Origin of the sequence: Alteromonas gracilis (assembly GCF_002993325.1) — a bacterium.
GTDB classification, from domain to species: domain Bacteria; phylum Pseudomonadota; class Gammaproteobacteria; order Enterobacterales; family Alteromonadaceae; genus Alteromonas; species Alteromonas gracilis.
In genome coordinates this window covers 173015-230685 of record NZ_PVNO01000024.1, presented here as the reverse complement: position 1 = coordinate 230685, position 57671 = coordinate 173015, and the positions used below count along the sequence as shown (strand labels likewise).

At 44.7% G+C, this 57671-nt stretch carries 46 protein-coding genes (2 of these 46 running past the window's edge); 28 read left to right on the top strand and 18 right to left on the bottom strand.

Going from position 1 to position 57671, the window contains the following annotated elements; all coding sequences use genetic code 11:
* Nucleotides 1–214 carry the 5' end (the start) of a cytochrome c oxidase accessory protein CcoG gene (ccoG, locus tag C6Y39_RS08070; RefSeq protein ID WP_105930757.1) on the bottom strand. Its footprint begins 1217 nt before the window's first position, so only the first 214 of its 1431 coding nucleotides appear in the window; the start codon lies at nucleotides 212–214; its stop codon lies off the left edge, out of view.
* 431 nt (nucleotides 215–645) lie between these two features.
* Between ccoG and C6Y39_RS08065 the strand changes: the two genes are divergently transcribed.
* Together C6Y39_RS08065 and C6Y39_RS08060 are read left to right on the top strand one after the other, a co-directional pair.
* The gene (locus C6Y39_RS08065) at nucleotides 646–1017 is read left to right on the top strand and encodes a hypothetical protein (protein WP_105930756.1); all 372 of its coding nucleotides are present in this window, start codon (nucleotides 646–648) and stop codon (nucleotides 1015–1017) included.
* 110 nt (nucleotides 1018–1127) lie between these two features.
* Nucleotides 1128–1673: a DUF3016 domain-containing protein gene (locus tag C6Y39_RS08060; RefSeq protein ID WP_105930755.1), complete on the top strand. Its 546-nt coding sequence runs from the start codon at nucleotides 1128–1130 to the stop codon at nucleotides 1671–1673.
* 239 nt (nucleotides 1674–1912) lie between these two features.
* Here C6Y39_RS08060 and C6Y39_RS08055 read toward each other — a convergent pair whose 3' ends face one another.
* Nucleotides 1913–3673, bottom strand: coding sequence for an acyl-CoA dehydrogenase family protein (locus tag C6Y39_RS08055; protein ID WP_105930754.1), 1761 nt, complete (start codon nucleotides 3671–3673; stop codon nucleotides 1913–1915).
* 170 nt (nucleotides 3674–3843) lie between these two features.
* Between C6Y39_RS08055 and C6Y39_RS08050 the strand changes: the two genes are divergently transcribed.
* Together C6Y39_RS08050 and C6Y39_RS08045 are read left to right on the top strand one after the other, a co-directional pair.
* Nucleotides 3844–4740, top strand: a complete 897-nt coding sequence (locus C6Y39_RS08050; protein WP_420808456.1) for an SDR family NAD(P)-dependent oxidoreductase — start codon at nucleotides 3844–3846, stop codon at nucleotides 4738–4740.
* 127 nt (nucleotides 4741–4867) lie between these two features.
* Nucleotides 4868–5743, top strand: coding sequence for an amidohydrolase family protein (locus C6Y39_RS08045; protein ID WP_105930753.1), 876 nt, complete (start codon nucleotides 4868–4870; stop codon nucleotides 5741–5743).
* A 113-nt stretch (nucleotides 5744–5856) separates the two neighbouring features.
* On the opposite strand, the gene C6Y39_RS08040 is transcribed toward C6Y39_RS08045, so the two are convergent.
* From C6Y39_RS08040 to C6Y39_RS08030, 3 genes are all read right to left on the bottom strand, one after another.
* A complete protein-coding gene (locus tag C6Y39_RS08040; RefSeq protein WP_105930752.1) occupies nucleotides 5857–7041 on the bottom strand; it encodes a mandelate racemase/muconate lactonizing enzyme family protein in 1185 nt (394 codons plus the stop codon).
* A gap of 118 nt (nucleotides 7042–7159) precedes the next feature.
* Nucleotides 7160–7927 carry a class II aldolase/adducin family protein gene (locus C6Y39_RS08035; RefSeq protein ID WP_105930751.1) on the bottom strand — a complete coding sequence of 256 codons (768 nt, stop codon included), beginning with the start codon at nucleotides 7925–7927 and terminating at the stop codon, nucleotides 7160–7162.
* 65 nt (nucleotides 7928–7992) lie between these two features.
* Nucleotides 7993–8424: an NUDIX hydrolase gene (locus C6Y39_RS08030; protein ID WP_240618838.1), complete on the bottom strand. Its 432-nt coding sequence runs from the start codon at nucleotides 8422–8424 to the stop codon at nucleotides 7993–7995.
* A 349-nt stretch (nucleotides 8425–8773) separates the two neighbouring features.
* Here C6Y39_RS08030 and C6Y39_RS08025 point away from each other — a divergent pair, with 349 nt between their 5' ends.
* From C6Y39_RS08025 to C6Y39_RS08005, 5 genes are all read left to right on the top strand, one after another.
* On the top strand, nucleotides 8774–9823 hold the full coding sequence (locus C6Y39_RS08025) for an efflux RND transporter periplasmic adaptor subunit (RefSeq protein ID WP_105930857.1): 1050 nt from the start codon (nucleotides 8774–8776) through the stop codon (nucleotides 9821–9823).
* 14 nt (nucleotides 9824–9837) lie between these two features.
* Nucleotides 9838–12945: an efflux RND transporter permease subunit gene (locus tag C6Y39_RS08020; RefSeq protein ID WP_105930749.1), complete on the top strand. Its 3108-nt coding sequence runs from the start codon at nucleotides 9838–9840 to the stop codon at nucleotides 12943–12945.
* Between the two features lie 489 nt (nucleotides 12946–13434).
* Entirely contained in the window at nucleotides 13435–13839 is a 405-nt protein-coding gene (locus tag C6Y39_RS08015; RefSeq protein WP_105930748.1) for a substrate-binding domain-containing protein, read from the top strand.
* Nucleotides 13840–13878: 39 nt separating this feature from the next.
* Nucleotides 13879–15078: a topoisomerase IV gene (locus C6Y39_RS08010; protein ID WP_105930747.1), complete on the top strand. Its 1200-nt coding sequence runs from the start codon at nucleotides 13879–13881 to the stop codon at nucleotides 15076–15078.
* Between the two features lie 142 nt (nucleotides 15079–15220).
* On the top strand, nucleotides 15221–16840 hold the full coding sequence (locus C6Y39_RS08005) for a methyl-accepting chemotaxis protein (protein ID WP_105930746.1): 1620 nt from the start codon (nucleotides 15221–15223) through the stop codon (nucleotides 16838–16840).
* Between the two features lie 175 nt (nucleotides 16841–17015).
* Here C6Y39_RS08005 and rpoD read toward each other — a convergent pair whose 3' ends face one another.
* From rpoD to rpsU, 4 genes are all read right to left on the bottom strand, one after another.
* On the bottom strand, nucleotides 17016–18851 hold the full coding sequence (gene rpoD, locus C6Y39_RS08000; RefSeq protein WP_105930745.1) for an RNA polymerase sigma factor RpoD: 1836 nt from the start codon (nucleotides 18849–18851) through the stop codon (nucleotides 17016–17018).
* 430 nt (nucleotides 18852–19281) lie between these two features.
* Nucleotides 19282–21060 (bottom strand): DNA primase, encoded by a 1779-nt coding sequence (dnaG, locus tag C6Y39_RS07995; protein ID WP_105930744.1) that lies wholly within the window; start codon nucleotides 21058–21060, stop codon nucleotides 19282–19284.
* A gap of 174 nt (nucleotides 21061–21234) precedes the next feature.
* Entirely contained in the window at nucleotides 21235–21681 is a 447-nt protein-coding gene (locus C6Y39_RS07990; RefSeq protein ID WP_105930743.1) for a GatB/YqeY domain-containing protein, read from the bottom strand.
* A gap of 200 nt (nucleotides 21682–21881) precedes the next feature.
* The gene (gene rpsU, locus C6Y39_RS07985; RefSeq protein ID WP_012517258.1) at nucleotides 21882–22097 is read right to left on the bottom strand and encodes a 30S ribosomal protein S21; all 216 of its coding nucleotides are present in this window, start codon (nucleotides 22095–22097) and stop codon (nucleotides 21882–21884) included.
* A 504-nt stretch (nucleotides 22098–22601) separates the two neighbouring features.
* On the opposite strand from rpsU, the gene tsaD reads away from it, so the two are divergent.
* Nucleotides 22602–23645 carry a tRNA (adenosine(37)-N6)-threonylcarbamoyltransferase complex transferase subunit TsaD gene (tsaD, locus tag C6Y39_RS07980; protein WP_105930742.1) on the top strand — a complete coding sequence of 348 codons (1044 nt, stop codon included), beginning with the start codon at nucleotides 22602–22604 and terminating at the stop codon, nucleotides 23643–23645.
* A 177-nt stretch (nucleotides 23646–23822) separates the two neighbouring features.
* A complete protein-coding gene (locus tag C6Y39_RS07975; protein WP_105930741.1) occupies nucleotides 23823–25151 on the top strand; it encodes an alkaline phosphatase family protein in 1329 nt (442 codons plus the stop codon).
* On the opposite strand, the gene plsY is transcribed toward C6Y39_RS07975, so the two are convergent.
* Nucleotides 25141–25743, bottom strand: coding sequence for a glycerol-3-phosphate 1-O-acyltransferase PlsY (gene plsY, locus C6Y39_RS07970; protein WP_105930740.1), 603 nt, complete (start codon nucleotides 25741–25743; stop codon nucleotides 25141–25143). The two genes, C6Y39_RS07975 and plsY, sit on opposite strands and share 11 nt — an antisense overlap.
* A gap of 328 nt (nucleotides 25744–26071) precedes the next feature.
* On the opposite strand from plsY, the gene folB reads away from it, so the two are divergent.
* The 4 genes from folB (at nucleotide 26072) to C6Y39_RS07950 (ending at nucleotide 28243) form a co-directional block, all read left to right on the top strand.
* On the top strand, nucleotides 26072–26425 hold the full coding sequence (folB, locus tag C6Y39_RS07965) for a dihydroneopterin aldolase (protein WP_105930739.1): 354 nt from the start codon (nucleotides 26072–26074) through the stop codon (nucleotides 26423–26425).
* Entirely contained in the window at nucleotides 26425–26919 is a 495-nt protein-coding gene (gene folK / locus C6Y39_RS07960) for a 2-amino-4-hydroxy-6-hydroxymethyldihydropteridine diphosphokinase (protein WP_105930738.1), read from the top strand. Before folB ends, folK begins: the two co-directional genes overlap by 1 nt.
* A gap of 8 nt (nucleotides 26920–26927) precedes the next feature.
* Nucleotides 26928–27728, top strand: coding sequence for an undecaprenyl-diphosphate phosphatase (locus C6Y39_RS07955; protein ID WP_105930737.1), 801 nt, complete (start codon nucleotides 26928–26930; stop codon nucleotides 27726–27728).
* 143 nt (nucleotides 27729–27871) lie between these two features.
* On the top strand, nucleotides 27872–28243 hold the full coding sequence (locus C6Y39_RS07950; protein ID WP_105930736.1) for a histidine triad nucleotide-binding protein: 372 nt from the start codon (nucleotides 27872–27874) through the stop codon (nucleotides 28241–28243).
* A gap of 98 nt (nucleotides 28244–28341) precedes the next feature.
* Here C6Y39_RS07950 and C6Y39_RS07945 read toward each other — a convergent pair whose 3' ends face one another.
* On the bottom strand, nucleotides 28342–30030 hold the full coding sequence (locus C6Y39_RS07945; protein WP_105930735.1) for a dipeptidyl-peptidase 3 family protein: 1689 nt from the start codon (nucleotides 30028–30030) through the stop codon (nucleotides 28342–28344).
* 408 nt (nucleotides 30031–30438) lie between these two features.
* Between C6Y39_RS07945 and C6Y39_RS07940 the strand changes: the two genes are divergently transcribed.
* Entirely contained in the window at nucleotides 30439–31275 is an 837-nt protein-coding gene (locus C6Y39_RS07940; RefSeq protein WP_105930734.1) for an HDOD domain-containing protein, read from the top strand.
* Nucleotides 31276–31387: 112 nt separating this feature from the next.
* Here the strand turns inward: C6Y39_RS07940 and C6Y39_RS07935 are convergent, their stop codons facing one another.
* Nucleotides 31388–32593 carry a benzoate/H(+) symporter BenE family transporter gene (locus C6Y39_RS07935; RefSeq protein ID WP_105930733.1) on the bottom strand — a complete coding sequence of 402 codons (1206 nt, stop codon included), beginning with the start codon at nucleotides 32591–32593 and terminating at the stop codon, nucleotides 31388–31390.
* 202 nt (nucleotides 32594–32795) lie between these two features.
* On the opposite strand from C6Y39_RS07935, the gene C6Y39_RS07930 reads away from it, so the two are divergent.
* Nucleotides 32796–33359, top strand: coding sequence for a helix-turn-helix domain-containing protein (locus C6Y39_RS07930; RefSeq protein WP_105930732.1), 564 nt, complete (start codon nucleotides 32796–32798; stop codon nucleotides 33357–33359).
* Between the two features lie 154 nt (nucleotides 33360–33513).
* Here C6Y39_RS07930 and rdgC read toward each other — a convergent pair whose 3' ends face one another.
* Nucleotides 33514–34425, bottom strand: coding sequence for a recombination-associated protein RdgC (gene rdgC, locus C6Y39_RS07925; protein WP_105930856.1), 912 nt, complete (start codon nucleotides 34423–34425; stop codon nucleotides 33514–33516).
* Between the two features lie 142 nt (nucleotides 34426–34567).
* Nucleotides 34568–36292, bottom strand: a complete 1725-nt coding sequence (locus C6Y39_RS07920; protein ID WP_105930731.1) for a sensor histidine kinase — start codon at nucleotides 36290–36292, stop codon at nucleotides 34568–34570.
* Nucleotides 36293–36555: 263 nt separating this feature from the next.
* Here C6Y39_RS07920 and phoB point away from each other — a divergent pair, with 263 nt between their 5' ends.
* The 11 genes from phoB (at nucleotide 36556) to C6Y39_RS07865 (ending at nucleotide 50789) form a co-directional block, all read left to right on the top strand.
* Nucleotides 36556–37245 (top strand): phosphate regulon transcriptional regulator PhoB, encoded by a 690-nt coding sequence (gene phoB, locus C6Y39_RS07915; RefSeq protein ID WP_105930730.1) that lies wholly within the window; start codon nucleotides 36556–36558, stop codon nucleotides 37243–37245.
* 101 nt (nucleotides 37246–37346) lie between these two features.
* Nucleotides 37347–38648 (top strand): phosphate regulon sensor histidine kinase PhoR, encoded by a 1302-nt coding sequence (gene phoR / locus C6Y39_RS07910; protein ID WP_105930729.1) that lies wholly within the window; start codon nucleotides 37347–37349, stop codon nucleotides 38646–38648.
* A 35-nt stretch (nucleotides 38649–38683) separates the two neighbouring features.
* On the top strand, nucleotides 38684–39688 hold the full coding sequence (locus tag C6Y39_RS07905; protein ID WP_105930728.1) for a PstS family phosphate ABC transporter substrate-binding protein: 1005 nt from the start codon (nucleotides 38684–38686) through the stop codon (nucleotides 39686–39688).
* A 324-nt stretch (nucleotides 39689–40012) separates the two neighbouring features.
* Nucleotides 40013–42805, top strand: coding sequence for a hypothetical protein (locus C6Y39_RS07900; protein ID WP_105930855.1), 2793 nt, complete (start codon nucleotides 40013–40015; stop codon nucleotides 42803–42805).
* Nucleotides 42806–42922: 117 nt separating this feature from the next.
* Complete coding sequence (locus tag C6Y39_RS07895; protein WP_039219809.1) at nucleotides 42923–45571, top strand: TonB-dependent receptor domain-containing protein; 2649 nt, start codon at nucleotides 42923–42925, stop codon at nucleotides 45569–45571.
* 176 nt (nucleotides 45572–45747) lie between these two features.
* Nucleotides 45748–46506, top strand: coding sequence for a DUF3450 domain-containing protein (locus C6Y39_RS07890; protein WP_014997333.1), 759 nt, complete (start codon nucleotides 45748–45750; stop codon nucleotides 46504–46506).
* Between the two features lie 13 nt (nucleotides 46507–46519).
* Complete coding sequence (locus tag C6Y39_RS07885) at nucleotides 46520–47884, top strand: MotA/TolQ/ExbB proton channel family protein (RefSeq protein WP_105930727.1); 1365 nt, start codon at nucleotides 46520–46522, stop codon at nucleotides 47882–47884.
* Nucleotides 47885–47886: 2 nt separating this feature from the next.
* The gene (locus C6Y39_RS07880) at nucleotides 47887–48405 is read left to right on the top strand and encodes a MotA/TolQ/ExbB proton channel family protein (RefSeq protein WP_012517279.1); all 519 of its coding nucleotides are present in this window, start codon (nucleotides 47887–47889) and stop codon (nucleotides 48403–48405) included.
* 32 nt (nucleotides 48406–48437) lie between these two features.
* Nucleotides 48438–48845, top strand: coding sequence for an ExbD/TolR family protein (locus tag C6Y39_RS07875; protein WP_071817097.1), 408 nt, complete (start codon nucleotides 48438–48440; stop codon nucleotides 48843–48845).
* Between the two features lie 3 nt (nucleotides 48846–48848).
* Nucleotides 48849–49457, top strand: coding sequence for an energy transducer TonB (locus C6Y39_RS07870; RefSeq protein WP_012517281.1), 609 nt, complete (start codon nucleotides 48849–48851; stop codon nucleotides 49455–49457).
* 6 nt (nucleotides 49458–49463) lie between these two features.
* Complete coding sequence (locus C6Y39_RS07865) at nucleotides 49464–50789, top strand: tetratricopeptide repeat protein (protein WP_105930726.1); 1326 nt, start codon at nucleotides 49464–49466, stop codon at nucleotides 50787–50789.
* Nucleotides 50790–50971: 182 nt separating this feature from the next.
* Here the strand turns inward: C6Y39_RS07865 and C6Y39_RS07860 are convergent, their stop codons facing one another.
* The 4 genes from C6Y39_RS07860 to C6Y39_RS07845 form a co-directional block, all read right to left on the bottom strand.
* Nucleotides 50972–52060 carry a response regulator gene (locus C6Y39_RS07860; protein ID WP_105930725.1) on the bottom strand — a complete coding sequence of 363 codons (1089 nt, stop codon included), beginning with the start codon at nucleotides 52058–52060 and terminating at the stop codon, nucleotides 50972–50974.
* Nucleotides 52047–55352 carry a PAS domain-containing hybrid sensor histidine kinase/response regulator gene (locus C6Y39_RS07855; protein ID WP_105930724.1) on the bottom strand — a complete coding sequence of 1102 codons (3306 nt, stop codon included), beginning with the start codon at nucleotides 55350–55352 and terminating at the stop codon, nucleotides 52047–52049. The genes C6Y39_RS07860 and C6Y39_RS07855 overlap by 14 nt, the downstream gene beginning before the upstream one ends.
* A complete protein-coding gene (locus tag C6Y39_RS07850; RefSeq protein WP_105930723.1) occupies nucleotides 55349–56494 on the bottom strand; it encodes an FIST signal transduction protein in 1146 nt (381 codons plus the stop codon). Before C6Y39_RS07850 ends, C6Y39_RS07855 begins: the two co-directional genes overlap by 4 nt.
* Nucleotides 56495–56641: 147 nt before the next feature.
* A protein-coding gene (locus C6Y39_RS07845; protein WP_105930722.1) for an AMP-binding protein crosses the window boundary here: on the bottom strand, nucleotides 56642–57671 show its 3' portion. Its footprint extends 539 nt past the window's final position; only the last 1030 of its 1569 coding nucleotides appear in the window; its start codon lies beyond the right edge, outside the window; it ends in the stop codon at nucleotides 56642–56644.

Below are 57671 nucleotides of genomic sequence, written 5' to 3'. Positions count from 1 at the left end.
GCACCGCCTGATGACCGTTGTACTGAATCCACGGAATTACGGCGAAAAGGGCCAGAAAAAAGAGCCCAAAGAATCGTCTGAACGTTTCAAGTGGGCCTTGAACTGCACGGACATAGATACGGCTACGAGAGTCGTGGCGTTTGCCCTCAGTGGCTCCTTTAGGCTTATGTACCTTTACCGGTGTAACGGTCTTTACCGGTATTTGTTCATTCATAGCTTAACCTTATATGATGTAGCGAACTGCCTGCGCAGTATAACGTGGTTCACACCATCATGTTTAACATAGATCAATAATGCGGCGTATGGTGAATCTTTCGGAACTTTCAGTCAATACTGAAAGTTTCGAAATTTAGCGTAAAGTAGGGCTTTATTTCCTAATTTGTGTTGTCAGTGTCAACTTAGCAATACGGTGAGTAACTCAAGATGCTCATTGCCGATTAGCATACATGAGTATAGTTCTCAGTATTTACAATTAACCAGGTATCACCCTAATATCTTTAACATTAATATGGTCAATGACTGACTGCATCGTGTACAGTGAGGTTCATAAAATCCGAAGTTGGTCTTGCATAAACACCGCTTCGAAAATTGTAGAAAAGTTGGCGCCATTTGTCGTAAACGCCTATCGAAATTAGCTGAGAAGTCATGTTAAGGTTTTTTATCATCGCCGCTGAGATCATCGTATTAATCTTAGTTTTGCGCTCTCCTTTTGTTCAGTATCTTTTTGAAGATATTCAAAATACCGTGTCTGATTGGCTCGTATCTATTGCTACCGCAGCTGAGCGCGAAAGTCTGACTAATTTGCAGGAAGACATTAGTGGAAAGCTCAGCCCTTTAAAACCTTATCAGCAGAGTTACATTCAACAAATTACTGCGGACTCAGCGAGCGTAAAGCGGTTTTATCACACCTACTGTGAAAATGATGACATAAACCCTAACTTTTCGGGAACTAAACGCGCTCAACTTTGCCTAATCATTAAACAGTCGCCAGTTATGCAGGTCGCAAAGCCAGATTAGACTATGCAAGTTCATAAGCCTTTTCTTTATCTGCGAGTAGTGAATTGAATAACCGATTTCACATTGTTTGCTAACTTACGGTTTAAATGACTGAATTTAGGAGCATTAAAGTGAATAAATTACGTACTTTTTCTTGTTTGGGCTGCGCAGCTGCAGTCGGATTACTTGCTGTTTTTGCTCCCACACAAGCGGCAGAGGTTAAAATCACGTGGGAAGAACCAGAGTCTTACAGCGACATCAGGCCCACGAATGAGTCACGCAAACGCTTTCGGGAGCGCACACTTGAAGAACTTGAATCCCACATCGTTGAGCTCGCTAAGGATTTACCTGATTCGCAAGTGTTGTCTATGACGGTGACCAACGTCGACTTGGCCGGGCAAGTGTGGCCAAGTCAGTTTGTTGGCTTTGGTAACGGGGCTGGTAGTGATGTTCGCATCATAAAGCGTATAGATATACCGCGTATGACGTTTAGCTATACCTTAGCAAACGCCGATGGGCAGATCATTGTGAGCGGCGAAGAAATTAAACTTAAAGATATGGACTTCATGGAGTCGAATATTCGTCGTAATCGCACAGAATCATTGTCTTATGAAAAAGCAATGCTCAACGATTGGTTTTCAGATACGTTTGCAACCCAAGTTGCAGCAACAAATTAAGCTTTTTTGAGCTTGGGTTGCGCTTAACGAGAGATATCGTAACTTTTCAAGTGTACTTTTATTTCAAAGGTACACTTATTTCAAAGGTACACTTATAGAGTACTACTTGAAATGTTAGCAATAGCGAAGTGTTTCCATCCCGCTGTAACTATTAAAAAGGTCACGTAAACGTAACCTTTTCTGTATGCGTGGCCCAACTATTTTGGGCCTTTAGCAATTTACAATTGACTATTTAGTTATCACAAATAGTCAAATTCGTTACCTGAAATAGCAAGGGTGCTGTCTGGACCTGCTTTATACGCAGCTTTATGTGCATCGCGACGTACAAGTATACGTTCCATATAGAAATTCCGAGTTTTCATTTTCGATGCAGCAAGTACCGCGTTTTCTGAGTGCTGTGCTTTATCAGCCATGCTGTACCATAGTACGCCGATAAGTGAATAAGCGCTGTAGGCGAGATAGTCACAGGCAGCCGATGCAGCGGTAGTTGCATCCATGCCGAGGCAATCAGCTGACGAGGCGCGCCAGTCGTCTAGAATACCCTGAGCCAAGTTCTTTGCTTCACTGTCTTGGATGTCGTTAACTAGTGCGCTGAATGCATTGTAGGTCGCTTCCATCATCTGGCCGCCATCACGGGTTAATTTACGGCCGATGAGGTCTAGCGCCTGAATACCGTTAGTGCCTTCATATAGCATCGCAATGCGCACATCTCGCATTAGCTGCTCCATGCCCCACTCGCGAATAAAGCCATGTCCACCGAATACCTGAACACCCAGACTGGTGGTTTCAAGTCCCATGTCAGTCATAAACGCTTTACAAATTGGCGTTAAAAACTGAAGTATCTTCTCAGCATCTTCTTTTTCCTGGCCTTCAGCGTGTTTCTCAACGTCCATAAATTTGGCATAGAAAAGTGATAAAGCACGGCAGCCTTCAATCAGTGATTTCTGAGTGAGCAGCATGCGCGCTACATCGGGCTGAAATACGATAGGATCTGCTTTACCCTCTGGATTCTGAATGCCTTGTGGCGCGCGGGACTGAACACGTTCACGGGCATACGTCAGCGCACCTTGATACGACGCTTCAGCAGCACCTAGGCCCTGTAAGCCTACTTGGAAGCGGGCGTCGTTCATCATAGTAAACATACAAGCTAAGCCTTGGTTCTCTTCACCGACAAGGTAGCCTGTAGCACCATCAAAGTTCATCACGCATGTTGGGCTCGCCTTGATACCCATCTTATGCTCTATACTCCCCACAGACAGGCTATTAGCTTCACCTGGTTCGTTGTTCGCGTCTGGTAAAAACTTGGGCACTAAGAACAGACTTATCCCTTTTACGCCTTTAGGTGCATCAGGTAGGCGTGCTAATACAAGGTGGATAACGTTAGCGCTCCAGTCGTGATCGCCAGCGGTAATAAATATTTTGTTACCGGTCACTTTGTAGCTGCCGTCGCCTTGTGGTTCGGCTTTCGTGCTAAGTAAGCTTAAATCCGTTCCTGCATGTGGCTCAGTCAGATTCATTGTGCCTGTCCACTCACCGCTAATAAGCTTAGCAAGATAGATATCTTTGAGTTCCTTACTGGCGTGTTTAGTTACCGCAAGGGTTGAACTTTCTGTGAGCATGGTCGTTAAACGCCAGCTAAGGTTGGCGGCGTTGAGCATTTCGTGAACTGGAACAGCCATGGTATAAGGCAAATCTTGACCGTCATATTCGGCAGAGCCTAACATCGCATTCCATCCATTAGCGACATATTCTTGGTAGGCATCTGCAAAACCTTTAGGGGTGGTTACTTTGCCGTTTTCCAGTTTACAACCTTCTTCGTCGCCTTCTCGATTAAGTGGGGCTACAACATCTAACGCAAATTTAGCACCCTGAGCAATAATCTCATTGGCTAACTCGCAGTCAAAGTCGCTTATGCCCAACTTTTCGTAATGAGCATCAAGTCCAAGCCAGTCTTTTAATAAAAACTGAAAGTCAGTTGTAGGGGCATGGTATAGAGGCATGGATGACTCCTTTTTCAAACAGGTGTTTTAATTTTGCCTATTATAGTCACAAAAAGCCTAGCCGTAATAGCCCGTTAAAGGAAAGTTAATAATAAATGTGAATGATAAATATGTTCGTAAGCTCATTGGTGGTTTCGGTTTGAGCAAGCCATTCCCATCAATAAAGCAACATGACTAAGTTTACTTGCTTTTATCTTTCTCACTGGCATGCTTACGCCATAGAAATAAAAGTTAGACAAAACGTGGTTCACAATAATATGTCATCAGGTAATTCGGATAGTACAAACGCGGCAATCAACAGTGCTTTAAATAAAGACGAACGTCATCATCGCCCGGTTTGCATTGTAACTGGTGGGAGTCTTGGGATTGGTTATGCAGTTTGTAAGTTGTTCAGTCAAAACGGTTACAATGTGATTAATCTTGATATCAGAGACTTCGAGCAACCGTTATCTAATTGCCTTTGGAAGCCCTGCGATGTGAGCGTAGTCAGAAACATCGAATCATCAATAAGCGAGGTTCTTGCTACCTATAAGCGCATAGATGCGCTGGTGTGTAACGCGGGTATACATGTATCAGCAACCATCGAGGATACGGATGAAGCCTTGCTTGATAAAGTCATAAACCTAAACATCAAAGGGGCCTATGGCGCGATAAAATCCTGTTTGCCCACAATGAAAGCACAAGGTAGTGGAGCTATCGTTGTGATGGGCTCTGATCAGTCTTTTGTGGGCAAGCGAAACTCATTTGCTTACGGTTTAAGCAAAGGGGCGCTAGCGTCTATGGCTAAAACGACAGCGCTTGATTACGCGACGTACAATATTCGCGTAAACGCAGTGTGCCCTGGAACTATTGAAACGCCACTTTTTCATAACGCTATCGACAATTATGTAGCTCGCTCAGGGGCAAATAAGGATGACGTGGTAGCCGAAGAAGCCGCCGCACAGCCCATTGGCCGATTGGGCCAGCCAGACGACGTCGCTGAATTGACTTACTTTTTGTGCAGCAGCAAAGCCTCCTTTATTACGGGGAGCTTATACGCTATTGATGGCGGCTATACCGCACAATAGTCAAGCGGTGTGTTTGAAAGCAGGTAGTGCGTTGAAGAGCAAACCTCTACCGTGCTTCAATTTTAACGTTAGGCATATGCTTGAGCCCAGGCATCACAGCTAAGCATCATAACCAAGGTAACGTAAAGTGAGTCAGCATTTACCTTTGTGGATAGATCCGCACATTCATTTATTTGCCTTGAGCGAGGGGCAGTATCACTGGTTAAAGCCGTCTAATATGCCTTTTTGGCCTGATAAAAGCGCTATTGCCAAGAATACCGCTGAGAACGACCTTTGGCGTGCAGCGCGAGGGCAGCTTGCAGGGTTTGTTCATATCGAGGCCGGTTTCGATAATCAACGGCCATGGCGAGAAATTGCCTTTTTAGAACGCCATTGCACACTGCCTTTTCGGTCGGTTGCCTGCATCGATTTAACGAGCAATGATGTCGGTAGCCATATAGATAAATTGAAAACTTACTCATCGGTGCGAGGCTTGCGCCATATTCTAGATGATGATGCTAGCTCTCTTTTGCGAAGGCCAGACGTTCAGTGGGGGCTTAGGCATATGGCTGCCCGAGGGTTAAGTTTCGACGCCCAGTTTGATTTAGCCGATTCTCATGCTGTTCGCTCGTTACTCTATGTGCTTGAACGAGAGCCGACTTTGCGAGTTGTGGTAAATCATTGTGCTGTAGCACCGCTTTCTACTACGCACTTGGCATTTAAAATGTGGCGTAATAATTTACGCTATTTAGCTGAAACAGGGCAGGTGGCGTTTAAATTTTCAGGCTTAGAAATGCAGGAGCGCAACTGGCAATGGCCGCGGGCGTCATTCGTGTTAAACACGCTGTTAGAAACGGTAGAAATAAGCCAGCTAATGTTTGCCAGTAATTATCCGCTTTGTCAGTGGCGTATGCCTTATGAAAAGTTATGGCAAGGCTATTTAGATATAACAGCGCCGCTATCTGAAGAACAAAAAGCGGCGTTATTCTCACTCAACGCTAAGCACTGGTACGACATCGTTTAACGGGTATTAGATCGATGCTATAAAAGTTTGCTAACGAATGGCCTATTAAAGAACAATAGGCCAGCTGTACGCTTTATAATTAAGCCAACATTTTTGCCCGTAGCTTACGCAGATTATTTTAGCTCAGTTACTGTCATATGCGGTGAGCGATAGACAACCTCGTCGTTTAAATCAATGCCAATTCCCGGCGTGTCTGGGGCTTCTATAAAACCATTTACCGGCTGAGGGTCTTGAATGCACAACTCACGGTTCCAGTCTTTTATCGCGTAAGTGTGGTGCTCGTGAATCAAGAAATTAGGAATAGCTGTTTCTAAGTGCAGGCTAGCTGCTGTGGCAACTGGACCACCGCAAACGTGGGCTTGAACTCGCACGTCGTAAATATCTGCGTAATCACACACTTTTTTGGCTTCTGTAAAACCACCACACAGGCCTACATCTGGTTGTAGAACATCAATAGATTGGTCTTCAAGATAAGGGCGAACATCCCAACGATGATACAAACGCTCGCCGCCCGCTATAGGTACGTTAACGTTTTTAGCCACTTTGTCATGTAATTTTGAGTTCAGGTAGTTCACTGGCTCTTCATAATATAAACAGCCAATTTCTTCTACAATATCGCCTAGCTGTATAGCGGTAGATGCGCCTAACAAGCTGTGGCATTCGAAGATGATGTCGCCATCTTCACCCATAGTATCTCGAATGGCCTGAAGTCTTGCTTTGAAAAGCTTAAGCTCAGGTTTAGTGAAGAGTTTTGTTCTGTCAAAGTGGGTGTTGCCGTCTTTATCGTAAACAATAGGGTCTACTTTAACCGCATCATAACCGTCTTTAAGGGCTTTCTCTGTTGCTCGGGCATAATCAGCAGGGTCATTGAGCTTGGTGACTTCTTTATCCCAGTCAAACTGTAGCTGGCTAGCATAGCTGCGTAACTTGCCGTTAGTCTTTCCACCAAGCAATTCATAAACCGGTAGGCCAAGTGCTTTACCCTTAATATCCCATAGTGCTGTATCGATGGCACTCATTGCCGCATAAATAACTGGCCCGCCGCCAAGGCCCCAAAAGCCCTCACGCAGCATTCTCGACCAGAGAAGCTCTGTATGGAAAGGGTTGAAACCAATAAGCATAGCCTCAGCAATCTCTTTAATCATATGGGCTGCTGCGCTATGACCCCAGTCGTAAGCAAGACCCGCTTCACCTACCCCAGTTATCCCTTCATCTGTGTATACACGCACAAAAACAGGGTTCCACTGAGGGCGTTTAGGGCATTCAATATCAAAAATTTCTACTTTGGTTACTTTCATAGTGTTACAACAATTCCTGTTTGAGTAAGTGAGCGCATGACGAGTAGACGCTGTTTGACCGTCTTACTTTCGTTAGAAAAGCAGCCCATCATCGCAAAAGAGTGTGAATAACCTATCGTTATTCGCAAAAGCTTGGATCTAACTTGTACGCTTTTCTAAGCATTGCAGGCCATGCTTTTTGTCCACCGGTTTCGCCGCTGTGGACAACGTTTGCCTGAGCATAAATACCGTCGATAATAGTTTGCGGTATTTCAATGATTTCCTCATTCGATTGCATTAACGCTAGCTGAATTTCGCAGGCCCGTTGTAAGTCGTAGAAGCGCATAAAGGCGTCGCCGACGGTTGGACCAAGAGTGAGTCCACCATGATTAGGTAAAAGCATGTGATTAGTATCGCCCAAGTCATCTTGAAGGCGCTTTTTCTCGCTTTCATCCACCGCTAATCCTTCATAGCTGTGATAAGACAGCGACGGCAAAGAGAACATAGAATATTGGCTCCACGGTTTGAGCCCACCTTTTACTGACGCTACCGATATTGTAGCCAGAGTATGAAGATGGATGACACACTGCGCGTCGTGTCGCACTTCGTGGATCGCACTATGAATTGTAAAGCCCGCAGGGTTTATGCCGTAAGGCGTGTCGTCTAGAATATTGCCTGCCAAATCAACTTTCACTAAATTTGAGGCCGTGACTTCATCAAACCCAAGGCCGAAAGCGTTAACTAGATAGTGATCCGTTCCCGGAACTTTCGCAGATATATGGGTGTAGATAAGGTCTCCCCATCGCATGTCTGCAACTAAGCGGTAGCAAGCGGCCAAATCGACACGTGTATTCCACTCTTGTTCAGATACTTTGCCTTTAAGGCTTAGGGTCGGCAGTGAAAACAAGCCAGTTCTCCTTTTTAAAACGTGTAGACAATTTACCAATACCGATATTGATGAACAACGATTTGTCAGTGCTGGTTTATAACGATTTGGGTATAGCCATCGCGCAAGGGAATAAGGTCGTCTGCAAATCGCATTGATTTCTCATCAATAGAAAATGGGTCGACCTTTACCAGCCCTTTTACCTCTAGTTTAGCCCATGGTGGAGCATCAAAGGCATCTGGAAGCGTTTCTACACCGGCATCTAGTGCACAGCCGAACAGGGCTAGGCCATTTTTTGTCGTCGCTAAGTATTGTGAAACCTCAACATTAAAACCGGTTTCTTCCCATGTCTCTCTATGAGCAGTGCATGCTGGCGATTCACTATTTGCAAGCCCACCCCCAGGGAAATCAAGTTTATTTGATAAGCGGTGTCGTATTAGCAGCACCTTTTTGTCAACTTTGATTAAGCACGCTGCAGCAGTAGCCTCTGATGGGTTATCTATATTTAGCGTGTCCAACCTAGCTGATAGCTCATCCGAAATACGACATAGAGGTTCGCTAGGTGCGCCTCCCGTACAGGAGAAAAGCGTTAAAACAGCGAATAAAGCTGATAAGTGAAATAAGTTGCGCATCGATTTGAGTAAAATACAGGTTGTGTCTGTTAAAGGTTATTAAAATTTCAACGAAAATGAAGCCACAGACTCTACGCAAAAAATAAAATAAAACAACAATAACGCAGTACATGAACTAACGTTTAACGACGCTTAACTAACAAATAAGCGATTTTTGTGTGCTTGAGTACCCATTGACTGATATTTGCGATAAAAACTCATGTTCGATGGGACGCTTTTACCTATAGGAAAGGTTATGTCTTCACGATTTTCTTTATCGCCATTACTCATTGGTGTGGTGTTGCTTGCTGGTGTTGTGGTGTACTTAAATATCCCTGAAGAACAAAGCGCAAACCAGAGCGGACCAAGGGCTACCCCCGTCAACACCGCGTTTGTCTCCTCACAAGCTTTTCCTATTACTATTGAATCTTTGGGCACTGCAATTGCCAACGAGTCAGTCAATATAACCGCCCAAGTTACCGACACGGTGAAAGTAATTAACTTTGAAGATGGTGATGAGGCGAAAAAAGGCGAGGTGCTTGTGCAACTGAACGATACTGAAGAGCGAGCACGAGTCGAAGAGCTAAGAGCAAATATTGAGGAAGCAAAGCGTCAATTTACACGTATTGCTGATCTGCGACAGTCGAATGCCACATCTGAACAGCTGCTTGATGAGCAACAAGCTCGAGTAAAAGCGCTTGAGGCTCAGCTGGACATAGCGTTAGCGCAGCTTGAGGATTTGCAAATTCGCGCACCATTTAGCGGGCTTTTAGGTAACCGAGAAATCAGTATTGGCTCACTGGTACAGCCTGGCGATACCATTACTTCGTTAGATGATATAAGCGTGATTAAAGTTGATTTTAATATCGCTGAAAATCACTTGGCAAGCGTTGCAAAAGGGCAAACGCTGACCGCGTCTTCCGTGGCTTACCCCGGTGAGACTTTCAAAGGCAACATTTCGAATATTGATACACGCCTTGACCCCATTAGTCGTTCTATTCGAGTAAGAGCAACAATCGATAACCAAGACAAGCGTTTACGACCGGGTATGTTATTAACCGTCGTTGTTGAAAAGCGCGTTTTAAATACACTAGTGCTTCCTGAAAAAGCCCTAGTACCCGTACAAGATAAGCAGTTTGTATACGTCATTAAAGATAATGTTGCCCACCAAACGGAAGTTGAAATAGGTGAGCGCCGTCCTGGCTTGGTTCAAATAGTCAGTGGTCTCAGCGAAGGGGATGAAATCATAACTGAGGGGACGCTTCGCGTGCGAGATCAGTCTCCGGTTAACGTTCTTAACCGCTAAGGGAGCTTACTGCTATGTTGTTATCAGACGTTTCCGTAAAGCGCCCGGTATTTGCTACCGTTATCAATTTGCTACTGATTATCTTTGGTATTGTTGCGTTCACTATGCTGAGCTTGCGGGAATACCCAGATATTGACCCCCCAATCGTCTCGGTTAGCACAACGTATACAGGTGCATCGGCAAATATTGTTGAAACCCGTATCACCCAACTTTTGGAAGATAGAATTTCGGGGATTGAAGGTATCAAAAATGTTACCTCTACGTCTCGCAACGGTCGGTCTGACATTACCATCGAGTTTAAATTATCGCGGGATATTGATGCCGCCGCGAATGACGTACGTGAGCGAGTAAGCCGGGCGTTAAATAACTTGCCTGATCAGGCGGATCCCCCGGAAGTATCAAAAGCTAATTCAGATGAAAGCGCGGTTGTCTGGTATAACTTGCGAAGTACTAATCTAAATACGATGGAGCTAACGGATTACGCTGAACGTGTACTGGTAGATAGATTATCTATTGTAGATGGCGTGGCGCGAGTGCAGCTAGGTGGTGGTAAACGCTATGCCATGAAAGTGTTTTTAGATCGCAACGCAATGGCCGCCCGTGGAATAACCGTAAGCGATGTTGAGCAAGTTATTCGCGCCGAAAATGTAGAACTACCCGCCGGTGAGGTGGAAAGTACCGACAGAAATTTTGAAGTGCGGGTGGCAAGAACCTTTCTATCTCCCGATGACTTTGCTGCGCTAACTGTTGCTGTAGGTGATAACGGCTATCTCGTTCGCTTAGGTGAAATTGCTCATGTTGAACTCACCGCAGAAGACGACGAAACCGAGTTTCGTGGCGATGGGGTAAATATGATAGGGCTGGGTATTATAAAACAGTCCAAAGCAAATACGCTTGACGTTGCACGAGCAGCAAAAGCGCAAATAGAAAAAATAGAGGCAACGCTTCCCGACAATATTTTCATTGTCCCAAGTTACGACTCATCCGTTTTTATTGAGGCGTCAATCGATGAGGTCTATGAAACACTTGTCATTGCTATGCTGATGGTTGTTATCGTGATTTACCTTTTTCTAGGTAATATTCGCGCAACATTAATTCCAGCGGTTACCGTGCCGGTTTCGATAATTGCTGCTTTTATTGTGATGTATGCATTGGGTTTTTCTATCAACCTGCTTACCTTACTAGCAATGGTACTTGCCATTGGTTTGGTGGTTGATGACGCCATTGTTGTACTTGAAAACATTTACCGTCGTATCGAGATGGGAGAGCCTCCAATATTAGCGGCTTATCGCGGCGCAAAAGAAGTAGGTTTTGCCGTAATAGCTACAACTCTTGTTCTTGTTTCTGTGTTTGTACCTCTGGTATTTCTTGAAGGAAATATAGGAAGGTTATTCACCGAATTTGCACTGGCGATTGCCGCCGCCGTTGCGTTCTCAAGCTTTACTGCGCTTACCCTTTCACCAATGATGGCGTCAAAAATTCTCAAAAAACGCACTCGTTCATCGGGTTTTGGGAGTTGGATGGATAAGCGTTTTTCACAACTTGAAAACGGGTACTTCAATTCGCTGGGCAAAACACTGCATCAGCCTATTCTGATGTTATTAATGCTCGTTGTAGCGGTTATTGCGCTTGTTCAGTTGTCAGAGAAAGTACCAAGTGAGTTTGTCCCTAAAGAGGACAGGGGGAATTTCTTTATTCTGATGAATGCCCAGGAGGGGGCAAGCTTTGAAAGTAATGCGAAAAACCTAGAGAAAATTGAAAGCATCTTAATGCCCTATAGAGAAAATGGAAAAATAAATCGCTTACTTGTACGAACCCCAGGGTTTGGCGGTAATGCGGGTATCGCGATTGTAGGTTCTGCCGATTGGGATGAGCGTGATTTTAGTACCTTTTCTCTTATGGATGAAATTAGCGGAAAACTGAATTCTGTTCCTGATGTACGTGCTTTCGCCATAATGCGAAGCGGGATCTCGGGGGGCGGTTTAGGTCGGCCGGTGCAGTTTGTGCTACAAGGTGATACCTATGAAAACCTAGTTGCATGGCGTGACATCGTGCTTGAAAAAGCCACTAAAAATCCAGGCCTTATTCGCCTTGACTCAGACTATAAAGAGACGTCTCCTCAGCTCTTGGTAAATATTAATCGTGACAGGGCCGCAGATCTTGGTGTGTCTATTAGCGATATAGGTGGCACATTAGAAGTGATGTTAGGGCAGCGACGCGTATCCACTTTCCTTGATAGAGGTGAGGAATACGACGTAATTATGGAAGGGATAGAAGAAGATTTTAGAAGTCCTAACAGCATAGAAAACCTTTACGTACGCTCTGCGAGAACCGGAGAGCTTATCCCCATGGATAATTTGCTGACGTTTGAAGAGCAAGCAACGTCAGCCCAGTTAAATCGTTACAACAGGATGCGAGCAGTAACGATTTCTGCAAATCTGGCAGACGGTTACACACTGGGAGAAGCGCTCAACTATCTCGAAAACATTGTTGCAACTGAGCTACCTGATAACGTATCGATAGACTACAAAGGTGAGTCTCAGCTTTATCAAGAAGCCGGCAACTCTTTTGTGTATGTATTTATTCTCGCCCTCGCCATCACCTATCTTATATTGGCTGCTCAGTTTGAAAGCTGGGTACATCCACTGGTGATAATGCTCACCGTGCCATTGGCACTAGTTGGTGCCTATATCGGCTTATTTTTCAGTGGAATGACAATTAATATTTATAGCCAAATTGGTCTGGTTATGCTTATTGGACTCGCAGCTAAGAACGGCATACTCATAGTGGAGTTTGCCAATCAGTTGAGGGACGCGGGCATGGAATTTGAGTATGCATTGAAACGCGCTGCAGCCCAGCGTTTGCGCCCCATCGTTATGACTGGTTTTACTACTGTATTTAGCTCTCTTCCCTTAGTACTTGCTTCAGGGCCCGGCGCTGAGAGCCGAATGGTGATAGGGATGGTTATTTTCTCCGGCGTTTTAGTTTCAGCGTTTATGACACTATACGTCGTGCCGACAGCCTATAGCTGGCTAGCTCGTAATACCGGTTCACCACTTGAGCGAACCAAAGAAATTGAGCGGCTTGAAGAAAAAATTCCTTACAAAAAAGGTGAATCATAATTCTATATGCAGGGCACTTGCCCTGCATTGTTAACCTATTGGTCAGATAAACCGTAAATTAATAACGTATTTATTCTAATACGTTAGCATGCCTTCGCATTACTTTTTTAAAGTTTTGTTGAAATATATCTCGTTGATATATTTGCTTTTTTCTGATTTTTAAGCGTTGTATTTTTCTATCTTATTCAGCGTTATAAGTATTAATTGTACCCATTAGACGTAGGTATAGTTGCTTAACTTTTTTCTTCCACTACACTGCGCAGCATTTACAGGTGTTTATATAAGTTACTCATTTATAGACATTAATTTTTTATGCTCAAATTGGCGATTATGGCGTTTGTGACTAATACTTACCACGTCGTAATTATGTGAGCGAACATGCCCATATTTGCCAGCCGCGACAACATGCTCGAACTAAGATTCAAATAATAATGTTTAAAGAGTAGATGGCGGTGAGCGCGTATATCAACATACTTTAGAGGACACATCATGAAGAAATGGATACTAGCAGCAGCCCTTTGTTGTAACGTTGCGGTTGCCGACGTGGCTGTTATCGTGCATCCCAGCAATGGTGACTCATTGGACAAAGACAGTATAAGCCGAATCTTCTTGAATAAAGCAAAAGCATTTCCCAGCGGCACGCAAGCAGAGCCTGTAGCGCTTGCGGAAGGGCAAGCGGCGACTGACGAATTTAATGGCAAAGTGTTGAACAAAACTGCAGCCCAGCTTACAGCGTTTTGGTCAAAGCTTGTGTTTACCGGTAAAGGTCAACCACCAACAGCATTAGGCAGTGATGCAGAGGTTGTTTCTGCAGTAGCGGGTAATCCTGGCGCCATCGGCTATGTCGATGCTAGCGCTGTGAACGACAGCGTGCGCGTTGTTGCAACCTTCTAACCTAGTGTAATTAAAGAATTAAAGAATTAAGGAATACGCATGAAAACCAAACTTGCTATCTTATCTGTGGCTGGCCTTTTAGCAGCTCCAACAATGGCAGACATTCAAATTAATGGTTTCGCAAACTTGATTGCCGGCATGACGTTAGATGACGATGAATCAGTTTACGATTACGACAGTGACTTTAGCTTTGATCCAGCCAGTGTATTTGGTCTCCAAGTTCGTGGAGAAGTAAGCGATAAATTATCGGCGACGGCTCAGTTAGTTGGGCGTGGTAGAGATGACTACGACGCAGATTTCGAATGGGCTTATATGACTTATGTGTTGAATAACAATGTCAACATCAGTGCCGGTCGCCTACGTATGCCGCTCTTCAAATACTCAGCGTCACTTGATATCGGTTACTCTTATCACTGGCTTACACCACCAGATGCGGTTTACGGTATCGACTTTAACAATATCGACGGTGTTCGTGTGGATTACATGAACTATTCGGGAGACTGGGAATATGGTGCGCAGTTTACGGTTGGTCGCGTTGAAGCTGACACTACTATTTCTGGCACACCTGCAGCGCTAGAGCTAGAAGATGTTGTTGCCGTTTCTTTTGAAGCGACGCGCGATTGGTTCAGTGCGCGTACATTGTTAGCGCGCGGTAAAACTAGCGCCGCTAATCCAGATTTCGATACTTTTGTCGGCGGTTTGGCGCAGTATGGCGCTTTCATCCCTACCGCTTCAACCGCGGCTGAAGGTTTTAGTGTTAATGAAGACACGGGAACCTTCTTTGAGGTTGCCGTTGATATCGATAAATATGATTGGTTCGTAGGTGCAGAATTTACACAAACAGAAGTTGACGGTTCTGTTATTGCTGATAACAAGGCATGGTATGTAACTGCTGGCATGCGTTTTGGCAAGTTCACTCCGCATATCACCTATGAAGTTGAAGAAGCCGATAATGGCGACCAGTTAGGTCTAATAGCAGCTTTGCCTGCAACAATCGCCACAGGAGACGCAGTTGTTGATGCAACATGGAATGGCGCTGCTGGTACGGCTGGCATCTACCAAACAGCTGCGGGTATTGCGGCGCAGCAAAATCTTGATGTATCTGCAGTCACCGTTGGTTTGCGTTACGATGTTGAACCGGGGTTCGCGCTTAAAACTGACGTAACTTGGTACTCAGATGACCTAAACGATTTGAACGATGCTACACTTCTAAAAGTGGGTGTAAACTACACGTTCTAAAACTCTGCTAGGCCTCGTATATCAATGCGAGGCCATAATTAAATTAAAGATTTTCGCTATTAAGTAGATAAAGTAGAACAAGATAGTTTTTCACTCATACTTAGAAAACTATTGAGCAAATATAATAACAGTGGAACAGCGAATGAACTTTTTAAAAAAAATGCCAATTGCGACTAAGATTTTCCTCATTCCGGGTATCGCAGCGCTAAGTTTTATTATTTACTTGCTTATTACTGTCTACACCGCCTTAAATAACGGTGCGACCCTTGAGCGTGTTCAAAAAGTTCAGTTCCCTGCGCTACAATTATCTGCGTCTACTCTTGTTGAAATGCAAAAAGTCCGTGACACCCTTTCAAGTGCGGTTACTACTGGCGACCAAGATACCCTCGTCATGGCGCAGGAACTTGCTGATGAGGCAAAAGCCGGTCTTAATCAGATAGCATCTATTAGCCCAGATTTTCGTAATGATATTTCTCGAATTTCATCAGGGTTCGATGATTATTTTAAAGTAGCTTTCGACGTTTCTCAGTCCATGGTTAATGGCACAGCCGATTTTAGCCGCCTTGGTGAGCTTTCCTCAAAGATGAACAAGTCTTATGACGGTGTTATTGCGTCCATGTCCAAGTTCAGAGACGCGCAACAAGCAGCGTTTGAGGAAGCATTTGAAAATACAGACAGTGCAAATACCTCGTTAATCAGTACTGGGGTAATTTTAGCCATTGTTGTTACCATTTTACTGTTTGCTACTGCCGTACCTATCGTTAGGGGCATTAAGCAAAGCATCGACGATGTGGTCCGTTCACTTAAGGATATCGCACAAGAAAATGGCGACTTGACGGTACGCATCGAAACAAAAAGTGAAGACGAGATTGGTGATCTGGTTTACTGGTTTAATCAGTTCATGGATAAATTACAGGGCGTTGTGCGAGATGTAGTGGAAGCAAGCTTGCCCCTTTCTAACCTTGCGCAAAACTTACGTGGCGTTACCGAAGAGACTCAGCGTACGATAGATGTTCAGCAGCGTTCGGCCACTAACGCAAAACAGGCTGTAGATACAATGAGCGGCTCGGTTGATGGCGTCGCACACAGTGCTGCACAGGCCGCGAGCGATGCCAACGAGGCGACCAGTGCTGCAAGCGAAGGGCGTCAAATTGTACAGCAAACTGTTACCAGCATTCAGCAGCTAGCAGACAACGTGCGTGAAACTGCTGACGTGATAGCGCGACTTGAATCTGATTCAAACAAGGTGGGTTCTGTACTTGACGTTATTAAGGGAATAGCCGAGCAAACTAACTTACTTGCGCTTAACGCCGCAATTGAAGCGGCACGAGCAGGTGAGCAAGGCCGAGGCTTCGCTGTAGTTGCGGATGAAGTACGTACGTTGGCATCGCGTACTCAACAATCTACAGAAGAGATCCAAAGTACCATTGAGCAATTACAAAGCGCTGCGCACTCTGCGGTAGAAGTTATGGCCCGCGGTACTGAACAAGCGTCTAGTAGCGTAGAAACTGCGAATAAGGCAGGAAGTAGCTTGGAAACAATCACCAGCACCATTGGTCGTATTAACCAGATGAATGAGCAGATTGCACATAATACGGAAGACCAGCGCACTGTGGCGGTAGACATTGTTCGTCATGTTGACGAAATTCATCAGCGCACCGAGCAAACTGCTAGCCGCTCGGGAGAGTTGGGCACAATGTGTAATGAGCTTGCAGACCTAGCACAGCACCTTGAGTCTATTGCTAAGCAGTTTAGGGTGTAGTAATAAAAGCTATTATAAGCAGCTCGTTAATGCTGTGATGAGCAACTTTAGTAAAGCCTCCGTTAGGGGGCTTTTTTGCAGATATTGCCCTAACGCAATTAATTAATTGTCTATACGACGCATAAAAAAATCCCCAGCAAGCTGGGGATTTTTATTAATGCGATTACCGCTAGAGCTACTCGTCTAAGAAACTGCGAAGCTGCTCAGAACGGCTAGGATGACGAAGCTTGCGAAGTGCTTTCGCTTCAATTTGACGAATACGCTCACGCGTTACATCAAACTGCTTACCCACTTCTTCTAGTGTATGGTCGGTGTTCATATCGATACCAAAACGCATACGAAGTACTTTAGCTTCTCTTGCTGTTAAACCTGCCAGTACTTCCTGGGTTGCGCCTTTCAAGCTTCCGCCTGTTGCTGAATCGAGGGGCTGGATAATTGTGCTGTCCTCGATAAAGTCGCCAAGATGTGAATCTTCATCATCACCGATGGGGGTTTCCATCGAAATAGGCTCTTTAGCAATTTTAAGTACTTTGCGGATCTTATCCTCAGGCATCAACATGCGCTCAGACAATTCTTCAGGTGTAGGCTCGCGACCCATTTCTTGAAGCATCTGACGAGAGATACGATTTAGCTTATTAATCGTTTCAATCATATGAACAGGAATACGGATAGTACGCGCCTGGTCCGCGATTGAACGAGTAATAGCCTGACGAATCCACCACGTTGCATAGGTAGAAAACTTGTAACCACGACGGTATTCAAATTTATCTACCGCCTTCATTAGGCCAATATTACCTTCTTGGATAAGGTCAAGGAATTGAAGACCGCGGTTGGTGTACTTCTTAGCGATTGAAATAACAAGACGCAAGTTAGCTTCAACCATCTCTTTCTTCGCGCGGCGTGCTTTGGCTTCACCGATAGACATGCGACGATTGATGTCTTTAATATCAGCGATGACCAAACCCGTTTCTTGCTCAACTTGGTTCATCTTGCTGATACAGCGCTCGATTTCTTCTTGGTTTACCGCAAGGTCTGACGCATAAGGTGCACCAGACTTAATTGTTTCGTGTAACCAAGCTGTCGACGTTTCGTTGCCAGCAAATGCTTTGATAAAATCTTTCTTAGGCATTTTAGCGTTAACAACGCAAAACTTCATAACAAGACGTTCTTGAATGCGCACTTTGTCCATCATTTCGCGCATGTTTTTAACCATGCGGTCGAACTGCTTAGGAACTAAGCGGAACTCTTTGAATACGTCGCTCAAAGCGTTAATTTGAGCACGCGCATCCGCGTGAGAGCGCCCTTTCTTTTCAATGACTTCACGAGTCTTGATGTACTGCTCACGAAGCTCTGTAAAGCGCTCACGTGCTAACTCAGGGTCAACACCGCTATCGTCTTCTTCGTCGTCCTCGTCTTCGTCATCATCGCCATCTTCATCATCTAATTCTTCTTCAGACAATTCAGAGCCAACGTGCGTTGCTGTTGGAGCAAGATCTTGGTCATCATTAGGGTCAACAAAGCCTGAAATAATATCGCTAAGACGAATCTCTTCTGCTTCGTAAAGGTCCCACTGATCCAATAAATATGTAATTGCTTCTGGATATTCAGCAACTGAACACTGAACCTGATTGATACCATCTTCGATTCGCTTAGCGATTTCAATTTCGCCTTCACGAGTAAGAAGTTCAACAGTACCCATTTCACGCATGTACATGCGAACCGGGTCAGTCGTACGGCCAATTTCACTTTCTACAGTAGCAAGTGCCTGTGCTGCTGCTTCTGCAGCATCTTCATCGGCATTCGCTTCTTGCATGAGAAGTTCGTCTGCATCAGGAGCTGATTCAGATACTTGAATTCCCATGTCATTAATCATGCGGATTATGTCTTCGATTTGATCAGAATCGACAATATCTTGCGGCAGGTGGTCGTTAACTTCTGCAAAGGTTAAGTAACCTTGCTCTTTACCTTTTGCAATCAGGAGTTTAATCTGAGACTGCTTGCTTTGCGCCATATAACCTACACTTCTCACATTCAATTAGTTTGCAATAGAAAAGACAACATACGTCTAGGTATGTTCCCTGATCTGCTGTAGTACTGCATTTGTATCAAGGCCGTTAATGCTCGATGCCACGCCGGTGTAAACCGTTACTTTTGCGATGCACATCTGCTCGGGTTTGGTTCTGCCCGTTTATGTTCGGCTATATCTTTGCTACTAGTATTGCTGCATATTTGTTCACTTCTTTAGCGTTAAGCTTAAATAAAGAAGCTTGCAGCGAATTAGCCAGTATAGCAGAATATGCGGTGGTTTTACCAGATTGATGGCCGATTTTTTAGCCAGTAATTTTCATGCAGCCAACTGTCAAAACAGCCGGAGTTAAAAGTACTTACTACGTTAGAGCAGGCTAACCAGTAGTCAAAAAATAAAATGATGACACGCGTGGCTAACTTTTCTGTCTTTCCCTCATGAGCAGGTTCAATTCCTGTTTCTCCGCTTGGGTAAGCGGTTGAACCCGCGAGCGTGAAATTAAGGTTTCAATTCGGCTATCAAAATGCCCATCAAGTAAGCGAGCAAAGCTGTCGTTGTATACACGTTCAGCATCCTCGTCTTTTACTAAGTGTTCTTGTAACAATAATTTCGCGATAGTAGAAGAATGGGGATGGTCGCGGAAATTTTCAACAAGCTGTGCGGTTTTTGCTTTTGGATTTGCTAAACAGTAGCGATGAACATCGCGTAACAAATCCATACCCGCGGCAGTACTACCAGCAAAAATGTCTATCTGAACATCTTCGCATATTGACGCGAGTGCTGGTTTATCTATGAGCAAACGGATAAGCATTCGAAGAGGCGATAGCTTAGGCTTATTCACTTGATTTCGATTTGGGGAATACGCTTGCTTAGAGCCTTGATTTGCCCTTGTAATATCTTGTTGGAGCTTAAAGCGGTCGAACTCGCCGGTATGTTTCGCCAACTCTTCCAACAGCATTTGCTTCTGGTCTTCCCCTAGCGTACTTTCGATAAGCGGTAATGCCGCTTTTTTGAGTGCTATTTTGCCTTCAGGCGAGCCTACGTTGTGGGTTTTTAACAAATTTTCGAAGAAAAAACGTGACAGGGGCATGGCTTCATCAAGCATACCCATAAATGCTTCTTTACCTATTTGGCGTACCATAGTGTCTGGATCTTCACCATCGGGTAAGAATAAAAACGACAAACGTACGCCATCTTTTAACGCAGGTAGCGCATTTTCCAATGCGCGCCAAGCAGCTTCTCTGCCAGCTCTATCGCCATCGTAGCAGCATACTATGTGCGATGTTGCGCGAACCAGCATTTGAATATGCTCAGGGGTAGTCGCAGTACCCAATGCAGCAGTGGCGATATTAATGTCAAATTGACTGAGTGCAACTACATCCATATAGCCTTCAACGATAACCACGGTGTCTAGGTTACGATTATTTTGACGAGCAGAATAAAAACCAAATAGCTCGCTGCCTTTATGGAATATGCGAGTTTCGGGAGAGTTTAAGTATTTGGGGCCGCCATCATCGAGGACACGCCCACCAAACCCAACGACGCGGCCGCGCTTGTCTCGAATTGGAAACATAATTCGATCGCGGAAGAAGTCATACGTACGACCTTGGTCATTGCGATTAACGAGTTTTAAATCGATGAGTTGTTTAATGCGCTGTGGGTCTTTACCAAATGTATTAAGCAGGGCATCCCAACTATCTGGCGCATAGCCGATTTCCCATTGCTTAACGATATCGCCGCTGAGCCCACGATTTTTTAGATAGTCGATGGCCTTTTTGCTATTGCCGTTTTGGCGTAGTTGATGCTGAAAAAAGCGCGCAACTTGTTCCATCACTGCATAGTCGTCTTGTTGTTGTTGCTTTTTCTCTTCGCTCATCGCCGGTCGGCTGCCCTTTTCTCGGGGTACCTCAAGACCGTGGTAGCGAGCAAGTTCCTCAATAGCCTCTACAAACTCAAGGCGATCAAACTCCATGATAAAGGAGATAGCGTTGCCATGCGCTCCACAGCCAAAACAATGATAAAACTGCTTATCTTGGCTAACGGTAAAAGAAGGGGATTTTTCGTTGTGGAAAGGACAGCACGCCTGATAGTTTTTGCCTGCTTTTTTAAGTTTTACTCGGCTATCGACCACGTCTACCACATCAGTACGTGACAAAAGATCATCTATAAAATCGCGCGGTATTTTTCCAGCCATGAGGGTATTTTTTAAAAAGGACCATTAATGCATATGATGCAACGACGCCGTAGAAGGCCTATCGCAACATGATTAAGACAGTGGAGTACTTTAACAGGGAAGTTTAAAAATGAGAACAACGAAGGCGTGGCTATCCACACCTTCGCACTAGTTGGCTCAAGCTACAATTTACGCTTACGCGTTCAGGCGTGCCTTAATTTTTGCACTGAGAGCGCCCATGTCAGTACGGCCTTGAACTTTAGGCTTTAAAGCGCCCATCACTTTACCCATATCCTGCATACCTGAAGCGCCTGTCGCAGCCATGGTTTCATCGATAAGGGCGTTAAGTTCGTCGTCACTTAAAGGCTGAGGAAGAAAATCTTCAATATAGGTAATTTCTTCTCGCTCTTTACTTGCTAGATCGTCACGATTAGCTGCATCGTACTGAGTTGCTGCGTCTTGGCGCTGCTTAACCATCTTGGTAAGTACAGCCAGAATCTGGCTATCATCAAGCGTTATTTGCTCATCAATTTCTTTTTGTTTAATGGCAGCCATAGCCATACGAATAGTACCAAGACGTACCTTTTCTTTTGCACGCATCGCATCTTTTTGCGCTGCTTTTAAATCATCAATTAGTGCCATGATGCTTCCTGTTTTTTATAAATAAATTAAGCTTTTCAGGCGCTGCAAAAATTTACAGCAAAGATCACCATACCTTCAATCCTACGTTAAAAATCGAGTGTAATCATTTAATAGGACTGAAAAGGATAAAAAATAAAGGCCCAGAAACGCGAAAGGTGCTGCAATTGCAACACCTTTCAGACTCGTTGGCTAACCCTATATTAGTAGAGTTTTACGCGACGTGCGTTTTCACGAGCTAGCTTCTTAAGATGACGCTTTTTAGCGGCAGCTTTCTTGCGCTTGCGTTCCCAAGTTGGCTTTTCGAAGAATTCACGACGACGAACTTCAGAAAGAACACCTGCTTTTTCACAAGAACGCTTAAAACGACGCAGCGCCACATCAAACGGCTCGTTTTCTCTAACTTTAACGATAGGCATTAAACACTCACCTCAAAACTTTTACTGTGTAAATCCGGGTAAAATTGTGCGCTAAAAAGGCCACCCGGGTTAAAAATGGTGCGAAATTCTAATCATATCTACAGAGAAAGTAAAGGATGAATTGCTAAAAAATAGCCAATATTGTGCATTTACCGTTCATTTACCTGATAACTGGCATTCCATGAATGTAGGATTAAAGGTAAACTCTGCGCTCGTTAAGCACCGTGTTCCTTAACTCGGCACAATTAAGCGCCCTTTTCAGACGATGTCCTTCATGATTTTTCTCTTTTTGAACGGTAATCGGCCAAAAACGTAAAACCGGATGTTTCTGATAAGGGTAGTATTATGATCGCGGCCGGATCATAAAGATGATCGCCACAGATCGCCAGTATTATTTACTTTGTTTTTGGTATTATTCGACAAGTACGGTTCATTAAAGTTGTGAACGTGTAAGCGCGTCCAAACGCAGAGCATTATCGTTAGTAGTAAAAAGGCTTACTCCCCATGCGTATTTTAGGAATTGAAACATCTTGTGACGAGACAGGCATCGCGGTTTACGATGATGAAAGAGGTTTGTTGTCACATGAGCTTTACAGTCAAGTTAAACTCCATGCTGATTATGGCGGTGTGGTCCCTGAACTCGCCTCCCGTGACCACGTTAGAAAAATCATTCCTCTCATTGAAAAAGCTATGGAAGATGCCAACACAAAGCCATCAGAAATCGACGGCGTTGCTTTTACTCAAGGGCCTGGCTTGGTTGGGGCACTGCTTGTAGGATCTTCAGTAGGCCGTTCGCTGGCCTACGCATGGAACGTACCTGCGGTGGGTGTTCACCACATGGAAGGGCATTTGTTAGCGCCCATGCTTGAAGACGACGCGCCGGCATTTCCATTCGTTGCTCTTTTGGTGTCTGGTGGCCACTCAATGTTGGTTAAAGTCGAAGGCATTGGTCAATACGAAGTACTTGGTGAGTCTATTGATGATGCCGCAGGCGAGGCGTTCGATAAAACGGCTAAGTTGCTAGGGCTTGATTACCCTGGAGGGCCTTTGTTGGCAAAGTTAGCTGAAAAAGGCGAAGCAGGTCACTACAAGTTCCCACGTCCAATGACAGACAGACCGGGCCTTGATTTCAGCTTTAGTGGTTTAAAGACGTTTGCAGCGAACACCATTCGCGATGCTGACTTAACAGGCAATACTGACTTGACCGCAGAGCAGGTAGAGCAAACGAAAGCAAATATTGCCTATGCATTTCAAGAGGCGGTTGTCGATACGCTTATCATTAAATGCAAACGTGCGTTAAAGCAAACCGGTATGAAGCGTTTAGTTATAGCGGGGGGCGTGAGTGCTAACACAATGCTGCGCGCAGAAATGAAAGCCCTTATGCAAGATCTTAAGGGAGAGGTGTTTTATCCAAGCTTGGCGTATTGTACCGATAATGGTGCGATGATTGCCTATGCCGGTATGCAGCGTTTGAAAGCAGGAGAGACCTTAGCTTTGTCTTCTCAAGCCAAACCGCGCTGGCCGCTGGATACCTTGACGGCTATTTAATATACGCCGATTGTCCTTCGCAAAACGTGCGCGCTGATGGTGTTCATTGAGCTGTTGGCTACGAACGTTTGCGTAGCCAATAACGTTTCGCAATGGAAATACACAAAAAGGCAATGAAAACATGCTTCACTGCCTTTACTGTTAATCAGATGAGCAAATAAGCAAGGGAAAGGCAGCATGAGGTTAGAAAGCTGGACAACACGGTTCTCAAGCATGGTGAAATACTCGCTTGGTTTTTTTATAACGTCACTCACTTTAGCAACGCTAACATCGTTCAATGTATTCGCTACGGATCAGGTCGTGCCAACAGGTACGCCAATGGCGCAAGACTCAAAGAGTGACGCTGAAACAAATAAGCAATACGTAGTGATGATATCTTTAGACGGCTTTCGTCACGACTACATAGAGCTGCACGAAGCTAAGCATTTAAACACCATTGCTAAGCAAGGGGTAAGGGCAGTGTCTATGACCCCTGTATACCCTTCAAACACCTTTCCCAACCACATATCTTTGGTTACCGGATTACTTCCCAAAAATCATGGCATTGTAAACAACCGGTTTTACGACAAATCGCGGCCGAACAAGGATAGCTTCGCACGATATGAACTTGGCGATGGTGGCGCAGACAGCACATGGATAAAAGCAACACCACTTTGGAATCTTGTTGAATATCACGGTATGAAGGCGGCTACTTTTTTCTGGCCAGAGTCTGACGCGCGTATATCTGGCGCATTACCTACTTACCACTATCATTATTCCAAATATTCCGATTACCAAGAGCGGGTTGATCAGATAGTCAACTGGCTCAAATTGCCTGAAATATCTCGTCCTCGCTTTATAGCTGGTTATTTTTCATTGACTGATTCAGTAGGTCACGACGAGGGGCCTTTCGCAGACAAAACTTACGATGCGGTTCAAAAAGTTGATGCGCTGATTGGCCAACTTTACGAGCGCATAAATCAATTAGATCTAGAGGTAAACTTAGTTGTCGTTTCCGACCACGGTATGACTCCGATAGACGAGAATCAACTGCTAGACATAGCGTCACTGTCAATTCCAGAAAGCTTTATAATCGAAAATGCAGGGGCCCAGGTGCATATATATGCTAAAGATGACCTGTCTAACGAAGCAATCAGCAATGAAATGTCCCGCTTAGAGAAAATAGCCGAAAATCGCTTTATTGTTTTGAATAAAAAGCAGCGTGCGGCGCGTCACATGGAGTCCGGAAATAGAACGGGCGATATTATTATCGAAATTGCGCCACCCGCGCGTTTCAAGAATGCTAACAGTATGCATGTCAGTAAAGGAGGACACGGTTACCTCAATACGCTGCCTGACATGGGGGCGACGTTTGTTGCTGTAGGACCCGCGTTTGCATCAGGTACAACCCTTCCGCCATTTAGTAATCTGGAGGTATATCCAGCGCTGGCAAAAATTCTTGGTGTTGCACCGATTACACCTATAGATGGAGAGCTTGATGTGTTAAGAAAGGGGCTTATTCTTTAACTTTTCCTTTATCCCACACCTTACTTTCATTACCCGCTAGCAGGCGGGTAATGTTGTCTTTATGTCGCACTATAATGAGCAAAGAAAGCATCGCAACGGGAACGGTGTACAACGGCTTTATCAAAAATGTAAACAGTGGAGCTAGCGATACTGCGATAAGTGCGCCGAGTGAAGAGTAGCCGGTAAGAAAAACTACGATCACCCAACTTAGAATGAGCAGGCCCGCTAAATCAAGCCCAATAGGCAGCATAGCGCCAAATGCGGTAGCTACCGCTTTTCCACCTTGAAACCCAAAGTAGAGCGGAAAAATATGGCCTAGGCATGCGAATATGGCTATTAAGCCCAGAGTGATAGGCTCTATGCCTAAAAAATAGCTGCCGTATACGGGAATAGTGCCTTTTAAAATGTCCATAACAAGAACAAGTAATGCGGGAACACGCCCACCTAGTCTGTAAACATTAGTTGCGCCTGGATTTTTAGAACCAGCGGTTCTGGGATCAGGTAATCCAAACAGTCGACTTATTACGACGGCACTTGAAAGTGAGCCAAAGAGGTAGGCGACGGCAATCATTAAAAGGGTTAGCGAAATCATTTATGCATTCTAGTTTTTAAAAGTATTTTTTAAGCATGTGTTATCTAAGTAAAGAGGGCTCTTTTTTAGACAGCTATGCACTCTCTTACAAAGCGCAATATGATGCTCATTGCACCAAGCCGCCTAATTAAAATTATAAAACCTTGGTTGCTCCCAGTTGTCATACAGCGGTATAGTTACAACACACAAGCGTAAAGCTACTCCATCCAAACGTGATATACCACCGTTTAGCCTCAATATGTGGGTGAAAGCGCAGTAGTAAGACCAGTAATCACGCCTATAACACGGCGATAGATTGGTTTGATAACAGTACAAGATGAAAAATTCCATGGGTAAAATATATATTACAGGTCTTGAGGTTGACACCCTGATTGGTGTTTATGATTGGGAACGTGAGCGCACAACCCAATTACTTCTTGACGTGACACTTGATGTTGACTTGCAAGCGGCCATGCAAAGCGATGACGTGGCCGACACCGTCGACTACGCAAAAGTCGCCGAATGCATTGTACAAGTGGGTAAAGAAAGTACGTTTGAACTACTTGAGGCTTTTGGTAGCAAAGTAATGAATTCCGTTCTTGAAAGCTTTCCAGCTAACGGGATTACACTTAAAATCGTAAAACCAAATATCCTTCCCAACGCGCGAACGGTTGCTGTTGAAATGAGCAAAGAGCGGGTTTAATGTCTTCACACACCATATTGATTAGTATCGGTTCCAATATAGAGCGGGAACATTATACTCGGCGGTCTTTAGCGGCGTTAAAACAGGTGTTCAGTGATGTTACTGTATCTTCCGTTTACGAAAGTGAAGCGGTTGGCTTTAACGGTAACCCTTTTTACAACGCAGCAGCGCGGGCAACAACATCGAAAAGCATTGAAGAGGTGTGCGCCACGCTTAAATCTATCGAGAGAGAGAATGGCAGAGTGCACGCAGACAAAAAGTTTTGTGCCAGAACCCTTGATCTTGATTTGCTTACCTATGATAGTGAGATAACTACAACCCCTGTGGTTTTGCCTCGCGAAGAAATTTGCTACAACGCGTTTGTGCTTTGGCCGTTAGCTGAACTTGTTCCCAACGACATTCACCCTGAAACGCAAGAAACCTATGCCCAAATGTGGCAAAACTTTGATAAACAAAAACAGCAACTATGGCCAATTGACTTTACTTGGAGTTAAGCAAAGGAATGACACTTTTCGAAATTATTATTTTAGCAATTATTCAGGGCGTGACTGAGTTTCTTCCTATTAGTAGCTCTGGGCATTTACTTTTACCCGCGGAACTCTTCGGATGGGTAAGCCAAGGCTTGGCCTTCGATGTTGCTGTGCACGTAGGAAGTCTACTTGCTGTCATGATTTATTTTCGCCAAGAGATAGGGCAAATGACGGTGGCTTGGGTAACGCAAGGTTTTAGCAAGCAGCAATCTACAGACAGCAAGTTAGCATGGTACGTCATCGTTGCGACCATTCCTGCTGTTATCATTGGCTTCTTAATGAAAGGTTGGATTGAAGATAATGCACGTACGGCTTTGGTGATAGCTGGCACTACTATTATCTTTGGCTTATTACTTTGGTATGCGGATGCCACTGCTAAACGAGAAAAAGAGCTTGATGGTTTAACACTAAAACAAGCTGTCTATATTGGTTTAGCACAAGTCTTAGCGTTAATTCCGGGGACATCTCGTTCAGGTATTACCATGACCGCAGGCTTGATGTTAGGGTTAAAGCGAGAAGCCTGCGCTCGTTTTTCTTTCTTATTATCAATTCCGGTTATTTTAGGAGCGGGACTTTTAGCTACGCTCGACTTACTTAATGCAAACGAAGCGGTTGACTGGTATGCGCTGCTATACGGCGCAGCGTTTTCTTTTGTGAGCGCCTACCTGTGTATTTATTTGTTTCTAAGCTGGATATCCCGCATTGGTATGCTGCCTTTCGTTATTTATCGTTTGGCGTTAGGCGCTGTGTTGCTATGGTTTGTGTTCGCGTAGCAACGAGCCATTAGCAAAGCGGCGAGTTCGGGGTTAATGAGTATTAATTCGATGTGCATCGAACGTCACTGTTTAGACAATATTGAAAAATTACAGGCGTGAATGAAACGCGCCATAATTAATATGGAATAAGGAAGTGAGATATGGCAGAAACTATTTTTGATAAGATTATCAACAAAGAAATTCCAGCTGATATTTTATACGAAGACGAACTTGCGCTGGCGTTTAAAGATATTAACCCTCAAGCTCCGACTCATTTTCTCGTTATACCGAAAAAGCAGATTGCGACGGTGAACGATATTGCTGAGGAAGACCGGGTAGTGGTGGGCCATTTATCTTTCGTTGCCGCTAAAATCGCGAAAGAGCAGGGCTTTGCCGATCAGGGTTATCGTACGGTTATGAACTGCAATGAGTATGGCGGACAGACTGTGTACCATATTCATTTACATGTGCTAGCGGGTAAACCACTTGGCTGGCCTCCATACTCGGAGAATATGAAGCGCCACGTAGAGTAATCAAGGTGCCGCAAGTAGGATTTAGTAAAGGCCGCACTTGCGTTTAAGGGCGGCCTTTTTGTTATATTTTTTGCTTAATCTTTTACCTTTCCCCGAGATTAATCAGCAAGGCCCAGTATTTTCTTACCTTGGTTGAAGTGAATATCAACAGGAATACTTGCCGCTTCTAGACGTGCTAAATCAGATGCAAGGTCGGGTTTGATAACGCCCATGGTTTCAACCAGTTTCGCTACGCCATCGTAATCCCCGTCACCCTGCAATGTAAGAATAAGTTCAGATAATGCTTCAACAGCGGCACCCATCTTTTCCATATTCACGCGATAAAGACCGTCTTCTGTTTTTTCAAACGCGCCTTGTTGGGCAAAGAAGTTGAAGCGGATCATGTTCGCTTTACCATGAGCAGAGCTTGCGCCGAAACGTACTGAGCGGAAGATACCCGCCATAAAGGTGACATAGTAATCTTCCAACGAACCTTCTGTGATTTCACCTTTTTCAAGGAGGCTTTGCACCATATACAAACCTAGAATGTCTGCTTTGCCTTCTTCAAGGGCTGAAGCATGCTCTTTTAATGCGCCGCGTACGGTACTCGCACCATCCAATGTATTTTTAATACCAAGGCCATGTGCTACCTCGTGGAACATGGTATTCGCAAAAAAGGCGTCGAAGGTAATATGTTTTCGCTGCTCGGGTACGATTAACGTGTCTGCAATAGGCACAAGAATAGTGTCGAATTTTGCGCGCATAGCGTTTTTAAGCTGAAGGCGACGGGTGCCTTTTTCTAGCTGAACACGTTCATCATTTGGTAAATTGATTGCAATGGTTTTGCTGCCTGCATTAGAGTGCCCAGCATAATAAATAACGTCATAAGCATTAAGGTCGGCATCAGAACCCGGCATTTCAGCTTTGTACGCCTCAGCAACCGGAAGCCCTTGCTGTAACTCAGGTAAGAAGGCTGCATATTTAGCGAGCTTGTCACTCCAAGCGAGGTCTTTAATTAGCACGTATGCTTCAAAGGCTGCGCGATAACCAAACAACTGATCTTCATAGCTTTCGATAGGGCCGATAACCAATTCAACCGGATTGGTTTTCATATCCATCCATGCCATATCAGAGGCGAGGTAGTCGTTTGATAGTAAGGCCTCTGAACGCAGTTGTAAGTATTGCTTAAAGCTCTCGTCTTCAGCAAGTGTGGACGCTTTTTTGAGAAGATCAGAAGCTTTCATTAATTCGCTTTTAAATGCTTCAGAGTAAGGCACTGAATAAAGTTTGCCTGCTTCATCGCGCTTAATCATGGAGTAAAGACCCTGTTTGTCTTTAAAGTTTGCCGTAGCAAACTCGGCTTTATCCATGTCGTGAGGGTAAAATTCGGCGCCAAGTGCTTTATCTTCATAGCCGCTAATAAACGGCGTATCGCCGTTTAACCGGTCCCATGGGCCATAGTTTATGGCGGCAAAATGACGAACTTTTTCGTCGCTTATTGAAGAGAGAAAGGCATCTTTATCTTCGAAGAAAGCTTGCTTCCAAAATAAATCATCCATGATTTTCGATGCATCGATTAACAGAGAGAGCATTTCACGTTGATTATCGCTTAGGTGAGATAAATCACTCGTCAGATCTACACCGTGATAAATAGACAGGCGTGACTCATCAACTAACAATATTTGCTGGTTATCAGTATCAGGTGAGCTAGCTTGCGTTGTGTCGGCGCTCTTGCTGCAAGCTGAAAGTATGAATAGTCCAGCTACTGCGGCTGCAATAGGGGAGTAGCGTGAAAGTACTTTTTTCATATTAATATTACCGTTTGTTCTGTCGTTGGGTAGGTAGCACACTATAGCTATGCTTTTGATTTAATACAAAAGTATGAAAAAAAATTGCGTGAATTTGATAGTGCTCTGCCGCTTGTTGTCTATACTTTGATTAAGCCCTAGGTATTCGCGAAAATTTCGCTGTCACGTTTTCTATTTTTAGATGGTCGAAACCGAAGAGCTACTATAGTATGGTGTTAGAAACATCAAAGAAAAACAATAAACAGTTTGTATTTTCACGTGTCACATTTGGGTTTACACGAGTAGACGCAGGGAATGCAACGTTCAACAATTAATCTGTAACGCCGTGAATTGTCGCAGTCATTGATTAATCAGTAATGTAACTTATTGCCTTTTAAAGGCTATTTGGAACTTCCTAAGGGTAGAAATATGTCTACACAGAACGCGCTCTCAACCATTTTGGTTGAAAAAATTAATAATGATACGCTTGTACTTCCTACACTTCCCGCCATCGCGCTGAAAATTCGTAAAGCGGCTGATGATCCTGATATTAACCTTAATGCGATGGGTGATGTTATCGGTCAAGATCCATCACTTAGTGCAAGAATGATTAAGATCGCGAACAGCGCTTATATGGGGCGTAGTGTTAAAGTTAACTCCGTTAGTCAAGCGGTGACGCGCATTGGGCTGCGTCAGATAAAGAATATTTCCACGGCGCTAGCAATGGAACAGTTGTTTGTGTCTAAAAACGACGTAGTTGCGCGCTATCTACAAAAAGAGTGGGCAAGTACGGTGAATATTGTTGCTAGCTCAATGGCGGTACTGCAGCTTTATATTGCTCGAACTAAAAAGCGTGAAATGAGCATGGATACGATGACGTTAGCCGCGCTTGTGCACAACATTGGTGTACTTCCTATCTTAACAGAAGCAGAGCGTCATCCAGAGGTATTCGCAAACCCTTCATTTCTTGAGGTGGCAATTGACAAGTTAGCGGGCCGGATCGGCGCCAATATTATGGAGAAGTGGGGCTTCGGTGAAAGCTTTGTCAATGTTGCAAAAAATTGGAAAGACTTGAGCTACATTCCTGACGAGTTAGGTTATATCGACTTTGTTCGTGTTGGCGCTGCTGTATCAGGTGCTGCTGGTAGTCAAAAAGACGCGATTTTAAACCTAGCCATTCAGCGTGGTGTGGTAGAAGATATGGGTGAGCTTCACTCAGACGAGTTTGAAGAGCTAAGTAGCGCTGCCAAGCAAATCTTCCTCTAACGTAGGCTGTCTAGAGGAGGGAACTAAGCGCGTTATCCAATGTAGACGAGCATTAGTGGTCAATATGTGAAAGCCGATAGCGTTGAGTTATCGGCTTTTTTGTCTATCTCAGTTAACGTCGGTGTTCTGGCGTTTTCTGAATATAAAGAAGTAGTAAACCTAAACCTAACCCCCAGACCGCAGAGGTCATGGAAAATAAACTGAAACCTGACGCCGTACAAAGCATGGTAAGCATTGCAGGTGCTCTGTGATGTTCAACTTCCATAGCCCGCGCCACGGCGCTTTGGAGTGTGGCCAGCAATGCGAGTCCGGCAAGAAGGTGAATGATAATACTGGGCATACTGACAAATAACGCCACGACCACAGACGCTAACAGCCCCATAAATAAGTACGCCACGCCGGCTGCTATGGCAGCTCTGTAGCGTTGCGACTTTTCGCTATCAGCTTGCTCGCCCATACACAGCGCTGCGGTAATGGCTGCCAGGTTAAAAGTAAACCCACCGAAAGGCGCCAATAGTGCTTGCACAATGGCAATACCTGATAAAATTGGCTTGTGGTCGGGCGTGTATCCATGAGCGTGATGAATAGCAATGCCTGGTAAGTTTTGGGAAAGTGTAGTGATGAGAAAAAGAGGAAAGGCTAACCCAATAGCCGCACTGAAAGAGAAGCTAGGTGTAACCCAAATAGGCGCCGGTAATGTAAAATTCGATGCCATTTCTGGTGAAAACATCGATGCGTCGCCCGGTAACGATATAACGCCGTGTGAACTGCCCATAAACACACTAATACCCACCGACATAACCAGTAGTAACAGCATTAGATAGCGGGGAAATAAACGGCTCCCAACGAGGTAGGCCGCGATAAACAACGCGACTAAATACGGCGCTTCATTAACATCACTGAATATCGCTAAACATATAGGTAAGAGAATACCAGCCAAAAGTGCAGAAGAAATTGCAGGAGGAATTCGACTTATCTGTTTCAGCAGACTGCGGCTTTGCGCGGTGACAAGAGAAAGTAAAGCGCATATAACAAATGCACCAATGGCTTCACTTAATCGGTAGTCACCAATACTGGTTAATAGAAAAGCCGCGCCAGGTGTAGACCATGCGGTAACAACGGGCAGTTTGGAGAGCCATGAAAACAGAATGCAGGTAATGCCCATACCTAACCCAAGTGCGAGTAACCAGCTTACTACCATATCGTCACTGGCGCCGGCTTTGCGCGCTACATCAATGATGATAACAACAGAACTGCTATAACCTACCGTAACGGCGGTAAGCCCCGCGCTGATATGGCTTAACTTCCATTTACTCATGAAAATACCCGTGCTAGAACGTCGACCCTAAATGGATTGAGCGATAAAAACAGACTCACTATGTTTATCGAATTTTTTATCGTTAAAGTATGCTATCTTATCTAACTGTGCGCTATAGCGCACATAGTGTAACATAACACCTGTGCGTTATAGCGCACAAGTGCTTTGGTAGCATCTGCGAAAAATAAAAGGCTCTGATCAGATGACAAAAGCGAATACGCCGCCTTCTGCTATTTCGAAAAGTATTTCCCAGCACCTGCAATCGGTTCGCAAAGCGCGGGGGCTTTCCCTTGATAAAACAGCGCAGTTGACCGGGGTATCTAAAGCCATGCTAGGGCAAATAGAGAGGGGGGAGTCGAGTCCTACCATTGCAACGCTGTGGAAGATAGCCACAGGCCTTGAGTGTTCGTTTTCTTCTTTCTTATCTGATGACGACGTTGAACTTTCCTCTCAACATGCCGAGCATAAGTTCGCTAACGACATAAACGTAACCATTAAAACCTTATTTCCATTTAACGCTGCGACACAGTTTGAAATGTTCGAGCTTTGTTTAAAGAACTCTCATGAACAGCATTCTTCGGCTCACCAAATAGGGGTCACCGAACATATTCACGTTTTACAAGGAAAGTTAGGTGTGTTGCAAGGTGGTCAGTGGCAGGAATATAAGGCACAAGAGCAATGTATATTGCGAGCAGATCAGCCTCACGGTTATCGAGACGAGGAAGGGGAAACCCGTTTTATTGTGGTAATTCACTATCCACATTGAAACGACGTTATAGTGTTCGCCAATGCACCACACATTAATAAAAACGTGGTGTAGATAATACCGCCGAATGGCCTGATTACCCCGGTAATAATAATCAGGCGCTATGATAGCGATGGGGTATCGTTGACGTTACCCCACGACTATCCGAAAAGTTTTACAAACTGTCGTCGTTAAGATTAAGTGCGCCACGAAGAAAGTTCAGCAGCGTACAAATTTCCGCTGACATTAGCGCGAACTCTGCGTCAAGGCGGGCCTCAACCTGATCTTTAGGTACGTCGTCAGTCTCTTCTTTAATACGGTCTGTAAATTTAATGCGCTTAATGGCACCGTCTTCACAAATAATAGCGGTTAGCGTTTCTGCATATTCAAATGCGACTTTTTGAACCAGTTTACCTGCATCTAGATGAATACTGATTTCTTCACTGTCTAGCGGCTGATTCTTACAACGTATAACGCTGCCAGTGTCATCGGTTGATTTAAGTTCAGCTTCTTCAAGCAGGCCTACGCCTTCTGGCGTTGACTCAGTAACCCAGTGGGTAAGTTCGCTTTGAAGGCTTCTGCGCGTAAACGGCACCACGGGTAGTGAACCTATAGCCTTTCTTACCATTGCCAAAAAGGCCTCGGCTTTCCCATCTGAAGACGCATCAACCACTACCAAATTGTCGGCAAGTGATATAAAGCCGTGAGTATAGGTATTTTTTGTAAAGGCCTGAGGCAGCAAGCGGGTCTGAATTTCTTGCTTAAGATCGGCTTTGGCTTTTTTGCCAACTGGCGAGCCGGTTTCCATTTCGATCTTAGCTGTCATTTCGTCAAGTTCAGCATTTACTACAGCCGAAGGAAGAATTTTTTCTTGTTTCTTTAGTGTTATCCAAAAACGCTGTTGAACAACATGAAACATAGTGCCTTGCTTTCCAGCTTGAGAAAACGGGGAAGCAAACCCCATGGTTGCCAAATCTTGGCTGCCGCACGGTCTGAAAGCATGCTCGTTAAGGGCGCGCTCTAAATCGCCCTCGTCTAGCGATAGCGGCTGAGTAATTTGATAGGCTTTTACGTTTTTAAACCACATAATGTAAGCATTCTCTTGATAGAAATAGGGCGCAAGCGTACCAATGTAGACCGAGCTGTGCAATTGAATAAAAGACGCTTACAAGAATAAAAGCGCGTATGCTACGCGCTTATGGTGAGGCAAACATTACAGGGGTGTGATATTAGTTTTTAGGAAAACGAATGAAGTACTCTAAGCCTTTATCGATAGAGCTTTGTGCTTCTATCTGCCCATTCAGTGACTGTGTTACCAAGTTATACATGATGTGCGTGCCCAAACCACTGCCACCTTTGCCTCGTTTGGTGGTATAGAAAGCGTCAAAGAGTTTGCTCAACTCTTCTTCACTGAGTCCTTTACCGTCGTCGCTGTAATAAAGACTTACCGTATTATTTTCTTCTTTTACCTCTAGGGTAATGGAGCCCTTAGCCCGCCCTTCAAAGCCATGGGTAATGGAGTTCATAACCATATTCGTAACGATTTGGGCAATAGCGCCCGGCGCGCACGTAACCACCAGGTTTTGTGGACAAGAGACATTGATTTGGTATTCGGTATGTTTAAAGCTTGGTTTCAGCGATTGAATGATTTCGTTGATATAGTCATTTAAATTAATTTCTCGTTCAGTCTCGCTTGTCTGGTCTACCGCAACCTGCTTAAAGCTAGCAATGAGGTCAGAGGCACGCTCAAGATTATTCAGTAATAATAGCGCTGTTTGTTCTGCCTCATCGATAAAACTCGCCATATTTTTACTGGTGAGGCTTTTGTCTTCAAAGTCCGTTTTTAAATTATTAAGTCTCTCTTGAAGAAAACTAGCGGCGGTGACACTGACCCCAAGCGGCGTATTTACATCATGTGCAATACCAGCTACAAGACCACCAAGTGATGCCATGCGCTCAGACTCTAGCAGCTGCTCTTGTGCATGTTTTAGCGTATCCATTGAGCCAGCTAACTCCTTATTGCGTTGTCTTAGCTCAGCTTCAATGTATTGGCGGTTTTCGTTTTCTTGCCGAAGCTCTCGCTGATGAGCTATCAGCTCGTCCTTTTGTTGTTCGAGATCGAGCATTATTTGCGATAAAGACGCGGTCTTTTTCGCGACTTCTTGTTCCAAAATGAGGTTTTGGTCATCCAACTTTTTGTTCGCAAGGGTTAACTCATTTTGCGCTTCGTTTAATTTATTATTCGAAGCGATAAGGTCGTCAATGACGCCATTGTAGGACTCTTTAAGCTGAAGTAACTCATTGTCATCTTCTAGTTTTATGCTGAGTTTGCTCTCTTCAGGATGTTGGGGATCAAAGTTTTCCATCTGCTCAGTAATAGTTTGCAGAGGCTCTGAAAGCATGGTCCGAAACGCGGTCATGAATAGAAAAACTAGGAAGGTGGTCTTCACAATTGCGTTGCCGATAAGAAAGAAGACCCCAACTTCGATACGACTAAAAATCGTGTCGAAGCTTGAATACAGGGTTACGTCGCCTACGGTTGACTCTCGCCCTGAAAATTTGAACACCAAAGGAAAACTGAAACTAAAAACACCGCCAGAGTGGTCTTCAATAATTTCGCGGTCTACAGGGGCTGGTGAGCGCTTAGCACGAAGACCGTACTCGGCAATGTAATTGCCATTTTCGCCACGGACTTGAAGGCCTTCAACAATAGGCAGCGACATCAAACCTTCTGAGATGGCACGGACTTGATCATGATTTAGTTCCCACAAAGCACGAGTAAGGCTAGACGAAAACGTATTTTTCAACGTCTGCAGCTCGCTTTCCACATGGTTTTTGGTGCTGAGGTACTCTGTAAAAATCTGACCTACCGTAACAAGCAGCGTCAGTGAGAAATATACTGACAATACTCTGGTTAAGAGCTTCCTTGATAACCCTGTCTTGACCGCGGCCATTTATAAACATACCCCTGTTACATCAGATCTATGATTTACTACACCTTTGCGACTTAAATACTTGTTTGCTGATAAGGTGTTGGTAATTTTGACAATTCAAGAATATGCGTAAACGTGTGAATAAACAAGATTGAGTGATTAAACTTTGGACGGAACCTATTTATAAGTGTCTTAAGCTTGACACATTAATGTAATCGTTTTAATAAAACTGTCACAGACCACATTAATAATAGCGGCGATTAAAAATGAGCAGGAATATAACGATGTCTCGTACAGTGTTGGTGGTTGAGGACGAAGCGCCTATTCGCGAAATGTTAAAGTTTGTATTAGAACAATCAGGATTTAACATTATTGAAGCAGAAGACTTCGATGTCGCGCAAGAAAAAATTTGTGAGCCGTATCCAGACTTAATATTGTTAGACTGGATGCTGCCTGGTGGTAGCGGTGTGCAGTTGGCAAAAAGCTTGAAGCAGCACGAGTTCACACGTGATATTCCTGTCATTATGCTTACAGCGCGCGGAGAAGAAGAAGATAAAATTCGCGGTCTAGATGCGGGCGCTGATGACTATGTGACAAAGCCTTTCTCGCCAAAAGAGCTAGTTGCGCGGATCAAGGCAGTAATGCGCCGGGTTACACCAACCTCTAGCGAAGAGCCGATAGAATTTAATGGTCTTAAGCTAGAGCCGGTATCTCATCGCGTTATGGCGAATGAGGATCCGCTAGATATGGGCCCAACAGAATTTAAGCTCCTTCACTTTTTCATGACGCACCCAGAACGCGTATACAGTCGAGAGCTATTGCTTGATAATGTATGGGGAACCAACGTATATGTTGAAGACAGAACAGTCGATGTGCATATTCGACGTTTGCGTAAGGCCATATCTCGTCACGGTCACGATGCAATGATTCAAACAGTGCGCGGCGCAGGCTATCGTTTTTCTACTAAGCTATAAAGTGGCCAAAATAAGGGGAGAAACACGTAGTTGCTCCCTTTAGTTTTTTTCGCCCTAACTGATGTGCGCTTCTTTTTACTCTTAACAACGCGAGCTATCTCATGTATTACCCGTTCTCTTGGCTGAGAAGTACACTGCGCTTAATATTATTCCTTGTGATATTTGCGCTGGTCGGGTGGTATTTAGATGACATGTTATTTGCTGTTGCTATTGGCGCAACGCTTCTCCTGCTGTTTAATTATTGGCATCTTTATAAGCTGAATCGCTGGCTATGGCATAGCCGTAAGATGTCTCCTCCCACGGTTCGTGGCGTGTGGGAGCATATTTATGAAGGTATTTATTACCTTCAGCGTCGCAATAGGAACAAACGCAAAGAACTAGGCGAACTCGTAAAGCGCTTTCGGGAAGGTTCTGAAGCCTTACCTGACGCGGCGGTTGTAGTAGATGCAAAGGCGTGCATTATGTGGTGTAACCGCCTGGCACGCTTAGATTTAGGGCTGAAATGGCCTCAAGACTCAGGTCGCCGCATAGATAATTTGATCCGCCACCCTGAGTTTATTCAGTATTTCCATGCGGGCAACTACAAGTATCCCATTGAAGTGCCATCGCCCACCAATCCAAACAAAACCTTCGAATATCGCATCATGCCTTATGGTGACGAGCATCTTTTACTTATTGCCCGTGATATTACCCGTGTTTCCCAGCTCGAGGAAATGCGAAAAGATTTTGTGGCGAATGTATCTCATGAGCTTCGCACGCCGCTAACGGTTATTAACGGATATCTTGAAATTCTTCCTATTGATGAAGACTCTGATCCATTCATGCAAAAGGCGATGAAAGAAATGACATCGCAAACGCAACGTATGCAAAGTTTGATTGAAGACTTATTAGTATTGTCCCGCATTGAAGCAAGCTCAGAGCGAATCTATGAGAATGTTGTTAATGTCCCTGTCATGCTCGCGCAAGTTGAACGAGAAGCGCAATCACTGAACAAAGAGAAAAATCATACAATTACATTTCACGTGGATGAAGATCTTTACGTATTTGGTGTAGAAACTGAGCTTCGAAGTGCGTGTTCGAATCTTGTGTTTAACGCCGTACACTACACCCCCGCTGGCGGTGAAATTAACGTATATTGGCAGCGTGAGGTCAATGGTGCACAGTTTTCAGTGGTAGATAACGGCGATGGCATTGAACAAAATCATCTCAATCGCTTAACCGAACGCTTTTACCGCGTGGATAAAGCGAGATCAAGAAAAACCGGGGGGTCTGGTTTAGGCCTATCCATTGTAAAACACGTGCTCAGCCATCATAATTCACGCTTGGAAATTTCAAGTACGTTGGGAGAGGGAAGCACCTTCTCGTTTGTTCTGGACAACGAACTCATTACAGAAAAGCTTTAAATTGGAAATGTTACGTGTTTGAAAGGCGAGGAAAGATGATAAGGCGGTTCTATTTTATTTCAAACGTACTTTTACTCGTTGTACTATTTTTGTCTGCCAACGCGTTTGCAAGTTCTTCAAAAGATACGCCTACTCAAACAGCTTCTCATGCTTACGACGTTCCAACTTACGAGCGAGTTCCTGGCGTAGCGGGAAAGATATCGTCTGTAGGCTCCGATACGCTCGCTAATTTGATGACCTTTTGGTCACAGGAGTTCAAAACCTTCTATCCCCAAGTGGGCTTTCAGATCCAAGCATCAGGTTCATCGACAGCTCCACCTGCACTTATTGAAGGCACGGCAACAATAGGGCCTATGAGCCGGGAGTTAAAGCCCAGTGAAATCCGAGACTTCACGCGAATACACGGCTATCCCCCTACTGTTTTAAAAGTTGCGATGGATGCCATCGCTATCTTTGTAGACAGACGAAACCCACTTCCAGGTATGACGTTAGAGCAAGTAGATGCCGTGTTTTCGGAAACACAGTTTTGCGGGAGCGATAATGAAATAACAAATTGGTCGCAGCTTGGTGTTGATGACATCGCTTATCGTTCTCCAATCCGTCTTTATGGAAGAAACTCCGTTTCAGGAACTTATGGCTTATTTAAAGTGATGGCATTGTGCGATGGTGACTTTAAAAACACGGTGAATGAACAGCCAGGCTCGGCCTCTGTGGTATTGTCTGTGGCCAGTGGTACAGGTGCTATTGGCTACGCCGCCTACGGCTACAAAACAGCAGGCGTTCGTGCGTTGCCGCTAGGGGATACACTTGATAATTTAATACCTTTATCTATCGACACCGTTCGTAACGAGACCTATCCCTTTGCTCGTTTTCTTTATCTCGTGATTAATAAGAAGCCAAATGAACCATTACCTACATTAGAAAGAGAATTTCTTCGCTACATTTTGTCAAAGGAAGGGCAGCAGCAGGTATTAAGAGACGGGTACTTCCCTATAAGGGAAGATGTCCTTGTGCGTCAACGGCGTTTACTTACAGAGTAAGCAATTTGTCATAATTGCGTCATAAATTGCTTTTCTGCGTTCCCTAACTTTATTCTAGGTGATTGATTCTAGAGCCCGTTCACTCTAGGAAGCGCTTTTGATGAAATTACCCGCCGCGATTACACTAGTCATAAGTATAGGAAAAATAAAAAATAATTTTTGAGGCTCGATTTTTTTAGCCTCGCCCTCTTTCAGTTAGCAAAAATTTTAACTTTTTATATGAAACTTTTGTTACAGCGCCTTAATGTAACAAATGTGTCATTTACCTCAGTTAAAGTTTCCGCGTTTTCTAAATCCATAATTATACCGTACTTGGAGAAACACATGGAACTTAAGCAACTTTTCAAAGCTTCAGCGATTGCTACTGCGCTTGTGCTAGCTGGCTGTGGCGGCGACATCAATATCAGCGAAGGCGATATTGATAACAGCGTTACTAATACTACTAATAACAATGGCAGTGACACTGATGGCGGCAACACTGGCGGTGATACAGGTTCAACTGACACTGCTCCAGGTGAAGTAAGCTCTTTTCTAAGTGGCGAAGTTTCTGAAGCATTCGGCCAAACGGTTGAAGTACGTGTTCTTTCTGGTCGTTTGACTGCAGAAGATGCAGACGACCAAGGCGTAATTACGCTAACGAACGACAAAGTATGGGCGCTTGAAGGTCCAGTTTTCGTTGGTAATGACAAAGCTGACAGCGTAACGCTTGCTATTGAAGAAGGCACAGTCATCTTTGGTCGTACTGGTGCTGATTACCTTGTAGTTAGCCGTGACTCAAAAATTGAAGCAGAAGGTACAGCATCTTCTCCAATCATCATGACTTCATTCAACGATGTTGTTGGCGACGAAGTTGGTGCTGGTCAATGGGGTGGTGTTGTTATTCTTGGTAACGGTACATCAACTAAGTGTCCACAAGATGGTTCTGACTGCGCGCTTCAGGTTGAAGGTGCAGAAGAAGGTGCAGTATTTGGTGGTACAGACGATACAGACAGCTCTGGTATCCTTAAATACGTAGTAGTTAAGTACGCTGGTTTTGAAATTGCGCCAGACAACGAACTTAACGGTATCACTTTCGGTGGTGTTGGTTCAGGTACAGAAGTTGACTATGTACAAGTACACAGCAACGCAGATGACGGTGTAGAATTCTTCGGCGGTGCGGTAAACGCGAAACACCTAGTTTTAACGGCTAACCAAGATGACTCAGTAGACTGGGACAACGGTTATAAAGGTAAGCTTCAGTACGTTTATGTTCAGCACGCCGCTGACAACTCTGACGCGAACCGCGGTATTGAAGGTGACGGCGACGGTGGTGACGGCCTAGAATTCTCGAAGCCAATGATCGCTAACATGACAGTGATCGGTAACACTTTCGATACAGCTGACGCTGACTCTGAAGGTCTACTACTTCGCGACCAAACTGGCGCAAACCTAATGAACTTCCTTATCACTGGTCCAGAAGCAATGGGCGAGTGTTTAGAAATGGACACTGACGAAACGGTTCAAGCTAACCTTTCTGACGGTGACCTAACCATGACTTACTCAGCGATTGCTTGTTCTGAGCCATTCAATACGCCAGAGGGTGCAGTTGACCTAGAAGCATGGTTCACAGACCAAGAAGGTAACCAGCTAATCGCATTTGAAGACCGCGCAAACCTTGGTCTTAACCCAGACGGTACACTTACAGCAGAAAGTGCACTTCTTACTGCTGGTGGCGACGCGTCTACATTGCTTGATACTTTCTTTGAAGCAAACACATTTATCGGTGCTGTTGGTGAAACAGACTGGCGTCAAGGTTGGGCGTTTGGTTTCGGCGGTGGTAACATCGAATTAGCTCAAACTGCATCAGGTTGCCCATCAGGTACGACTTCAATCACGCCAGTAGACGGAACGACTACTACGTGTGAAGTGTCAGGTACTATCACTTCAGACCTAACGCTTACTGCAGGTAACTTCTACGCGCTTTCAGGTGCAGTATTCGTAGGTGGTGATAAAGAAAACAGCGCAACCCTTACTGTTGAGCCAGGTGTAACGGTTTACGGTGCCTCAGGTAACGACTACCTAGTAATTAGCCGAGATTCTGAAATCAACGCAAACGGTACGGCTGCTGACCCAATCACTTTCACTTCACGCGACCACGTTGTTGGCGGTCTTGAAGCAGGTGAAGCGGGCCAATGGGGTGGTATGATTGTTCTAGGTAACGGTGAATCGACTAAATGCCCACAAGATGGCACTTCGTGCTCACTACAAGTTGAAGGTGCGCAAGAAGGTGCAGTATTTGGCGGTACAGACAATACTGACAGTTCTGGTACACTTCGCTACGTTCGCGTAATGCACGGCGGTTTTGAGATTGCGCCAGACAACGAACTTAACGGTATCACATTTGGTGGCGTAGGTTCTGGTACTACTGTTGAGTACGTACAAGTTCATAAAAATGCCGATGACGGCGTTGAGTTCTTCGGCGGTGCAGTAAACGTTAAATATCTTACGCTAACTGGTATCCAAGATGACTCTGTTGACTGGGATAACGGTTACGTAGGTAAGCTACAGTTTGTTCTTGTTAAGCAGGCAGAAGATAATTCGGACGCTAACCGTGCTATAGAAGGTGACGGTGACGGCGGTGACGGCACAGCGTTCTCAAATCCTATGGTCGCTAACATGACGATTATTGGCAACGAGTTTGACACTGCTAATGCTGACTCGGAAGGTGTTCTACTGCGTGACCAAACCAATGCACAACTTTACAACTTTGTTGTAACTGGTCCAGCGGGTATGGGTGAGTGTTTTGAAGCCGACTTAAGCGATGGCGATACCACGCTACTTGCTAACATGGATGGTACCAACACGCCTCAGCTTACTTTTGAAACATCTGTACTAGCGTGTGCGGAAAATATCAAAGATTCTGGCGACTTCAGCCAAGAAGCTTGGTTCACTGCTCAAACAGGTAACAGCCTACTAGATAATACTGCAACGGTACTTAACGGTATCTACACAGTAGACGCAACAGAAGCGACTGACGTATCGACGCTAGACAGCTTCTTCTCTTCAGTAGACTTTATTGGCGCAGTTAAAGACGCTGATAACGACTGGACAGCGGGATGGACTGTTGGTCTTGAATAAGACCCAGTTCGCATAGCTAAAGACAAGCAAGTGCGTTGCAACAGTGACGCACTTGCTTTTAAGTTTGTAAGACACGAATTATTTTCGTGAATGTATTCCTTTCTAAAGAGGTTCATCATGAACAGACCTGCTAACAGGTTTCTTCTAAAACCCATCAGCTTAGCCGTTGCTGCGAGCATTGTGCTTCCAACGTCTATGGCTTTCGCTCAATCGAATGAAGAAGAAGTGATTGAGGAAGTTGTCGCGACCGGTACACGCCTTAAAGGCACGGCAACGGCAGTAATGGAAGAACGTAAAAATCAAGCCTTCGTAGCTGATATAATGGGTGCAGAGCAGATCGCTCGTACTGGTGACAGTGATGCTGCGGGCGCACTTCGCCGTGTAACTGGTCTAACACTTGTAGATGGTCGTTTCATCTATGTTCGTGGCCTTGGTGAGCGTTACTCATCAACACAATTAAACGGCGCAATCGTGCCAAGCCCAGATCCAACGCGTAACGTAATACCTCTCGACTTGTTCCCGTCGAGCATTATCGAAAGCCTTGCGGTTCAGAAATCGTATTCACCATCTATGCCCGCGGCTTTCGGTGGTGGTAACGTAAATATTCGATTGAAATCTATACCTACACAGCGTGTTTTCAACGTATCTGCTGCACTTGGTATTGATACAGAAAACTCAGGCGACGTATTAGATTATGCTGGTGGTGGTCGCGACTGGACCGGTGAAGATGATGGAACACGTGCAGCCTCCGCTGCTATTCAAGAGCGTTGGGATTCAAAGAACTTCTTGGATGATCTAGAGCCAGAAGAAGCATTAGAGTTATTCAAAGGCGTCAACAGGGAATACGGTCTTGAGAGAACGTCGGCTGACCCCGATATGCGTGTGAACGTCACTTATGGTGATAGCTACGACTACGATGATGATTGGCGTTTTGGCTTTCTAGTAACTTCGCGATATTCAGCGCAAACCCGTTCATCAGAAGAATACGAACTTCAAGACCCTGACTTAGTGGGTGATGACATTATTAATGTTCGCTTCTTTGATGATATCCAAGGTACTGAGCAAACGGTGACTTGGTCTTCTCTATTGACACTAGGTGTAGACTATAACCGTCAACATCGTATTGATTACAGCCTTATCGTATTAAACGATACGCGTGATGAAATTCGCGAGATGTTTGGTAACACAGAAAACTTGAACCAAGCAGAAGGCTTGCGTATTCGAGATATTGACGTTCAGTATGAAGAGCGCTCGCTGTATACCAATCAGATTAAAGGTCAGCATACAATCCCAGAGCTAAACTTCATGGGGATTGACTGGACGTACTCATTAGGCCGCTCTGTGCGCCATGCGCCAGGTAACTTCAATGCTCGTTTCGTCATGGAAGATGTGAATCAAGACGGTATCTTCGACGACGAGAACGAAATCTTTTTGTCAGATGCGCAAACTGCGGCTCGCTATACTTTCCAGGATCTTCACGATCGCTTGGAAAACTTTGGCTATAACGTGACTTATCCGATGTCATTGGGTAAGTGGGAAACAGAGTACAAGGTAGGTGCAAGCTTCGTCACAAAAACACGTAATGCTGAAAACCGTCGTTTCGACATCAATACGCTTGGTGTTGAAGACCGTTCAATTCTGGACGGTAACGACTTTAGCGAAATCTTCAGCGACAGCGTTTTAGACACCCTATCTTTGTCTAGCCGACCAATTATTCGTGATACGACTATTGCTGGTGATGACTACGTAGCAGGTCAAAAAATTGATGCGTACTACCTTGAAGCTGACTTCTTCTATGACAACAAATGGCGTTTCACTGGTGGCGTACGCTGGGAAGACTTCCGTCAGGTAGTGGCGCCGCTAGATCCGCGCACAAACCAGTTTGATTTGAGTGATGAAGCGGATCGTTCGCAGCTTGCGTTCCAAGAAGACGGTTTCTATCCAGCGCTTGCTGTGACTTACTTCTTAGAAGACGATATGCAGCTACGTGCAAGTATCGGTCAAACGGTAGTTCGCCCTGATCTTCGTGAGGTTTCTTCGGCGACTTACTTAGACCCGTTAACTAACTTCCCGATTGCGGGTACACCTGGTGTAAGCACAACAGATATCATTAATTATGATTTACGTTGGGAATGGTACCGAGAAGCGGGTAACAACGTGTCTGTAGGCCTATTCTATAAAGACATGGAGGCGCCAATTGAATCGGTACAGTCTCCAGCTCAGGATGGTCCACCGCTAATTCGTATTGCTAACGCTGAATCTGGCGAGGTGTACGGGGTTGAAGTTGAATTCCTACAGGACTTAGCCTTCATTGGCGACGGTATTTGGGACAACTTGTTTACCACTGGAAACATTACTGTGAGTGACTCTGAAATTGTATTAGACCGTCAGAATATCGTTGAGCAAACCGGTGTGTCTGCGGCAATTACAAATGTAGAGCGTCGTATGACAGGTCATTCTCAGTATGTGTTAAACATGCAATTAGGCTATGACTCAGACAACGGTGAACACTCTGCGTCACTTGTTTACAACGTATTCGGTGAGCGTATCCTGATCGCGGGTATCGATGGTTTCGATGATAACTTCGAACAACCATTCCATTCACTTGATATGGTTTACAAGTACTACCCAGACTTTAATAGCACTGTCACATTACGTGTTCAGAATATCCTAGGTGAAGATCGTGAAATTGAGTTCAACGATACGCTGCTTAGGTCAGAGACAAGGGGAACAGGTATTAGGTTGTCATTTAAATACGACTTCTAAACCTGAACTTATTGCCAAGGCCGCTATTCAGCGGCCTTTTTTATGCGATGAAGATGACACTTTTGGTCTATTTATGACAGTTCCGTAATAAAACTGTCACAGAAAACTCCTATCCTACGCGCAGAAATTTATAGTCGGATACAACCGATTTCTTTTAACTTTAAAGGTTTGAATGTATGAAGCTTATCAATGCCTTGCTTGTAGCAGGTGCGCTAGCAGCGACACCCGTGCTTGCACAAGACGATGAAGTCTTAAAACCCGTTGTCGATGAGGCAGCGAAAATAAACGAGTCAGCGGCGAAATCGCAAGAAAAGATTAACGGTATTACCGATCAAATCGACAGCAAACTTCAACAGTTCAAAACATTGATGAAAGAAATCGAAGGCCTTGAGGTTTATAACACTCAGCTTCGTAAGCAAATCAATAACCAAGAACAAGAAATGGCAGACTTAAACGCTGCTATCGATGAAGTATCTGTTGTTGAGCGTCAAATCACACCACTTATGATGCGTATGATTGACGGCCTAGAGCAGTTTGTTGCGCTAGACGTACCTTTCCTTCCTGAAGAGCGCGCAAATCGCGTAGCTGACCTTCGCGCTATGATGGATCGTGCCGACGTTGCTGCGTCTGAAAAATTCCGTCGCGTAATGGAAGCGTATCAGGTAGAGATGGACTACGGCCGCACTATGGAAGCGTACAGCGGTATTCACACAATTAACGGTCAAGAGCGTGACGTTGAGTTCCTACGCCTTGGTCGTACAGCGCTAATTTATCAAACACGTGATGCAAGCATGCAGGGTGTTTGGAACAAGCAAACTCGTCAGTGGGAAGAGCTTGATAGCAGCTACCGTACACAAATTACAAAAGGTCTGCGCATGGCGAAGAAGCAACTTGCACCAGACTTGCTAATGCTGCCAGTGGCAATTACAGACTAAGAGGTTGATGAGAATGTTTAACACAGTAAAACGTATCGCTGTTGGTCTAGCAGCCCTTAGCATCAGCGTTGGTGCTTTCGCACAAAGCGACCGTGCCATGGACTTAGACGCACTTCTTAAGCAACTAGAAGAAGGTCAGTTCGCACAGTCTCAGCAAAACAAACAGCGCGAGCGCGATTTCCAAGCGCAACGTGCAGAGCAAGATCGCATTCTTCGCGAAACCCGTGAAAAGCGCGACCAAATGCTTGCACAATCAGAGCAGCTTGAAACTCAGTTCGAAGAAAACGAATTCAAACTGGCTGACTTAAACGGTGCACTAGACACGCGTCTTGGTTCACTAAAAGAGCTATTCGGTGTACTTCAGCAAATCGCTGGTGACACCAAAAATAAATTCTATAACTCAGTTATTTCTGCGCAAATTCAAGGCCGTTCAGAGTTCCTTGACCAAATGGCACAAGATATGGGTTCAAGCTCAAAACTTGCTTCAATTGAAGAAATTGAGCGCGTGTGGTTTGAAATGCAGCGTGAAATGACTGAATCAGGCAAGGTGACTACCTTTACCACTGACGTTGTTGAAGCTGGCGGCGAGAAAGTTAATAAGTCGGTAGTACGCGTTGGTCCATTTGCGCTAGTTGCTGACGGCAAATACTTAGACTACAACGGCGTAACAGGCACAGTGTCTGAACTAGTACGTCAACCTGCTGACCGTTACAACGACTCTGCTGCAAAACTACAAGCATCAAATGGTGAGCTAGTTCAATTTGGTATCGACCCGACAGGTGGTTCAATCCTTGGTCTTCTAGTTCAAGCGCCAAATCTTAAAGAGCGCGTAGAGCAGGGCGGTGTTGTAGGTTATATCATTCTTATCGTTGGTGCGTTTGGTTTACTACTTGCTCTAGAGCGTCTTGTAACGCTTACGCTGACACGCATGAAAGTAAACAAGCAGCTTAAGAGCAAAGAAGTTAACACTAACAACCCGCTTGGCCGTGTACTTAAAGTACGTGACGAGCATCCAAACGCTGATGTTGAAGCGCTTGAGCTTCACCTTACAGAGGCGATTTTGGGTGAAGTACCAAAGTTAGGTCGTAACTTAACTATCATTAAGATTATCTCAGTAGTTGCGCCGCTAATGGGTCTACTAGGTACGGTAACGGGTATGATTAACACCTTCCAGGCAATTACCTTGTTTGGTACAGGTGACCCGAAACTAATGGCAGGCGGTATTTCAACTGCACTTGTAACAACAGTACTAGGTCTTGTTGTAGCGATCCCAATGACATTGCTTTATGCAATGCTTAACACACGTTCTAAGAACATTGTGTACATACTACAAGAACAGGCGTCTGGCGTAATTGCAGAGCGCGCTGAGCGAGGCTAATCATGATCGAGTTTCTAGAAGCAATTCGCGATTTCACAGAAACAGGTGGCCAGGTTCTCCTGGTCATCGGTCTGCTGATATTCGTTATGTGGCTTTTGATCCTCGAGCGTGCGATGTATCTGATGGTTTGGCACAAGCAAGCCAAGAAAGAAGCGATAGCAATGTGGACAGCACGTGCCGATCGCTCTTCTTGGTTCGCCGAGCAAGTTCGTCAGAAAACAATTTCACAGTTAACCATGCGCCTAAACGGCAGCATCCCAATTATTCAGTCTCTGGTAGCGCTTTGCCCGCTGCTAGGCTTGATGGGAACGGTTACCGGTATGATTGAAGTGTTCGATGTGATGGCGATTGCGGGCTCAGGTAATGCTCGTTCAATGGCATCAGGTGTATCGAAAGCCACTATCCCCACAATGGCGGGCATGGTTGGCGCACTTTCAGGCGTATTCGCCGCTACCTGGTTAACACGTATGGTGAAATCAGAACGCACGCATCTTGAGGATGCATTGATTATTCAACGTTAATGCTAGCTAAGCATTAAGGTAAGGTATTTATTATGAAGCAGCACTTTCAAAACTTAGTCGATGAAGAAGAAGCAGCCATCGACATGACGCCCATGCTGGACGTTGTATTTATCATGTTGATCTTCTTTATCGTGACTGCGTCATTTGTGAAAGAAGCCGGTATTGATGTTAACCGTCCTGAAGCAGCCACAGCTGTGAAAAAGGATCGCGCCAACATTCTTATCGCTATTTCAGATAAAGGCGAAATTTGGATAAACAAGCGTCGTATTGATGTCCGCGCCGTGCAGGCGAATATTGAGCGCCTACACGCTGAAAACCCACAGGGTACTGTTGTTATTCAGGCTGACAAAAAGGCCACAACAGAAACCTTGATTAAGGTTATGGACGCGTCACGAGCCGCTGGCGTTTACGATGTTTCGATTGCAGCCCAAGAGCAATAAATCATGCCACGATATTTAATCGCATTTGTTATCTCCCTTGCGATCACGTTAGGCCTGTTCTTCTTGATGCAATCGCTTATCAAGATGGGTGGCAGCGCGCTAACTGAGCCGCCCAAGGGAAGCGTGCTTGACTTTGTAAGGGTCAAGCAGGACGAGCAGGTTGAGAAAAAAGATCGTAAGCCAAAGAAGCCACCTAAGCCAAAAGAGCCCCCTCCGCCAATGGAGCAACCTCAAATGGACTCGCCTTCTCCTGATGCAGAAGGTACGTCGATGGATTTCGGGGCTGAAGTGGGAGACGACATCTCTTTAGATGGGGGCTTGGCCCTTGAGTCAGGTGACGGTGAATACCTCCCGATCGTTAAAGTTGCGCCGGTATATCCACGACGCGCACTTCAACGGGGCATTGAAGGCTTTGTTATTGTTGAATTTACGGTAACTAAGCAAGGTGCGGTGCGCGACCCAATTGTTGTAGAAGCAAACCCAGAAGGTATATTTGAACAAGCGGCTATCGATGCTGCCATGAAGTTCAAATATAAACCTCGCGTGGTTAATGGCGAAGCAACAGAAGTGTCTGGTGTGCAAAACCGTATTACGTTCCAAATTGACGGGTAACAGAACATGATGAGAAAACAGACGAATACATTGCTTAGTGCACTGGCGTTTGCATTTGCATCGGCCACAGTATCTTTACCTACTATATTGGTTGCGAGTGACGCTGTTGCGCAAGAGCAAAAAGCGAGCGAAAAGAAAACTCGTCGTGTGCCTACGCTTCGCGGTAAAGTCTACGAGCAGCTAGCCCGTGCCCAAACGGCAGCTGATGAAGCGGGCAATGTAGAAGAAGCTATTTCCATTTTGAAAGAAGTGGAAGATAAGTCTCATTCTATGAATGCCTACGAAAAAGCGATGATGTACAACTTTTTCGGCTTCATTTATTACAACAACGAAGACTATGCGAAAGCGTTGGAATCGTTTGCTAAAGTCGTAGAGCAGCAGCCTATTCCTGAAAAGTTCGAAATGACGACACTTTTCAGCTTAGCGCAGCTTAATCTTATGCAGGGTAATTACGACGACACCATCACTTATTTGGAACGTTGGGAAAGCCTAAATACTGGCCCGGTTCCGGTTAAAAATAAAGTGATAAAAGCCCAAGCGTACTATCAAAATAAGAAGTACGACGAAGCGGCAATGTGGATTTCGGAAGCCGTAGCTGATCACGAAGCGGAAGGTATGATCCCTGATGAAGGCTGGTTAATACTCCAGCGTGCTATTTTCTATGAACTCAAGCAGCCTCAAAAGGTTAAAGACGTTCTAGTTAAAATGGTGAAGCTGTTTGACGAGCCTAAGTATTGGATCCAGTTAGCCGGCATGTACGGTGAGCTAGGTGAAGAGCGTAAGCAGTTGGCTATTATGGAAACCGCTTATCAGCGTGGGTTTGTTAATACATCCGCTGATGTGTTCAATATGGCACAGCTTTATTATTATCACCGTGTACCGTATAAAGGTGCTAAGTTGATGGAACAGGCGATGAACGACGGTGTGCTAGAGAAAAACTTGCGCAACCTTAAGTTCTTAGGCCAAAGCTGGTCGCTTGCCAAAGAGCAAGACAAAGCCATTCCCGTTATGATGCAAGCCGCTGAGCTTTCTGACGATGGTGAATTAGATGCGCAACTTGCTCAAATTCTTCTTAATGAAGAGCGTTTTGACGATGCCATCTCTGCGGCAGACCGTGCGGTTGAAAAAGGTGATTTGAGAAACCCGGGTTTGGTTTACTTGATCAAAGGGATGGCACTTTACAACAAGAAGCAATATGCCCTTGCGCTCAATCAGCTAGCTGAAGCAGAAAAGCATCAGAAAAGCCGTGCGATGGCACAGCAGTGGAAGCAATTTGTACAAGGCGAAAAACGTCAGGCTGACGCTATTGCCGCTGAGCTAGGCGCTAGTTAGTAACAGCTAAGTTTGAAGCTTAAAAATTCAAAGGGTCGAGTAATCGGCCCTTTTTTATGCGCATAAGTTTTTAATTTGATATTTGATAGGTTTACTCTTACTGCGCCTTTATTACAAATATGCGGATGTTTGTGCGATGAGAACTTGTGACGATAACTCGTAATTATCTATGCGTACTGGTATTAAAGGTTTTTAGGGAGTAAATCACTCACTGATACAACTTTTCCTTCCGCTTCCAATTCGTTCCAATAGTGCTTGGTCTCGATAATTTCGTCTTTTATTGATAAAAAGCAGTCGACTAATCTAGGGTCAAAATGCTTCCCCGAACCTTGAAGTAAATAGTCGAATGCTTCCTCATCATTCCATGCTTTTTTGTAAGGGCGCTTCATTGTAAGGGCATCAAAAACATCTGCAATGGCTACAATACGGGCGCTTTCTGGGATGTTCTCTCCTGCCAATCCTTGCGGATAGCCAGCACCATTCCATTTTTCGTGGTGACATAGGGCAATCTCAGCAGCAAGATTAAATAGTGGAGTATCACAACGGGAGAGAATTTTATGCCCTATTTGCGCATGAGATTGCATAACTTCCATTTCACTGTTAGTAAGCCTGCGCGGCGCTTTTAAAATTGAGTCAGGTATTCCTATTTTTCCTGTATCGTGCATGGGGGCGGCTTGCGCGAGTAGGCATGCATCATCATAAGACCAGCCCGAGGCCATGGCTAAGCATTTGCTGTAAGCGGCCATTCGCCAAATATGATGCCCTGTGTCCGTATCATTGTAATGGCCTGCAGCCGCTAGCATAGTAATAGCACTTTGCTGACTTCTGCTAAGTTCTTCAGTGCGTTCAGCCACTAAGTTTTCGGTGGTGCGCATTTGATGTGCGAGACTGAGATGGGTTTTTACTCGCATCAGCGCTATGCTAGGCGAGACCGGTTTCGTAATGTAATCTACTGCACCAAGCTTAAACCCTTTTTCTTCACTTTCTCCTTGAGTTAGTGCTGTCACGAAAATCACAGGAATCTGGCTAAGCACTGCATCTGATTTAAGTCGCTCGCATACCTCAAACCCATCCATATCCGGCATCATGATATCGAGTAAGATAAGGTCAGGCGTATGTTGCTTGGCAATTTTAAGTGCTATAGGCCCTGAGGGGGCGACCTTAACATTGTAAAAAGGGCTGAGTATGCCCAGTAATATATCAATATTCGCTGGCTCGTCGTCAACGACAAGAATATTAAATACGTGTTCGGCGTCGTTAGGTACTTTCATGGATAACGTCATTAATAAGAGTTTCTATAACAGTTAAAGCGCTTTCAAAATCATAAACAGAAGTCAGTTGCTTTAAATGAGCGATGGTGTGAGCGTGGCTTGATTCACTAAATTGTGCGGCGAGCAAAGATATATGCTCTAACGCTTTTGCATCATAGGTTTCAAGCGCGTCTTTTGTTTGTTTTAAAGAAGCCAGTAAAGCGCCGTTGTCAACATCAGGATCAACATTGGTGTTTTCAATTTCATCATTTTTATCAATGGTATGAGCGATCAGTCGCAGTGTGGCATCCAATGCATAAGACAAGTCAGAAACATGTTTTGCGATAGCGGTATCAGGCCGTTGTAACGACTCAAGTAAAACCTCAAGGCAGCGTTCTAGCGTAGTAGCCCCTATTTTACGCGCATCAACGAGTAGCGCGTTTAGCAGGTCGCTTGTATGTGAAGGCGACTGTATGATGTTAAGTAAGTCTGTCATTACGCTGCGTTGACTGTATGCGGTGTAGAACGCCAACAGCGATATGGTAAATTCGTCAGCACGTTCGGGCGCATCAATGTCGATGTAACCTGCGTGAATGTGAGAGTCGATAGTGTGGACTATTTCATCGGCCGTTGCTGGCTTTACTAAGTGATAGCACATACCTGCCGTTAATGCTTTTTCTGAAGCTTCATTAGTCTCATCTGCACTAAGCGCGATTATAGGAGTTAGCCATCCCTCTCTGTTTACGAGCTTGTCTGCAACATCATAGCCTGAAATTCCAGGTAAGTGGCAATCCAGCAAAATTGCGTCAAAGGTGTTCGATTCGCAAAGGGTCAGTGCGTGCTCTCCCGTGGCAGCTGTCACAACCGTCATACCTAAATCCACTAAGATTTGCTGGCTTATTTCAAGACTTATTAGGTCGTCATCTACCACCAAGATACGCTTATTAGACAACCGTTTGATCCGCCATTTTTTACTTTCGAGCCTCTCTTTCGCGGCTTCAGTAAATGGCAATTCAAGTGGAGACAGTGCCGAGATTAATTCTCTGTCAGAGAACGGTAATTCCACAAATCTGAATTCATTGTAACGCTTTTTTCCTAAGCGTTTTTGTACGTCTGCTCTACTGAGTGGGCTTACTATTATATTGCAGCGTAACTGAACATCGTCGTTATTATTCAACCGGTCTAAAAAAACTTTCCAGCTCGCCTCGTTATCACTCAAAAATGCGATGGTTTGTTGCCCGGTTGAAGCAATGCGTGCTTTGTGTTCATCAACAATTTCGCAATTGATGCTAAGCCTCTTCAGCGTTTGCGCGAGAATTTGACATCCTTGCGCTACGCTGTCGTGGGTTTGAATACAAAGTACATCGGAAGGCAAAGATACCGGTAGGAATGGTTTTATAACGGGGCCTTCATCGACACAAACTGGGAGTGAAAAGGCGAAACAGCTACCTTCGTGAATCTTACTTTTAAGAGTAAGCTCCCCGCCCATCAGTTCTACAAGACGTTTGCAAATGGCTAAACCCAGCCCGGTACCACCAAACTTCCTAGAGATGGAGGCATCTGCTTGTACAAACGCATTAAAGAGTTTGGACTTCCCTGCGTCGCTAATACCCATACCGGTATCGCTTACACTGAAAAAGAGTTTGTCTTCTCGCTTGTTTACTTTAAGCACTACATAACCATTGTCTGTGAACTTGATTGCATTGCTTAAAAGATTGAGTAGAACCTGATAGATTTTTTCGCTGTCACCACGGCAAGGCGAATTCGTGTTGTAGCGTATATCAAAAAGTAGCTGTAAACCTTTCTGCTGCGCCTTGACTTGAAAAACTTGTGCAAGCTTCTCAATGGTTTTAGTTAGGGTGAAAGGTTCGTTTAATATATCCACCTTATCAGCTTCAACTTTAGAAAAATCTAAAATACTATTCATTAGTTCTAGCAAGGCATTAGAGCTGCGTTGGACTTTTTCAAGGTATTGCTGGCGTTGGTCTTCGTCCTGCGTTTCCAAGGCTAGGTGAGTAAGCCCAATAATAGCATTCATAGGCGTTCTAATTTCGTGACTCATGGTGGCGAGAAAGTCACTTTTCGCCTTATTCGCGCCTTGAGCGGTGTCGTAAGCTTTCTGTAATTTATGCTCGATAGCTTTTCGACTGCTTATGTCGCTAAAGACTCCCACATGTCCATCCGGCCTGCCGTCTTCGTCAAGCAATGGAACGGCAACGATAGAGATAGGAAACAAACGTCCCCGTTTATCCGTAAAGTAATCTTCGTAAGAAGCGTAAGATTTGCCCGCTCTTATGGACAAATTGACTGGACATTCTTCTCTAGGTAGAAGTGTACCATCCCCTTTTTGATAATGAACGGTATCGTGAAACCGTCGGTCTTCAAGCTCCTCGACAGTCCAGCCTAAAAGACGAGAAGCCGCAGGGTTGAGAAACTGAGCTTTTCCTTCGCCATTTACCGCATATACCCCTTCACCAATACTATTGGTAATACTTTGGTGAAAGGCGCGATCCTCTCTTAGTTTGCGGGCAAGGCGCATCTGTTCCGACATGTCTGTGCAGATAACGACAAGACGATTGACTCGCTTGTTGTATTCCACAATCGGAACAACCGTGGCAAATACCGTCCATGGCTCATTCGTCTTAGTAAAACTGTGCAGTTCTCCTTGCCAAATTTCACCTTTAATCAGCGTTGCTAATATTCTAGTTTGCTCTGCAATGGGAATATTTTGAACCCGAAATATATTGGTACTCTTTCCAATTAATTCGTCGCGAGAGTATCCAGAAAGCTGGCAGCATTTATCATTCGCCGACAGCAAAATGCCATTGAGATCTATAGTTGCCACGATACCGTGTTTATCCATGGCTTTGCGCTGGAGCAACAGCTCATTATTCGCGTTTTTCTGTTCGTTGATCAGTTCATAGGTCAGCGCACTGAGATCGGAAAGATTGGTAAAGTTCTCATCTATGAGCGGCTTGTTTCGCTCTTCAAGCAACTGATTTACTGCACGCCTAAGAGTTTCAATGACGGCTTTCTGTTCGCCGTATTCTTGGCGAACTTTTTTGTTTACCGTCATCAGTTCCTCTGAACTGATGCGCAAACTTCTATCTCTTAGCGTTATATCTCTTTCAAAGAAAGCGTAAGACTCATCGACTCGTGAAATAAGCGATGCTAGCCCTTGTTTGAAATCAGCCGTTCCCTCAATTTGATCGTCATCGCTTTTAGATTTGAGGTCATCGAGCCAGCGCTCGAGTGTCACTGTATCGTCGAGGTTGAATGCTCGACGCAACTGGCGCTCTAATAGTGGGGTCAAGTTGCTTCCCTTAATAACATAATAGTCAACGTCTGGTTGTGTAACTCACACTGGGCCTTATTAAGTAAGGGGCTAATTTCACCATAGGAGTAAAAGCCAGCAATACATACTTGACCGGTAAGTTGACGGTCTATTTCCTCAATTTCTTCTTCAACCCGGTCACCCATAACGAGTTTGCGTCCAACACAGCTAGTAACAAGGGCAAGACAATCAGCATGATAGTTTGGGGGGGAATGGGTAATCCCGTTTATAGCTCTATGAGCGCCGTCTATAAGATCATCCGTCGACGCGTGCATTAAACGTAAGTAGTGACTTTGTTGAACTTCGCCTGCCAAGATTAAGCTTTTCGATGATTCATCTATGCCGAGTATCGTTCTAATGACCTGTGTAGGTTGGCCTTCCTCGTTTAAAACTTCGAAGGGAAACAAGAGTCCACTTGCAGGAAGGTCGTTTGCGTATTCGCCCAAGTACTCTTTATAGATATCAAGCGCAGGTCTACCGTCTAATTCAAAGAGCTGATTCGCAGTAGCTGATGTTACTGCTCTTGCCGGGCCAAACGAACGCCAGCCGCCATGAGCACTATAATCAAATGACAAACTCTCACCATAAAAAGCGATAGCGGCAACGCTTCTGCTGTCGACGCCTTCAGGGTGCAACACATAAGTTTGTTCAAACGCGCCATAGTCTCCGGCTAGTCCTCCGCTTATTCCTATATTTTCGGGTAACTTGGTTGTCAAACCTTCCAACAAGGCTGAGCCATTTACATCAACACCGGGCGCGAGGAGGTACACACCTCTTAGCCCTTCATTGTCTATATCATCTGCCAATGACTGCCCGGTACTAAACGAGCTATTCATGTCTTGTAATCGTGTATGGTAGATTTTGACTTGGGCAATGCTTCTGAAACGTACTGCGACAAGAGTGATACCATTTTCAAAAACTCTGTTGCCAGAAATTTCACCAGCAGTACTACACCCAATGCAATTGTGACAGATTTCAGTCAGCGTATTATGAAATGAGGGAATAAGAAAAAATGTCGGCGAAGCGAAGGCGATAACAAACGATGGTGAAAACGCTCTCAACGCCTCACTCTCAGACTGTAGCTCTTCTAAGCTGGTAAAAAACAGCGTCTTTGAAAGCATTGATATGGATAATGGATTAGTAATTGGTACTTTATAGTATCAACTGAGCTAATTTACAATTTTTGGACGTTATTCTTTCGTAGTAATAAACTGATTTTTAGAGAAAAACAGCCGTTTAAGAAAATACTAAAACGGCTGTTTTTTTTATCATGCGGAGCGAAGTTCTCTACGCAAAATTTTACCAACGGTAGATTTAGGTAGCTCTTCAAGAATAGTAATAGATTTTGGGATCTTATAATTAGTTAATTGCTTTCTGCAGTGTTCGATAACGTCGTCGGTAGATACGTCGGCCGATACAGTAATGAAGGCACAAACTTTTTCACCCGTTTTGTCATCAGGTTTGCCCACGACGGCTGCTTCCATTACGCTAGGGTGCGTGGTTAAAACGTCTTCAATTTCATTGGGGTAAACGTTAAAGCCAGAAACTATAATCATGTCTTTTAAGCGGTCTACGATTTTTATAGCGCCTGACTCGGTGCGTATACCAATGTCCCCGGTTTTAAAGAAACCGTCTTCGGTCATAACTTTAGCGGTCTCGTCATCCCGGTTCCAATAACCCATCATAACTTGGGGGCCGCGCACTGCTATCTGCCCAGACTCGCCCTCGGCCACAGGTTTATCTGAACTGTCTAATAGTGCCACTTCGGTATCTTCTAATTCATGACCTACCGTGCCAATTTCTTCTTTTCCGGGGATGTTGAATGAAACCACGGGCGCCGTTTCAGAAAGACCATAACCTTCGGTAATGGTGTTGCCGGTAACATCTCGCCATATGGAAACGGCTGCCTGAGTAAGGGTGGTGCCCCCTGACATAGTGAGGTGAAGCTTAGAGAAATCTAATTTCGAGAACTCAGGATGGCGTCCTAAGCCCACAAATAAGGTATTAATACCCATGAAAGCAGAAATTTTGTGTGGCTTGAGTGTTTGAATAAAGCCGTCAATATCTCGTGGATTTGGAATAAGGATGATTTGCGTACCCTTAGCAAATAGCGCCATCATACCTACCGTGAATGCATAAATGTGATAAAGAGGTAGCGGGCATACAAGCACCTCTTCACCGTCTTTAAAGCCTTCTCCGATGCGCTCTAGCATCTGAATGCAGTTAGCTAGCACGTTCTTGTTACTTAAAGCCGCTCCCTTAGATACACCTGTGGTTCCCCCTGTATATTGCAACATA

What these genes read in the sequence shown, in the direction of transcription:
- C6Y39_RS07975 (WP_105930741.1), top strand. Translation starts at nt 23,823, where the DNA reads ATGAGGTTAGAAAGCTGGACAACACGGTTCTCAAGCATGGTGAAATAC.
- phoR (WP_105930729.1), top strand. Translation starts at nt 37,347, where the DNA reads ATGTATTACCCGTTCTCTTGGCTGAGAAGTACACTGCGCTTAATATTA.
- folB (WP_105930739.1), top strand. Translation starts at nt 26,072, where the DNA reads ATGGGTAAAATATATATTACAGGTCTTGAGGTTGACACCCTGATTGGT.
- C6Y39_RS07890 (WP_014997333.1), top strand. Translation starts at nt 45,748, where the DNA reads ATGAAGCTTATCAATGCCTTGCTTGTAGCAGGTGCGCTAGCAGCGACA.
- C6Y39_RS08015 (WP_105930748.1), top strand. Translation starts at nt 13,435, where the DNA reads ATGAAGAAATGGATACTAGCAGCAGCCCTTTGTTGTAACGTTGCGGTT.
- C6Y39_RS08050 (WP_420808456.1), top strand. Translation starts at nt 3,844, where the DNA reads ATGACTAAGTTTACTTGCTTTTATCTTTCTCACTGGCATGCTTACGCC.
- dnaG (WP_105930744.1), bottom strand. Translation starts at nt 21,060, where the DNA reads ATGGCTGGAAAAATACCGCGCGATTTTATAGATGATCTTTTGTCACGT.
- phoB (WP_105930730.1), top strand. Translation starts at nt 36,556, where the DNA reads ATGTCTCGTACAGTGTTGGTGGTTGAGGACGAAGCGCCTATTCGCGAA.
- C6Y39_RS08025 (WP_105930857.1), top strand. Translation starts at nt 8,774, where the DNA reads ATGTCTTCACGATTTTCTTTATCGCCATTACTCATTGGTGTGGTGTTG.
- C6Y39_RS07935 (WP_105930733.1), bottom strand. Translation starts at nt 32,593, where the DNA reads ATGAGTAAATGGAAGTTAAGCCATATCAGCGCGGGGCTTACCGCCGTT.
- C6Y39_RS08020 (WP_105930749.1), top strand. Translation starts at nt 9,838, where the DNA reads ATGTTGTTATCAGACGTTTCCGTAAAGCGCCCGGTATTTGCTACCGTT.
- C6Y39_RS07850 (WP_105930723.1), bottom strand. Translation starts at nt 56,494, where the DNA reads ATGCTTTCAAAGACGCTGTTTTTTACCAGCTTAGAAGAGCTACAGTCT.
- rpsU (WP_012517258.1), bottom strand. Translation starts at nt 22,097, where the DNA reads ATGCCTATCGTTAAAGTTAGAGAAAACGAGCCGTTTGATGTGGCGCTG.
- rdgC (WP_105930856.1), bottom strand. Translation starts at nt 34,425, where the DNA reads ATGTGGTTTAAAAACGTAAAAGCCTATCAAATTACTCAGCCGCTATCG.
- C6Y39_RS07920 (WP_105930731.1), bottom strand. Translation starts at nt 36,292, where the DNA reads ATGGCCGCGGTCAAGACAGGGTTATCAAGGAAGCTCTTAACCAGAGTA.
- C6Y39_RS08055 (WP_105930754.1), bottom strand. Translation starts at nt 3,673, where the DNA reads ATGCCTCTATACCATGCCCCTACAACTGACTTTCAGTTTTTATTAAAA.
- C6Y39_RS07870 (WP_012517281.1), top strand. Translation starts at nt 48,849, where the DNA reads ATGCCACGATATTTAATCGCATTTGTTATCTCCCTTGCGATCACGTTA.
- C6Y39_RS08065 (WP_105930756.1), top strand. Translation starts at nt 646, where the DNA reads ATGTTAAGGTTTTTTATCATCGCCGCTGAGATCATCGTATTAATCTTA.
- C6Y39_RS07905 (WP_105930728.1), top strand. Translation starts at nt 38,684, where the DNA reads ATGATAAGGCGGTTCTATTTTATTTCAAACGTACTTTTACTCGTTGTA.
- C6Y39_RS07895 (WP_039219809.1), top strand. Translation starts at nt 42,923, where the DNA reads ATGAACAGACCTGCTAACAGGTTTCTTCTAAAACCCATCAGCTTAGCC.
- C6Y39_RS07900 (WP_105930855.1), top strand. Translation starts at nt 40,013, where the DNA reads ATGGAACTTAAGCAACTTTTCAAAGCTTCAGCGATTGCTACTGCGCTT.
- C6Y39_RS07875 (WP_071817097.1), top strand. Translation starts at nt 48,438, where the DNA reads ATGAAGCAGCACTTTCAAAACTTAGTCGATGAAGAAGAAGCAGCCATC.
- C6Y39_RS08005 (WP_105930746.1), top strand. Translation starts at nt 15,221, where the DNA reads ATGAACTTTTTAAAAAAAATGCCAATTGCGACTAAGATTTTCCTCATT.
- plsY (WP_105930740.1), bottom strand. Translation starts at nt 25,743, where the DNA reads ATGATTTCGCTAACCCTTTTAATGATTGCCGTCGCCTACCTCTTTGGC.
- C6Y39_RS07955 (WP_105930737.1), top strand. Translation starts at nt 26,928, where the DNA reads ATGACACTTTTCGAAATTATTATTTTAGCAATTATTCAGGGCGTGACT.
- C6Y39_RS07880 (WP_012517279.1), top strand. Translation starts at nt 47,887, where the DNA reads ATGATCGAGTTTCTAGAAGCAATTCGCGATTTCACAGAAACAGGTGGC.
- C6Y39_RS07930 (WP_105930732.1), top strand. Translation starts at nt 32,796, where the DNA reads ATGACAAAAGCGAATACGCCGCCTTCTGCTATTTCGAAAAGTATTTCC.
- C6Y39_RS08040 (WP_105930752.1), bottom strand. Translation starts at nt 7,041, where the DNA reads ATGAAAGTAACCAAAGTAGAAATTTTTGATATTGAATGCCCTAAACGC.
- C6Y39_RS07940 (WP_105930734.1), top strand. Translation starts at nt 30,439, where the DNA reads ATGTCTACACAGAACGCGCTCTCAACCATTTTGGTTGAAAAAATTAAT.
- C6Y39_RS07860 (WP_105930725.1), bottom strand. Translation starts at nt 52,060, where the DNA reads ATGAAAGTACCTAACGACGCCGAACACGTATTTAATATTCTTGTCGTT.
- C6Y39_RS07990 (WP_105930743.1), bottom strand. Translation starts at nt 21,681, where the DNA reads ATGGCACTAATTGATGATTTAAAAGCAGCGCAAAAAGATGCGATGCGT.
- C6Y39_RS07865 (WP_105930726.1), top strand. Translation starts at nt 49,464, where the DNA reads ATGATGAGAAAACAGACGAATACATTGCTTAGTGCACTGGCGTTTGCA.
- rpoD (WP_105930745.1), bottom strand. Translation starts at nt 18,851, where the DNA reads ATGGCGCAAAGCAAGCAGTCTCAGATTAAACTCCTGATTGCAAAAGGT.
- C6Y39_RS07945 (WP_105930735.1), bottom strand. Translation starts at nt 30,030, where the DNA reads ATGAAAAAAGTACTTTCACGCTACTCCCCTATTGCAGCCGCAGTAGCT.
- folK (WP_105930738.1), top strand. Translation starts at nt 26,425, where the DNA reads ATGTCTTCACACACCATATTGATTAGTATCGGTTCCAATATAGAGCGG.
- tsaD (WP_105930742.1), top strand. Translation starts at nt 22,602, where the DNA reads ATGCGTATTTTAGGAATTGAAACATCTTGTGACGAGACAGGCATCGCG.
- C6Y39_RS08010 (WP_105930747.1), top strand. Translation starts at nt 13,879, where the DNA reads ATGAAAACCAAACTTGCTATCTTATCTGTGGCTGGCCTTTTAGCAGCT.
- C6Y39_RS07885 (WP_105930727.1), top strand. Translation starts at nt 46,520, where the DNA reads ATGTTTAACACAGTAAAACGTATCGCTGTTGGTCTAGCAGCCCTTAGC.
- C6Y39_RS07950 (WP_105930736.1), top strand. Translation starts at nt 27,872, where the DNA reads ATGGCAGAAACTATTTTTGATAAGATTATCAACAAAGAAATTCCAGCT.